Annotated in this window: 50 protein-coding genes and 6 pseudogenes; 28 read left to right on the forward strand and 28 right to left on the reverse strand. The window is 68.7% G+C overall.

Translation table 11 applies throughout. From position 1 onward, the window contains the following. Positions 1–258 (reverse strand): transposase (locus ACZ5VQ_RS00005; protein WP_469102896.1); only part of this gene is annotated, 258 nt, incomplete at its 3' end. 46 nt (positions 259–304) lie between these two features. Here ACZ5VQ_RS00005 and ACZ5VQ_RS00010 point away from each other — a divergent pair. Next, entirely contained in the window at positions 305–1,171 is an 867-nt protein-coding gene (locus ACZ5VQ_RS00010) for a recombinase family protein (protein WP_469102897.1), read from the forward strand. Between the two features lie 158 nt (positions 1,172–1,329). On the opposite strand, the gene ACZ5VQ_RS00015 is transcribed toward ACZ5VQ_RS00010, so the two are convergent. Continuing rightward, the gene (locus tag ACZ5VQ_RS00015; protein WP_469102898.1) at positions 1,330–2,166 is read right to left on the reverse strand and encodes an ATP-grasp domain-containing protein; all 837 of its coding nucleotides are present in this window, start codon (positions 2,164–2,166) and stop codon (positions 1,330–1,332) included. A gap of 618 nt (positions 2,167–2,784) precedes the next feature. After that, positions 2,785–4,074 carry a vanadium-dependent haloperoxidase gene (locus tag ACZ5VQ_RS00020; RefSeq protein ID WP_469102899.1) on the reverse strand — a complete coding sequence of 430 codons (1,290 nt, stop codon included), beginning with the start codon at positions 4,072–4,074 and terminating at the stop codon, positions 2,785–2,787. Positions 4,075–4,295: 221 nt separating this feature from the next. Here ACZ5VQ_RS00020 and ACZ5VQ_RS00025 point away from each other — a divergent pair. The 3 genes and pseudogenes from ACZ5VQ_RS00025 to ACZ5VQ_RS00035 form a co-directional block, all read left to right on the forward strand. Then, positions 4,296–4,502, forward strand: a pseudogene (locus tag ACZ5VQ_RS00025) (IS1380 family transposase); the annotation flags it as partial. A 319-nt stretch (positions 4,503–4,821) separates the two neighbouring features. Next, positions 4,822–5,364: a phosphotransferase family protein gene (locus tag ACZ5VQ_RS00030; RefSeq protein ID WP_469102900.1), complete on the forward strand. Its 543-nt coding sequence runs from the start codon at positions 4,822–4,824 to the stop codon at positions 5,362–5,364. A 581-nt stretch (positions 5,365–5,945) separates the two neighbouring features. After that, positions 5,946–6,134, forward strand: a complete 189-nt coding sequence (locus ACZ5VQ_RS00035) for a hypothetical protein (RefSeq protein WP_469102901.1) — start codon at positions 5,946–5,948, stop codon at positions 6,132–6,134. Between the two features lie 562 nt (positions 6,135–6,696). Here the strand turns inward: ACZ5VQ_RS00035 and ACZ5VQ_RS00040 are convergent. Genes ACZ5VQ_RS00040 through ACZ5VQ_RS00050 form a run of 3 tightly spaced genes read right to left on the reverse strand, consistent with a single transcriptional unit; the run spans position 6,697 to position 8,079 of the window. Further along, positions 6,697–7,344 carry a hypothetical protein gene (locus tag ACZ5VQ_RS00040; protein ID WP_469102902.1) on the reverse strand — a complete coding sequence of 216 codons (648 nt, stop codon included), beginning with the start codon at positions 7,342–7,344 and terminating at the stop codon, positions 6,697–6,699. Continuing rightward, positions 7,341–7,592, reverse strand: a complete 252-nt coding sequence (locus tag ACZ5VQ_RS00045; RefSeq protein WP_469102903.1) for a hypothetical protein — start codon at positions 7,590–7,592, stop codon at positions 7,341–7,343. The genes ACZ5VQ_RS00040 and ACZ5VQ_RS00045 overlap by 4 nt, the downstream gene beginning before the upstream one ends. A gap of 22 nt (positions 7,593–7,614) precedes the next feature. Next, complete coding sequence (locus ACZ5VQ_RS00050) at positions 7,615–8,079, reverse strand: MerR family transcriptional regulator (RefSeq protein WP_469102904.1); 465 nt, start codon at positions 8,077–8,079, stop codon at positions 7,615–7,617. A gap of 202 nt (positions 8,080–8,281) precedes the next feature. On the opposite strand from ACZ5VQ_RS00050, the gene ACZ5VQ_RS00055 reads away from it, so the two are divergent. Beyond that, complete coding sequence (locus tag ACZ5VQ_RS00055; protein WP_469102905.1) at positions 8,282–8,710, forward strand: ester cyclase; 429 nt, start codon at positions 8,282–8,284, stop codon at positions 8,708–8,710. A 210-nt stretch (positions 8,711–8,920) separates the two neighbouring features. Here the strand turns inward: ACZ5VQ_RS00055 and ACZ5VQ_RS00060 are convergent, their stop codons facing one another. From ACZ5VQ_RS00060 to ACZ5VQ_RS00070, 3 genes and pseudogenes are all read right to left on the reverse strand, one after another. Beyond that, the gene (locus tag ACZ5VQ_RS00060; protein ID WP_469102906.1) at positions 8,921–9,496 is read right to left on the reverse strand and encodes an SRPBCC family protein; all 576 of its coding nucleotides are present in this window, start codon (positions 9,494–9,496) and stop codon (positions 8,921–8,923) included. Positions 9,497–9,563: 67 nt separating this feature from the next. Continuing rightward, positions 9,564–10,349: pseudogene (locus tag ACZ5VQ_RS00065) on the reverse strand (IS5 family transposase); the annotation flags it as partial. Then, positions 10,346–12,337, reverse strand: a complete 1,992-nt coding sequence (locus ACZ5VQ_RS00070) for a heavy metal translocating P-type ATPase (protein WP_469103538.1) — start codon at positions 12,335–12,337, stop codon at positions 10,346–10,348. The gene ACZ5VQ_RS00070 and the pseudogene ACZ5VQ_RS00065, both read right to left, overlap by 4 nt. A 126-nt stretch (positions 12,338–12,463) precedes the next feature. Here ACZ5VQ_RS00070 and ACZ5VQ_RS00075 point away from each other — a divergent pair, with 126 nt between their 5' ends. Continuing rightward, the gene (locus tag ACZ5VQ_RS00075) at positions 12,464–12,850 is read left to right on the forward strand and encodes an ArsR/SmtB family transcription factor (protein ID WP_469102907.1); all 387 of its coding nucleotides are present in this window, start codon (positions 12,464–12,466) and stop codon (positions 12,848–12,850) included. A 236-nt stretch (positions 12,851–13,086) separates the two neighbouring features. On the opposite strand, the gene ACZ5VQ_RS00080 is transcribed toward ACZ5VQ_RS00075, so the two are convergent. Next, complete coding sequence (locus tag ACZ5VQ_RS00080) at positions 13,087–13,314, reverse strand: metal ABC transporter permease (protein ID WP_469102908.1); 228 nt, start codon at positions 13,312–13,314, stop codon at positions 13,087–13,089. Between the two features lie 98 nt (positions 13,315–13,412). Between ACZ5VQ_RS00080 and rpmF the strand changes: the two genes are divergently transcribed. The 4 genes from rpmF (at position 13,413) to ACZ5VQ_RS00100 (ending at position 16,039) form a co-directional block, all read left to right on the forward strand. Continuing rightward, positions 13,413–13,583, forward strand: a complete 171-nt coding sequence (gene rpmF, locus ACZ5VQ_RS00085; protein WP_469102909.1) for a 50S ribosomal protein L32 — start codon at positions 13,413–13,415, stop codon at positions 13,581–13,583. A 6-nt stretch (positions 13,584–13,589) separates the two neighbouring features. Further along, positions 13,590–14,771 carry a GTP-binding protein gene (locus ACZ5VQ_RS00090; protein ID WP_469102910.1) on the forward strand — a complete coding sequence of 394 codons (1,182 nt, stop codon included), beginning with the start codon at positions 13,590–13,592 and terminating at the stop codon, positions 14,769–14,771. 77 nt (positions 14,772–14,848) lie between these two features. Continuing rightward, positions 14,849–15,061, forward strand: coding sequence for a hypothetical protein (locus ACZ5VQ_RS00095; RefSeq protein ID WP_469102911.1), 213 nt, complete (start codon positions 14,849–14,851; stop codon positions 15,059–15,061). A gap of 148 nt (positions 15,062–15,209) precedes the next feature. Then, positions 15,210–16,039 (forward strand): IS5 family transposase gene (locus tag ACZ5VQ_RS00100; RefSeq protein WP_469102912.1). Its coding sequence is split into 2 segments (ribosomal slippage): positions 15,210–15,552 and positions 15,552–16,039, totalling 831 coding nucleotides; the frame shifts between segments, so codons are not numbered across the junction. On the opposite strand, the gene ACZ5VQ_RS00105 is transcribed toward ACZ5VQ_RS00100, so the two are convergent. From ACZ5VQ_RS00105 to ACZ5VQ_RS00120, 4 genes are all read right to left on the reverse strand, one after another. Then, positions 16,036–16,413: a DUF2750 domain-containing protein gene (locus tag ACZ5VQ_RS00105; protein ID WP_469102913.1), complete on the reverse strand. Its 378-nt coding sequence runs from the start codon at positions 16,411–16,413 to the stop codon at positions 16,036–16,038. The genes ACZ5VQ_RS00100 and ACZ5VQ_RS00105 overlap by 4 nt on opposite strands. Before the next feature lie 80 nt (positions 16,414–16,493). Further along, on the reverse strand, positions 16,494–16,841 hold the full coding sequence (locus tag ACZ5VQ_RS00110; protein WP_469102914.1) for a hypothetical protein: 348 nt from the start codon (positions 16,839–16,841) through the stop codon (positions 16,494–16,496). A 215-nt stretch (positions 16,842–17,056) separates the two neighbouring features. Next, positions 17,057–17,260 carry a hypothetical protein gene (locus tag ACZ5VQ_RS00115; RefSeq protein ID WP_469102915.1) on the reverse strand — a complete coding sequence of 68 codons (204 nt, stop codon included), beginning with the start codon at positions 17,258–17,260 and terminating at the stop codon, positions 17,057–17,059. A gap of 12 nt (positions 17,261–17,272) precedes the next feature. Beyond that, complete coding sequence (locus ACZ5VQ_RS00120) at positions 17,273–17,644, reverse strand: cupin domain-containing protein (RefSeq protein WP_469103539.1); 372 nt, start codon at positions 17,642–17,644, stop codon at positions 17,273–17,275. 307 nt (positions 17,645–17,951) lie between these two features. On the opposite strand from ACZ5VQ_RS00120, the gene ACZ5VQ_RS00125 reads away from it, so the two are divergent. From ACZ5VQ_RS00125 to ACZ5VQ_RS00160, 8 genes and pseudogenes are all read left to right on the forward strand, one after another. Further along, positions 17,952–18,710 carry an SDR family oxidoreductase gene (locus ACZ5VQ_RS00125; protein ID WP_469102916.1) on the forward strand — a complete coding sequence of 253 codons (759 nt, stop codon included), beginning with the start codon at positions 17,952–17,954 and terminating at the stop codon, positions 18,708–18,710. 94 nt (positions 18,711–18,804) lie between these two features. Further along, on the forward strand, positions 18,805–21,528 hold the full coding sequence (aceE, locus tag ACZ5VQ_RS00130; protein WP_469102917.1) for a pyruvate dehydrogenase (acetyl-transferring), homodimeric type: 2,724 nt from the start codon (positions 18,805–18,807) through the stop codon (positions 21,526–21,528). An 11-nt stretch (positions 21,529–21,539) separates the two neighbouring features. After that, positions 21,540–22,331: a class I SAM-dependent methyltransferase gene (locus tag ACZ5VQ_RS00135; protein WP_469102918.1), complete on the forward strand. Its 792-nt coding sequence runs from the start codon at positions 21,540–21,542 to the stop codon at positions 22,329–22,331. A 265-nt stretch (positions 22,332–22,596) separates the two neighbouring features. Beyond that, positions 22,597–23,094, forward strand: coding sequence for an Ohr family peroxiredoxin (locus ACZ5VQ_RS00140; protein ID WP_469102919.1), 498 nt, complete (start codon positions 22,597–22,599; stop codon positions 23,092–23,094). Positions 23,095–23,122: 28 nt separating this feature from the next. Beyond that, positions 23,123–23,488, forward strand: a complete 366-nt coding sequence (locus tag ACZ5VQ_RS00145) for an OsmC family protein (RefSeq protein WP_469102920.1) — start codon at positions 23,123–23,125, stop codon at positions 23,486–23,488. A 58-nt stretch (positions 23,489–23,546) separates the two neighbouring features. Continuing rightward, positions 23,547–25,248, forward strand: a pseudogene (locus ACZ5VQ_RS00150) (L-aspartate oxidase). A gap of 76 nt (positions 25,249–25,324) precedes the next feature. After that, complete coding sequence (locus tag ACZ5VQ_RS00155; protein ID WP_469102921.1) at positions 25,325–26,071, forward strand: SDR family oxidoreductase; 747 nt, start codon at positions 25,325–25,327, stop codon at positions 26,069–26,071. A gap of 471 nt (positions 26,072–26,542) precedes the next feature. Beyond that, positions 26,543–27,472 carry a UTP--glucose-1-phosphate uridylyltransferase gene (locus ACZ5VQ_RS00160; RefSeq protein WP_469103540.1) on the forward strand — a complete coding sequence of 310 codons (930 nt, stop codon included), beginning with the start codon at positions 26,543–26,545 and terminating at the stop codon, positions 27,470–27,472. Positions 27,473–27,500: 28 nt separating this feature from the next. Here the strand turns inward: ACZ5VQ_RS00160 and ACZ5VQ_RS00165 are convergent, their stop codons facing one another. The 6 genes from ACZ5VQ_RS00165 to ACZ5VQ_RS00190 all read right to left on the reverse strand — a co-directional run bounded on the left by ACZ5VQ_RS00165 (position 27,501) and on the right by ACZ5VQ_RS00190 (position 33,129). Continuing rightward, complete coding sequence (locus tag ACZ5VQ_RS00165; protein ID WP_469102922.1) at positions 27,501–28,439, reverse strand: hypothetical protein; 939 nt, start codon at positions 28,437–28,439, stop codon at positions 27,501–27,503. Then, positions 28,436–28,921 (reverse strand): hypothetical protein, encoded by a 486-nt coding sequence (locus tag ACZ5VQ_RS00170; RefSeq protein WP_469102923.1) that lies wholly within the window; start codon positions 28,919–28,921, stop codon positions 28,436–28,438. The genes ACZ5VQ_RS00165 and ACZ5VQ_RS00170 overlap by 4 nt, the downstream gene beginning before the upstream one ends. Before the next feature lie 3 nt (positions 28,922–28,924). Beyond that, on the reverse strand, positions 28,925–30,148 hold the full coding sequence (locus ACZ5VQ_RS00175; RefSeq protein WP_469102924.1) for a macrolide family glycosyltransferase: 1,224 nt from the start codon (positions 30,146–30,148) through the stop codon (positions 28,925–28,927). Continuing rightward, on the reverse strand, positions 30,145–31,113 hold the full coding sequence (locus ACZ5VQ_RS00180) for a patatin-like phospholipase family protein (RefSeq protein WP_469102925.1): 969 nt from the start codon (positions 31,111–31,113) through the stop codon (positions 30,145–30,147). The genes ACZ5VQ_RS00175 and ACZ5VQ_RS00180 overlap by 4 nt, the downstream gene beginning before the upstream one ends. Positions 31,114–31,407: 294 nt before the next feature. Then, positions 31,408–32,358 carry an alpha/beta hydrolase gene (locus tag ACZ5VQ_RS00185; RefSeq protein ID WP_469102926.1) on the reverse strand — a complete coding sequence of 317 codons (951 nt, stop codon included), beginning with the start codon at positions 32,356–32,358 and terminating at the stop codon, positions 31,408–31,410. Between the two features lie 102 nt (positions 32,359–32,460). Beyond that, the gene (locus ACZ5VQ_RS00190) at positions 32,461–33,129 is read right to left on the reverse strand and encodes a nitroreductase (protein WP_469102927.1); all 669 of its coding nucleotides are present in this window, start codon (positions 33,127–33,129) and stop codon (positions 32,461–32,463) included. Between ACZ5VQ_RS00190 and ACZ5VQ_RS00195 the strand changes: the two are divergent. Then, positions 33,126–33,629: pseudogene (locus ACZ5VQ_RS00195) on the forward strand (NAD(P)H-dependent oxidoreductase); the annotation flags it as partial. The gene ACZ5VQ_RS00190 and the pseudogene ACZ5VQ_RS00195 overlap by 4 nt on opposite strands. Before the next feature lie 66 nt (positions 33,630–33,695). Here ACZ5VQ_RS00195 and ACZ5VQ_RS00200 read toward each other — a convergent pair. Further along, positions 33,696–34,190, reverse strand: a complete 495-nt coding sequence (locus tag ACZ5VQ_RS00200) for a MarR family winged helix-turn-helix transcriptional regulator (RefSeq protein WP_469102928.1) — start codon at positions 34,188–34,190, stop codon at positions 33,696–33,698. A 94-nt stretch (positions 34,191–34,284) separates the two neighbouring features. Next, entirely contained in the window at positions 34,285–37,056 is a 2,772-nt protein-coding gene (locus ACZ5VQ_RS00205) for an ATP-binding protein (protein WP_469102929.1), read from the reverse strand. A gap of 295 nt (positions 37,057–37,351) precedes the next feature. On the opposite strand from ACZ5VQ_RS00205, the gene ACZ5VQ_RS00210 reads away from it, so the two are divergent. Then, positions 37,352–38,065: a sigma-70 family RNA polymerase sigma factor gene (locus ACZ5VQ_RS00210; RefSeq protein ID WP_469102930.1), complete on the forward strand. Its 714-nt coding sequence runs from the start codon at positions 37,352–37,354 to the stop codon at positions 38,063–38,065. A gap of 52 nt (positions 38,066–38,117) precedes the next feature. On the opposite strand, the gene qcrB is transcribed toward ACZ5VQ_RS00210, so the two are convergent. Together qcrB and ACZ5VQ_RS00220 are read right to left on the reverse strand one after the other, a co-directional pair. After that, a complete protein-coding gene (gene qcrB, locus ACZ5VQ_RS00215) occupies positions 38,118–39,743 on the reverse strand; it encodes a cytochrome bc1 complex cytochrome b subunit (RefSeq protein ID WP_469102931.1) in 1,626 nt (541 codons plus the stop codon). A 178-nt stretch (positions 39,744–39,921) separates the two neighbouring features. Then, positions 39,922–40,212, reverse strand: a complete 291-nt coding sequence (locus tag ACZ5VQ_RS00220; RefSeq protein WP_469102932.1) for a WhiB family transcriptional regulator — start codon at positions 40,210–40,212, stop codon at positions 39,922–39,924. A gap of 431 nt (positions 40,213–40,643) precedes the next feature. Between ACZ5VQ_RS00220 and ACZ5VQ_RS00225 the strand changes: the two genes are divergently transcribed. Then, a complete protein-coding gene (locus tag ACZ5VQ_RS00225) occupies positions 40,644–41,570 on the forward strand; it encodes a sigma factor-like helix-turn-helix DNA-binding protein (protein WP_469102933.1) in 927 nt (308 codons plus the stop codon). Between the two features lie 16 nt (positions 41,571–41,586). On the opposite strand, the gene ACZ5VQ_RS00230 is transcribed toward ACZ5VQ_RS00225, so the two are convergent. Continuing rightward, positions 41,587–42,519, reverse strand: coding sequence for a sigma-70 family RNA polymerase sigma factor (locus ACZ5VQ_RS00230; protein WP_469102934.1), 933 nt, complete (start codon positions 42,517–42,519; stop codon positions 41,587–41,589). Between the two features lie 395 nt (positions 42,520–42,914). Between ACZ5VQ_RS00230 and ACZ5VQ_RS00235 the strand changes: the two are divergent. Next, a pseudogene (locus ACZ5VQ_RS00235) lies at positions 42,915–43,356 on the forward strand (hypothetical protein); the annotation flags it as partial. A gap of 91 nt (positions 43,357–43,447) precedes the next feature. Here the strand turns inward: ACZ5VQ_RS00235 and ACZ5VQ_RS00240 are convergent. Further along, on the reverse strand, positions 43,448–43,786 hold the full coding sequence (locus tag ACZ5VQ_RS00240; protein WP_469102935.1) for a hypothetical protein: 339 nt from the start codon (positions 43,784–43,786) through the stop codon (positions 43,448–43,450). A gap of 344 nt (positions 43,787–44,130) precedes the next feature. On the opposite strand from ACZ5VQ_RS00240, the gene ACZ5VQ_RS00245 reads away from it, so the two are divergent. Beyond that, positions 44,131–46,884 (forward strand): cation-translocating P-type ATPase, encoded by a 2,754-nt coding sequence (locus ACZ5VQ_RS00245; RefSeq protein WP_469102936.1) that lies wholly within the window; start codon positions 44,131–44,133, stop codon positions 46,882–46,884. A 90-nt stretch (positions 46,885–46,974) separates the two neighbouring features. Here ACZ5VQ_RS00245 and ACZ5VQ_RS00250 read toward each other — a convergent pair whose 3' ends face one another. Further along, positions 46,975–48,330 (reverse strand): NAD(P)/FAD-dependent oxidoreductase, encoded by a 1,356-nt coding sequence (locus tag ACZ5VQ_RS00250; RefSeq protein WP_469102937.1) that lies wholly within the window; start codon positions 48,328–48,330, stop codon positions 46,975–46,977. Positions 48,331–49,388: 1,058 nt separating this feature from the next. After that, positions 49,389–50,153, reverse strand: coding sequence for an alpha/beta fold hydrolase (locus tag ACZ5VQ_RS00255; protein WP_469102938.1), 765 nt, complete (start codon positions 50,151–50,153; stop codon positions 49,389–49,391). Between the two features lie 96 nt (positions 50,154–50,249). Here ACZ5VQ_RS00255 and ACZ5VQ_RS00260 point away from each other — a divergent pair, with 96 nt between their 5' ends. From ACZ5VQ_RS00260 to ACZ5VQ_RS00280, 5 genes and pseudogenes are all read left to right on the forward strand, one after another. Then, positions 50,250–51,470: an FAD-dependent monooxygenase gene (locus tag ACZ5VQ_RS00260; protein ID WP_469102939.1), complete on the forward strand. Its 1,221-nt coding sequence runs from the start codon at positions 50,250–50,252 to the stop codon at positions 51,468–51,470. A gap of 91 nt (positions 51,471–51,561) precedes the next feature. After that, on the forward strand, positions 51,562–52,281 hold the full coding sequence (locus tag ACZ5VQ_RS00265; RefSeq protein WP_469102940.1) for a TetR/AcrR family transcriptional regulator: 720 nt from the start codon (positions 51,562–51,564) through the stop codon (positions 52,279–52,281). Positions 52,282–52,898: 617 nt separating this feature from the next. Continuing rightward, positions 52,899–54,098 (forward strand): NAD(P)/FAD-dependent oxidoreductase, encoded by a 1,200-nt coding sequence (locus ACZ5VQ_RS00270; RefSeq protein ID WP_469103541.1) that lies wholly within the window; start codon positions 52,899–52,901, stop codon positions 54,096–54,098. Positions 54,099–54,318: 220 nt separating this feature from the next. Further along, entirely contained in the window at positions 54,319–55,215 is an 897-nt protein-coding gene (locus ACZ5VQ_RS00275; protein ID WP_469102941.1) for an RNA polymerase sigma-70 factor, read from the forward strand. Positions 55,216–55,246: 31 nt separating this feature from the next. After that, a pseudogene (locus tag ACZ5VQ_RS00280) lies at positions 55,247–55,857 on the forward strand (transposase family protein); the annotation flags it as partial. Positions 55,858–55,952 lie beyond the last annotated feature (95 nt).

Consider the following 55,952-nt stretch of genomic DNA (forward strand, 5'->3'; position numbering starts at 1 on the left):
CAGGATCTCGCGCTCCTCTTCCAGCTCGCGGACCTTCTTGCGCAGGGCCGCGTTCTCCGCTTCCAACGGCGTGGGCGGCTCCGCGGGTATCCCCAGCCGGCGGCCCCGGGGCCGGTTTGCCCCCGCCGCCCGTACCCAGTTCCGCAACGTCTCTGGGTTGACTCCCAGATCAGCGGCAACCGACCTGATCGTCGTTCCCGGGCGCGACTGGTACAGCGCGACCGCGTCCGCCTTGAACTCCGGCGGGTAGTGCTTCATGACCACGAGATGTCCGTTCTCAGATCCTCAAGATCTAGTGTCTCGTGTGTCCAAGATCAAGGGTCAAGGTCCGGGCTCCTCGGTGGCAAACCTGGTCTACAAGCGGGTCTCGACCGACCAGCAGTCGACCGCCCGGCAGAACCTCGTCCTGGACGAGGCCGGGATCGAGAACCCGATCCCGTTCGAGGAGGAGGCCGGCACTTCCAGCCGCCTCCACCCGCTTGAGCGCCCGAAGTTCGGCGAGCTGCTGGCGTACGCGCGGCCGGGCGACACCGTGCACATCTCGGAAATGTTCCGCCTGGTGCGCGGCACCGGGCACATCCTCGATGTGCTCGACGTCCTGCACAAGGGCCGTCTCGCCCTGCGTATCCACGACGGCGCGTTCTCCGCGATGGACCTCACCGCCCGCCACCCGCGCACTGGCGAGCTGCTGTCCACGGTGAAGTTCATGGTGCAGACCCTCGCGGCCGCCGGCGAACTCCAGCGCGACCTCCAGCGGGAGCTGACGTACGACGGGCTGCGGGCCGCCGAGGCCAAGGGCAACAAGGGCGGACGCCGCCCCGCCCTCGCGGGCGAGACGATCGCCGACGTACGCACCGCCTACCTGGAGGGCCAGTCCATCGCCGCCCTCTCCCGCGAGCACGGCGTCAGCCGCGGCGCCATCCGCACCGCAGTCGCCGACCTCCTGCCCGAGCACACGCCCGCCGACCGGGCGCCCCGGCTCCAGAAGTACCGGTCGCGCTGGACATGCCCGGCAAGGTCGCCGACTTCCTCCGCACCACCGAGCTGGAGCCCGCCGAGCGCGCCCCGCTCGACCACGGCCAGGCCGTACGACGCGGCACCGGCTACACCCTGCGCGTCACCGCCGTACCGGCGATCCACCGCCAACTCCTCGACCGCTGCCAACTCCTGAGCGGCGCTGGAGCGATCCCGGCGCAGCGCAAAGCCCACCGCGAGTACGAAAACCGCGTCAGCACGCTCGGGCTCGAAGCGCCGTAGCGCCCCATTTGGACTCCAAGATCATCCCGTGGCGGGTTTCTGGCGTATCTGGGAACCGCCGCGAATGCCGCCTTAGGTGCGGAGCTGAGCGTCCAGGAACCGGTGGAGGGATGCCGCCATGCTCGCCACGAATGCGTCACGGGTCCGGTCGGAGACCAGGTCCAGGGACAGGTACGGGTTGAGGTCCTCCAGCTCCACGAGGAGCAGCTCGCCTTCCCGGGTGCGGCAGGCGTCCACGCGCTGGATGCCGTGGTCGAGGGTGTTCCAGTCGATGAAGCGCCGGGCGAAGGCCAGGTCGGCGTCGGTGGGCTCGTAGGGCTCAAGGACCCAGCGCCGCTCGGGATCGGGGGCGTGAAGGGCGTACTGGAAGGTGTCGTCGACGTAGTAGAAGGACACCTCGTAGCGGAAGTCGATGCGCGGCTGGACCAGTATGTTGCCGTAGGCCAGGTCGCTCAGCTGCTCTCGGGGCAAGAAGGTCAGGCCGATGGAGTCCGCGCCCGCTTTCGGCTTGACCGCGTACTGGCCGGCCTCGGGCAGCAGGTGCAGGTCCTCGGGCCGGTCGATGGTGGGGATGACCGGGTATCCGGCGGCGGTCAGGTCCAGCAGGTACTGCTTGCCGGCCATGTCGCCCCGGCCGGACAGCGGGTTGTAGACCCGGATGCCACGGGCCACGGCCTGCTCCCGGAAGGCGTCGTACTCCTTCTGGTAGTGCAGCACGGGCCCACTGTTGCGGACCACGACCACATCGAAGGCGTCCATCAGCGCGGCTGCATCCAGCGGGTGGCACAGGGCGATGTCGAAGGCGTCACGCAGTCGGGAGGTCAGGAAGATGTCCTCGTCGCAGTAGCGTCGCCCCCGGGCCGGGTAGACGAGGTCGGTCACGAACAGAACTCTGCGGCGCTCGGGCATCGTGCATCTCCTTAGACGGTGCCCCAAACCTACCTATCCCGCGGAACGCAACCTGGGGCAGCCGCGTCGTCGTGGGCTGTCAGCGCGCTCACCCCTGACGCCCCTCGATGTCATCTACCGCTCAAACTTCCCTACGCCACAGACTCGCGCCCGGTCACGGTTCGGTTGCACACGCTCAAGATCCGATGTCACAGGACATCGACAAGACTTTGAAACCGCCCTGCCCCCGGGGCCGATCCAAAAACTACTGGCGGGTTACTTGTCACCTTGTTCGCCGCTCGTTAACGGCACCCCAGGTGGCGGGGATTGGGGAGCGAGTCTGTAAGGGCTCTAGCTCTGTGAACTCTGCCCCGATTTGGGTGGTTGTCCGGCGAAAGTCCCACGCGGCAACGGAGTTCCCCATAGGCAGGAGATCGACCAAGATCCTTCTGTCGCACGAGGAACTCCGTCGGATGCTCAGTGTTGCACCCTGCCCGCAACAACCACCACGTCCTGGCCGGAAACCAGTCATCCTCTCCGCGGCACGTCCCCGCTGAGCTGAGCTGCGCTTCGGTCGCCGTCCCGGTGTCGGTGCTGTCCCGAGCTGTCCTCCCGGCGGTGGTGGAAGGGACGGCCGCGTCAGCGCCGCTGGAAGGCGCGGTTCAGGACGTCGAGGGTGACCGCCAGCCCGAGCCGGTGCCCGTGCTCGGAGGCGAAGCGATAATGCACGCCGGCCCAGATTCGCGCCTCCAGGAGTTCGGCTGTCGCCGCCTGAAGGCTGTCGTAGCGGCGGGTCGTGCCGGAGGCGGGGCTGTACGCGGCGAACGTGAGGTCGTCACGGCCGAAGAACGACCCCAGGGCCGTCATGACCGCCGTGGTGAAGCAGGCGTGGCCCGACGGGTACTCCGGCGACGGGGCGGTGACCCGCAGCGGCGTCCAGTCCGGGTCGGGATCGGTGGCCGCGTTGCCGTCGGTGCCGGCGAGCGCAATGGCCGTCACCGGGCGCCAGAAGTTCCAGTGCGCCTTGGCCTTGTAGCAGGCGATCAGGGTGTCGGCGGAGGCCACGTACACCATGGCGAGCAGCCGGGCCGTCCGGAGGCTGCTGAGGCGGTGCGCGCCGGCGAGTTGCCGGGTGATCGACCATTCGACCATCCGGGGGTCGTCCCACCAGATCGCCGCCTCGGTCTGGTCCTCGGTGCGGACGGTGCTGGTGGCCGCGCCGAGGCTCTTGACCTCGTTCAGGTCGCGGGCCCAGGCGGCGCCGGTCAGGGCCGGCGGGGGCTTGACCCGGTAGGCGCCGGCGTCGGGGACGACGAACGGCTTCAGGTTCGGCACCCAGGCGCCGACGTTGACGTAGCCGGGCGGGGTGAGCCGGTATTCGCCCGGCTCGGTGCCGACGGTCCACGGCGCGGTGGGGTCGAAGCCGTCGTCACGGCGGCTCTCGGTCATCGCCGCGGCGGCGGCCCTGCCGACGGCCACCCCGCCGTCCTCGGCGCGGCCGTCGGGGATCGCGGCCAGCGCCTCGCCGTACCGGGCGTTCAGCGACTCGGCCTGCCCGGGGAAGTGCCACAGCAGCGTGTCGTGGGCGGCCGCGGCCACCGCCGCGGCGGTGGAGTCCCCGGGGCGGCTGCGGGGCGCGCTGACCAGGGGCTCGTATGGACGGCCGGCGACGGCGTTGACCGCGTCGTACACAGCGCCCTGCACGATGGCGAAGCTGCGGGTGCTGGTGGTGGGCGACTGCTTGGCGGTGTCGTAGATGGCGGCCTGGGCGTGGATGTTCCAGGCGATGACGGGATTGCCCGGGGCGGCCTCCACGCCGCTGTGTGCCTCGGCCGTGGTAGCCGTCAGTGGGACGGTCAGGGCGAGTACGGTGAGGACCGCGATACGGCGTAACCCTCTGAATGATCCGGCAAGCGGACGTTGTGTCACGAGACCCCCAGGGGCTTGTCGGTGACAGATTGTCCGAGCCTATCGGCGGGGGTCAGTTTTGTCGTTACATCGACAATCATCGACAATCCGACGGGGTTCACACCCGGATGTCCGTCACCCCGGCGACGAATGCGCGGGCTCCGGCCGGGAGCACTCGGCCGGAGCGCCCTCCGGGCGAGCCGGTCGGCCGTGGTGGCGAGGTCGGTCGCCGGGACGGAGGTGACGGGGCCTGGGTCGCCGAGCTCACCGGCAAGCTCCTGGATGGCTGGCCCAAAAGCATGCGACTGATCGTCCGAAAGGAACGCCCCCATCCCGGCGCTCAGTTGAGGATCACGGACGCGGACGGAATGCGGATCACGTGCTTCGCGACCAACCCCCCAGACCGGCCGATCGCCGAGCTCGAGCACCGTCACCGGCTGCGGGCCAAAGCCCTGAAAAATCCCCAGTCTCGCGCTCGTCGCCACTTGGTTGCGGGCTCAACCAGGGAGCGGGCCCGAGTGATCAAGGCCCCGAACTCCCGCCTTGCCCCCAGGGGCAAAGTAGCTGTCAGGGATGCTTAGGCCGTTGGTTTGGCGACTGCCGGGGCGGTGATCGCGCAGGTTGGAGTGCTGGAAAGCATGGGAGTCCGACACAAGACGGGGTCTGCGTCGGAACGAAGCCTGAGCCGAAGCCCAGCTCCTGGGGCAGGTACTCCCACCGGATGCGAACCTGCACGGCCGGAGGCCGCCTCAGATCACTCCGCCGACGGTGTTGGAGCCCGCCGGGCTGAGCGGTGTCCACGAGACGCTGGGCGCGTTGGGCGATACGTGGGCCGGCGGCCCGTTCGCCGAGCCCACCCGGGAGCTGCTGGCCGAACACGCCGCGACGCTCCGCCCCCGCTGCGCGGAATTCGACAAGCTGACCGATGAGGTACGCGGCCACGGGGCGCCCCTCGTCGTCACGCATGGCGAGCCGCACCCGGGCAACCTCATCCTGGGCGAGGACGGCTACCGGCTGGTCGACTGGGACACGGTGGGGCTTGCCCTGCCTGAGCGCGACCTCTCCCTGATCTCCGCCGACCCATCGGAACTGGCGCACTACACCGAACTCACCGGCCGTACACCAGACCCGGCCGCGCTCGCGCTGTACCGACTGCGGTGGAGCCTGTTGGACGTCGCCGAGTTCGTGGAGTGGTTCCGAGGCGAACACGACCTCTCCCAGGACACCGAGACAGCGTGGGAGGGCTTCACCGAGGCCCTCGATCATCTCGCGGACGGTGCGTCCGGTGGGGCAGGACGCACTGGGCAATAGGTGGCGATGCCAGTAGCACCCGTGGGCGATGTCAGGCTCGTGCGGACACGTTTCATGGCTGACTTCAGAAGGTGGTCCAGGCGTACGGGGACTCGACTGCCCGACGGCGAGGCCATGACGTCAGCGGCGGTTGGGCAGTTGTACGGGGTGGAACACAACGCGGGTCGCACAGGTCTCGCCGTGAAGGCGCTCGTAGGAATGGAGCAGTCCGCAAGGCCGTCATCCCGGACCACCATGCCTTCGTCGGCTTCGGCCCGGACGCGGTCCTGGCCGCAGCATTGGACGCCTACCGGCCGTCGGCCGCGAAGCTCATGCACGCTGCCGGTGAAGGCCTTGATCCGGCAGAGGCGGTGACCCGGCTCGTCCTGCGCGGCCCCGGCCCCAGGGGCGGATCCGCAGCCTCATCGCCGACGCGCTGGAGCGGGCCGGCGGAGATCTGGCCCGCGGTCTCACGCTCGCCGATCTGGCGACGGTCTGGAGGCCGCTGGTGTTGACCAGCGACAAGCTCGCCTCCGCCTGCGCATTGGAAGGCTGCGCCCTACCTGGCGCGGGAGCTGGTCGAGCTGTCCTACACGCTGCCGGTGGAGCACAAGATCTGTGACCCTGCCGAGGGCAAGCGGATTCTGCGGGACGCGGCGAAGGCTCTCGGGCTGCCCCGCGAGGTCTGGGGCAGCCCGGACAAGCTCGGCTTCGCCAGCCCGGTCCCGTCCTGCCTGAACGGGCAATTGGCGGCCGGGGTGGACGCGCAGATCCACACCTGCCCTTACTGAGGCCCCGGCGTCTTGGAGTCCGCTGCTGGCGGGCGGGCTCAAGCCGGGTGGGCGGTTCGACCGCACGAGGATGCAGGCCCTCATGGCGGCCGCCTGGTTTTGCAACCGGACGGTGAGAGCTGCCACGAGATCCTCAACTGCCCTACCACTGTGTCCAGATGCACCAGAACACCACCGCCGACAGCCCGGCCACCGCTTGCGGCACCGTCGCGATCATCGCCACCCGCCGAGCCGAACTCCTCCCCCGCCTCCGCGACGACCTGCTCAACATCGCCTGGCCGGATCACTGGAGCGGCCTCGGCGGCGGCTGCGACCCCGGCGAGACCCACGCGAGACAATCGTCCGCGGGCTCAACGAAGAGCCGGCGGGATCGGCGTAGACCCGGAATCCGCATGAGACTGTCGGATCGTCGGTTTTCCCCCGCAGCCGCCCACACAGATCAGGCACCTCCCCGCGCGGCGCCAGCGCCTCCGACCGGTTGCGCGGTGATCTTCCAATCCAGTCCGGAGTATCACCGCATCTGGCAAAAGGACGGCGCTACGAGGCGCAGTTCCGTGTCGTGTCAGGGCTGCGGGACTGTTTCCGGGGCGGGTCCGGGTGTGGTTCGCACACGGGTGAGGGCGTCGTGGAGGGCCTTGGGTTCATCTGCGTGCAGCCTGATCAGGGTGACGAGGCGGACTGCGCCGAGGAACGTCGGTGCGTCGACCGGTTCGGCGAGTTCGAGGGTGATGGAGGTCTGCGAGCCGATGGGGAGGTTCAGCTCGCCGTCCTTCTTCACGTGGGTGAAGCGGGTCTCGCGGCGGATCGAGGCGATCTGGTCGAGAGGGAGGTGGATGTCGACGTTGGCGGCCTGCCGGATGCGCAGGGTGCGGCCGGCGAGGGTATGTGGTCGGGTGCGGGAGGCGGCGTGCAGGCCGAGGACGAACAGGACGGTGTAGACGTCCACGACCAGCATGATCGTGTGGATCACGGGCCAACTGTCGAGGAGGTAGGTCAGCGCGACGGTCTCGACCACACAGGCGAATGTGAGGCCGTACATCATGGCGGCCTGGTCCCGGCCGTGGGTGAAGACCGCGTCGGCGCCGTCGGTGCCGTGGGGCCGACGGGTGATCCACCGGATCAGGCTTTCCATGATCCGGCCCTCGTGGGCGAGGAACCGCAGCGCGGGTGAGGAGACGTGCTTGGGTGCGGCGGAGAGCGTGGTCGTCATGCCGGTTCTTCCTGTCGTTGCTGGACGAGTTCGAGGGCGCGACGCACAGCCGTGGCCTGGGCCGGGTCGAGGTCCTCGTAGAGGGCATCGGCCAGGCTGGGGGCGCTTGTGCCGGGGACACGCGTTGCCAGGCCATCGGGCAGGAAGGCCTCAAGCACCGCGGCGGCACGGGTCACCTGCGAGTCGTCCGGATCCTGGCCGGCGAGGTCGTCGAGCAGGCCGTAGACCTCTGCGGCGTGCTGCCGCATGCCCTGCAGCGCCGCCCGCCTTTCATGGGGCGTCGCGGCGTCGAGGAAGACCAGGTACTTGCGGTCCCTTCACGGTCATCGGTGAGTCGTCGACCTCCCTGAGAGCGGCCAGCAGGCCGGTGAGCTCAGGCGACACCGGTCCCTCAGGGGACAGGGATCCGGCCTGAGCCTGGAGCAGCAGCGGGGCCACCCGCGTCCGGCGCTGACGGGTCAGCACCTCCTGGCGCGCCAGGTCGGCGTTCAACTCCCCCAGGATCTCGGTCAGATCACGGCCTTCGGTGTCCGCGAGTGCGTCCCGTACGTCGTCGAGTCCGAGTCCGAGCAAGGTCAGCCGCCGGATGCGGGTGAGCAGGATGGCTTCCCGCATGCCGTACGCGCGGTACACGTTGCTGCGCCGTAGAGGTTCGGACAGCAGCCCGAGCTGGTGGTAATGCCGCACAGCCCGCGGGGTGACCCCGACCAGGACAGCGACTTCGCCGATTCTCATAAGGCCAGTGAAAACCGTGACGTCGCGGCAAGGTCAAGGACAGGGGTCTGTGCGACTGCCGGCGGATCACGGTGGGCGTCGCGCCCGTCGCGGACGGCTTCGCACAGATCCTTTTGACCTTGCCGCGACGTCATGGTCTTCAGTGGAGGACATCGGCCGAGCGATCAACGTGCCCGGGCCTCCACTTCGGAAGGACATCGAGATGACCACGACCATCGACAAGAACGTGGCCCTCATGCGCTGGGCATACCAGTGCGTGGAGAGCGGCGACCTCGACACGGCGCAGGAACTGCTGACGGAGAACTTCATCGCCAACGTCCCCGGCGTCGCCGAGCCCCTGCACGGCCGGGAGGTCTGGCACATGGGCAGCAAGATCATGCTGGACGCCTTCCCCGACCTGAAGATCGAGGTCCAGGACATCTTCGGCGCCGGTGACAAGGTCACCGTGCTGGTCAACTTCCAGGGAACCCACCTCGGCACCTTCCAGGAGTTCCAGGCGACGGGCCGGACGGTCTCCTACCGCAGCGTCGAGGTCTACCGCTTCGAAGGAGACCAGATCGCGGAGGAGTGGGTCGCTCCGGACCTGCTCAGCCTCATGCAGCAGATCGCGCCCACCACGACCAGCCACTGATGCATCCAGCCTGACCGTTCCTGTGCCCGGCGTCACGGTGGGCAGTCGACTCTCCTGCTGCAGCTCCCCCGCCGCTATTCGATCAGCAGCAGCGCTGAGGATGATCACCGAGCACAGGCACAGCGGGAAATCCTGGACCAAGTCGCCGAAGACCCAGTGGCCGGCGCAGATCAGGACCGGGGCGACGCTGACTGCGGTCCCGGACCATGCCTACGAGTTGTTCTCTTCCGATTCGATTACTTGCAGGCACCTTTCGATGGCGGCCACCATGAATCGGCGCCAGAGAAGAGCGAAGGGGCCTGCGAGAATCCAGCGATGCCCCGGAAGCGGCTTGAATTCGTATGTCCAACGAATGAGGGTGCCATCACCGTCGGGATTGAAGCTCCATTCGCCCCGAACGCCGACCGCAGTCGGGAAAGTACGTTCGTGAATCCTGTCAGCTGATGCGCAAAACTCGACCCTTCCGCGTACTCGATCAACTGTTCGTCGGCCTGTGACCCGTCGTCGAACTGCGGGTTCCTGGTAGGGCCGACGTGATCCCATGCTTCGGTCTGGTTTTCCACACCTTTGACGCCGGGAAACGGTGCGACCCGGTGGAAAACTCTCGACAGGTCTATGGGAACGATCAGTCGGAACGCGTTGGCGGGCGCCACCGAGGTCCGCCGCCAGACCGTGATCGGAACAGTGTTGTCGTCTGAGCCGATAAGAAGCGGTATCGCCTGAGCCACTGGAGCCCGCCTGGGGCTCGGTCGTTTCCTTCGCCGCGATCGGTTTCTGGTCGGACATCAATGCTCTCCTGTCTTGGTGATGTGTATCCACTTCGAAGCATCAACAACGGCTGACGCAATGAGCTGAGTTGCCGGTGGGCGATGAGGCAGCAGGCGAGTTTGAGGAACGCTTCGTGGATATCGGCTCGGCGTTCCCAGCGGATCCGTAGGCGCCGAAAGCCGTGCAGCCACGCGAAGCTCCGTTCTACGACCCAGCGGTAGGTGCCCAGTCCGGTGCCGTGTCGTGCTCCCCGGCGGGCGATGGCCGGCACGATGCCGCGTTCGCGGACCTGGTCGCGGTAGACGTCGTGGTCGTAGCCGCGGTCGGCGTAGAGCGAGTCGGGTCTGCGGCGCGGTCGTCCGACCCGGAGAGCGCGTCGGGGCCGACGGCCGGGTGCTGGACGGGGCGAGCGAGGGCAGGAGCTGGGTGACGTCGTTGCGGTTGCCGCCGGTCAGCAGGACGGCGAGCGGGGTGCCGTGTCCGTCGGTGATCAGGTGGTGATTGGAGCCGGTGCGGCCGCGGTCGACCGGCGAGGGGCCCGCGTGTTGCCCCCTTTTAGCGCTCTGACGTGGGAGGAGTCGACCACGCAGCGGGACCGGTCCAGTCGCGAGGCTGCGTTCAGTTCGGCCAGGAGGACCTCGTGCAGCCGCTGCCAGACGCCGGCCTCGTTCCAGTCCCGCAAGCGTCGCCAGCGGGTCATGCCCGAGCCGAAGCCCAGCTCCTTCGGGAGATACTCCCACTGGATGCCGGTCTGCAGCACGGAGAGGATCCCGCACAGCACCTCCCGGTCCGGCAGCGCCTTGCGGCCCGGGTACCCGAAGCGCCGTTCGCGCTGCGGCAACAGCGGCTCCAGGCGATCCCCTCGGCTCACCCCGTTGGCTCCGACGCGGCCCGCTTCCAGGCCGCGTCACGCAGCAGCCGCAGTCCGTTGAGGCCGACGATGACGGTGGAGCCCTCGTGGCCTGCGACACCGAGTGGCAGCGGCAGGTGGCCGACCAGGTCCCAGACGACGAGGCCGGCAATGAACACCCCGGCGATCACCAGGTTCTGCACAACCAGCTTCCGCGCGCTGCGGGAGAGGGCGATCACCGCGGGGACGGTGGCGAGTTCATCGCGGACGATCACCGCGTCGGCGGTCTCCAGGGCGAGGTCGGAGCCATCGCGGCCCATGGCGACTCCGATGTGCGCGGCGGCCAGGGCCGGGGCGTCGTTGACGCCGTCCCCGACGACCAGGACCTTGCGGCCCGCATCCTCCAGGTCCTTGACCGCGCTCACCTTGTGCTGGGGCAGCAGACCGGCCCGTACGTCCTCGATGCCGACCTCGGCGGCCAGGCGGGCGGCGGCCCGCGGGTTGTCGCCGGTCAGCAGCGCCGGGGCCGTTCCGGTGAGCACCGTCAGTGAAGCGATGGTCGCAACGGCCCCCGGGCGCAGCCGGTCGGCGAGGCCCAGGACACCGACCGGGACACCGTCGGCCGCAACCAGCACTGCGGTTCCCCCGCCGTCCTCCAGCTCGGCCGCGAGCACCGCTGCCCGGGCGGACCCGGCGTCCGGTGCCCCACGGAGCAGCCGGGCCGGGGAGCCCACCGCGATGACACGCCCGCCCACGGCCGCCCTCACGCCCACACCCGGCGTGGAGTCGAAGTCCTCCACCGCGGACAGCGCCAGCCCCCGCTCGTGTGCCGCGTCCACCACGGCCCGCGCCAGTGGATGCTCACTGGGATGTTCGGCCGCCGCCGCGAGGGCCAGCAACTCGCCCTCGTCCAGGCCGGATCCGGGCAGCGGCCGTACGTCGGTGACCCGCAGCGTGCCCTCGGTCAGCGTGCCGGTCTTGTCGAACGCGACCGCGTCGACCTGCCCCAGGCGCTCCATCACCACGGCCGACTTGACCAGCACGCCGTGCCGTCCGGCGTTGGCGATCGCTGAGAGCAGGGGCGGCATGGTGGCCAGCACCACCGCGCACGGCGAGGCCACGATCATGAAGGTCATGGCCCGCAGCAGCGAGTCGGCCAGTTCCGCGCCGAACGCGAGAGGGACGAGAAAGACGGCCAGGGTCGCGGCCACCATGCCCAGCGAGTAGCGCTGTTCGACCTTCTCGATGAACAGCTGGGTGGGCGCCTTGGTCTCGGACGCCTCCTGAACCATCCGGACGATCCGGGCGATCACCGACTCCGAGGCGTCGCGTTCGACCTGGACGCGCAGAGCACCGGTGCCGTTCACCGTTCCCGCGAACACCTCGTCGCCCTGCACCTTCGTCACGGGGAGCGGTTCACCGGTGATGGTCGCCTGGTCCACCTCGCTCGCCCCGTCCAGCACCCGGCCGTCGGCCCCGACGCGCTCTCCGGGGCGTACGAGAATCGTGTCGCCGACCGCCAACTCCTCGACGGGCACGGCCTGTTCGGCCCCGTCCGGCGAGAGCCGGGTGGCCGTGGCGGGGGCCAGGCCGAGCAGCCCGCGGACCGAGTCGGCGGTCCGTGCCGTGGCCAGCGCCTCCAGGGCGCCGGAGGTCGCGAAGATGACGACCAGCAGGGCGCCGTCCATCACCTGCCCGATCGAGGCCGCGCCGAGCGCCGCGACGATCATCAGCAGGTCGACGTCGAGGGTCTTGTCCCGGAGCGCCTTCAGCCCTTCCCAGCCCGGCTCCCAGCCGCCGCTGGCGTACGCCAGCGCGTACAGCGGGCCCCAGGCCCATGCCGGGGCGCCGGTCAGCTGCAGCGGCAGCGCAAGCAGGAAGAGGACGGTGGCCGCGGCGGCCCAGCGTGCTTCGGGCAGCGCGAGGATCCGGGTGCGCCGACGTGGCGGGCCCGCGTCACGCGGCGAGACCGCCAGGTCGGCCGGGGTCGGGGTGAGCGTGGAGGTCATCAAGGTGAGGTCCTTCATGGGGGGCGCATGAGGGTGCACAGGCACGCCAGGTACCTGCGGCCACCTCCTCACCATACAGGAACACATGAAGACTCATTCATCTCTTCATGTCGGTAGGATGACGTTATGGGCCACGGAGCTGACGCCAAGACCACCGCCACCGCACGCGAGCGTCTCGAAACCGTGGGCGCCGCCGACGTGGCCGCCACACTCCAGGCCCTCGCGACCCCCTCCCGGCTGCGAATCCTGACCCGCCTCCAGGAGGGCCCGTGCGCGACCACCGAACTCGCCGACGCCGTCGGCATGGAGCAGTCCGCCTGCTCCCACCAGCTGCGCCTGCTGCGCAATCTCGGCCTGGTCACCGGTGAGCGCCGGGGACGCTCGGTCATCTACGCGCTGCACGACAACCACGTGGCCGAACTCCTGGAGCAGGCGCTGTACCACGTCGAACACCTGCGCCTCGGCCTGCGCGACACCCCGGCCGCCACCGCCTCCGCGGTGACCGTGTCCTGATTCAGCAGGGCGAGCCGAGCCCTCCGCAGACCTCACACAAACGGGTGACCCTCACCTGGAGGGCCACCCGTCAGCGCGTCGGATCAGCGATCGCCCCAGTGCCCGTCGCGGCCGACGTGCCGATGGCCGTCGCGCACGTAGTCGAAGTGGCCCCCATGGGGCACAGCCACACGGCCGCACCCCTCACCGTGCTCGTGAACGTGGTCCGACTGGGGAGCATGTGCACTGGTCACGACTCACCTCCACTGGCTCTTCGGCAGCCGGCCGGGACCGAATCGCCGACACCTCAGCAGCGACCCGACCGCCTGGGGCGCCTCGGCGGCGCACCCGCCGACCAGGACCAGGAAGGCGATGCCCAGGACACGCGCGGGCACCCCGCGCGCCGCCGCGACCGCCTCGTCCAGCCACGCGAACGGCAACGGCCGCGCCATCAGCACAACGGCCGCACAGGGCGCGGCGGCCACCGGGGCACACGACGGGGACCGACCGCCCTGCCGAGCAACTTAGTAATGGATCCCATTTTCATGTAGCGTCGTGGCGCCCACCTACCGAGGAGATCCCCATGGCCGTTCCAAAGCGGAAGATGTCCCGCAGCAACACCCGCCACCGCCGCGCCCGGTGGAAGGCCACCGCTCCGCAGCTCGTGCCGATCACGGTCGACGGCTCCGCCTACCTGGTGCCGCAGCGGCTGGCCAAAGCGTACGAGCGCGGGCTGCTGCGCCCCGAGGGCTGACCGGCGATGACGTACGAGCGCCTGCCCGTCACCGTCCTGTCCGGCTTCCTCGGCGCGGGCAAGACCACCCTGCTCAACCACGTCCTCGGCAACCGCGAGGGCCTGCGCGTCGCGGTCATCGTCAACGACATGAGCGAGATCAACATCGACGCCGCCCTCGTCCGCGGCGGCGAAGCCGCCCTCTCGCGCACCGAGGAACGCCTCATCGAGATGACCAACGGCTGCATCTGCTGCACCCTGCGCGACGACCTGCTTCAGGAGGTCGACCGGCTGGCCCGCGAGGGTCGTTTCGACTACCTCCTCATCGAGTCCAGCGGCATCTCGGAACCCATGCCGGTGGCCGCCACCTTCGCCTTCGCCCGTGACGACGGCGTCACCCTCGACGATCTTGCCCGTCTGGACACCATGGTCACCGTCGTCGACGCCGCCAACTTCCTGCCTGAACTGGCGGGCGGCGACGAACTCGTTGAGCGCGGCCTGGACCAGTACGAGGACGACGAACGCACCGTCAGCGACCTGCTCATGGACCAGATCGAGTTCGCCGACGTCATCGTGCTCAACAAACTCGACCTGGTCGACGCGGACACCGCCGACCGGCTGCGGGCGACGCTCACCCGCCTCAACCCTGCCGCCCGGATCGTCCCCGCCGTTCACGGCCGGATCGCCGTCCAGGACGTCCTCGGCACCCGGCTGTTCGACCTGGAACGCGCCCAACAGGCCCCCGGCTGGGTCATGGAACTCAACGGCGACCACGTCCCGGAGACCGAGGAGTACGGCATCTCCTCCACCGTCTTCCGCTCCGAACTGCCCTTCCACCCAGGCCGGTTGTGGACGTTCGTGACCAAAGAGCTCGACAGCGGCGCGTACGGGCAGATCCTGCGCTCGAAGGGCTTCTTCACCCTGGCCAGCCGCCCGCACGTGACCGGCCTGTGGTCACAGGCCGGCTCCGTCGCCCGCTTCGAGCCCTCCGCCGCCCACGACACCGACAGCCCCGGCGGCCAGGAACTCGTCTTCATCGGCACGCACTTGCACCCCGATGCGCTCCGCTCGGCCCTCACCGACTGCCTCATGGCGGACGGCGAGAGTCTGCCGGCGATCGATGCGTTCCCCGCGTGGGACACCTACGGCATCGACGACACCTGTGAGCACGAACAAGCGGAGCAGGCGCCGACGATGACGTACGTCTGAGGACTCCGGGCCGGGCAGTGGTTCCGCAGCCACGGCACTGCCCGGCCCGGTACGCACCCGAGCGGATGAGGCCCGCCATGGCAGAACGCGGTGTGCACCTGGGCACGGTCCAGGAGGCGCTCCTGATCCCGCTGTACGGCCGGGCGGTGGAAAACCCCAAGCCCGAACCCGCGCTGAGCGACCCCCGGGCCGAGGAACTCGTCGCGTCGATGGACTACGACTTCGTGCGCTTCGACAACCTGCCGAGCGTGATGGGCGCGGTGTTGCGCACCAGCCTGTTCGACCGGTGAGTCGCGGACTTCCTCACCGCCCGTCGGCACCAGCACCGTGGTGGATCGGCACCGGGCTCAACACCCTCCCCCATAGCCTTAGAACTCCTAACGAAATGATCTTCGAGGTGGTTGGATCACTCTGGGACTGCTGATCCGGGGGTGCGCGGTGGCTCAGCCGAAGCCGTGGGAAGTCGATGACGAGTTGTGGTCAGTGATCGAGCCGCAACTGCCCAGGGTCGGGCGTCGGACCCGGCATCCAGGACGCAAGCGGCATCCGGACCGGCTGGTGTTCCAGGGCATCCTGTTCGTGCTGCATACCGGGATCGCCTGGGAACACCTGCCTCAGGAGCTTGGTTTCGGTTCGGGGATGACGTGCTGGCGGCGCCTGGCCGAGTGGACCGAGGCAGGAGTGTGGCCTCGGCTGCACGAGGTCCTCCTCGCCAAGCTCCGTAGCGCGGACGCCCTGGACTTCTCCCGGGCGGCGGTCGACGGCTCCCACGTCCGCGCGTTAAAGGGGGATCCAAGACCGGACGAAGCCCCGTCGACCGGGGCAGGACGGGCAGCAAGCATCACCTGGTCACCGACGCCACCGGGATCCCGCTCGCGGTCACCCTGACCGGGGGCAACCGCAACGACGTCACCCAGCTGATCCCACTCCTTGAGGCGGTACCGCCGGTGCGGGGCAGGCGCGGCCGGCCCCGGCGCCGCCCGGACGTGGTGCTCGGCGACCGCGGTTACGACCACGACAAGTACCGTCGGCTCGTCTGGGACCTCGGCGTGAAACCGGTCATCGCCCGCCGGGGCACCGAGCACGGTTCCGGCCTGGGTACCCAACGCTGGGTCGTGGAGCGCGCGTTCGCCCACCTGCACTGGTTCCGCCGCCTGCGGATCCGCTGGGAGATACGCGACGACATCCACGAAGCGTTCCTCACCCTCGGATGCGCACTCATCTGCTGGCGGCGACTGCGCGCTCTGCCAAACGAGGGCGAGAGCTAGTCGGCCGCCGCGAGTCGTCTGAGGACTTCGACGGGAGTGAAACTCCATCCGACGAGACGGGGTCCGCTCCAGTTGATGCCGATCAGGAGTCCTTCGCTGGAGGCAGCGGGCAGGTCGCTGTCGCGCCAGGCATCCAGAGGCATGGATTCAACCCGTAGCCCATGTGCCCAGATCTTCGCCGCCCGCGCGGCGCGGGCCGACGTCGACCAATAGGGAAGACTCCGGGTGCCGTCAGCCGCGAGGGGAGCCGGGCTGCCCTCGTCATCCCGAACAAGCCAGACGACTCCGCTCTGGCGGACGTCTCGGAAGAATGCTGCTGCTTGTGAACCACTCTGACTCATGACCACCTGAGCGTAGCGTTCCGTGCCACTCATTTCGTTAGGAGTACTAAGCGCCTGCTCTGTCGCGCGCCTCTCGAGTCAGTCCACAGATGGGCTTCATCGGCCGCCAGGGATTACTCCTGCTGCTCGGCCGTGTTGCCGTAGAGCATGCTGGCGGCGGCCTTGAAGCGCAGGACCCCTTCGTCGTCGCCGAGGTGGTGGCCGACCAGAGCCATCAGGCCGTAGGTGTCGAAGAGATGGTGCTGAAGGCTGCCGGAATCGGTGATGCCGTGCGTGGCCAGGTGAGCGCGCAGCGGTTCGAAGTCGGGGTAGACGTAGAAGCCGCCGGTGGGCGGACGACAGGTCACGCCCGCAGCGACCACGATCTGGTGCACAGCCCGGGCGACAGCACCGTGCAGGCGGGCGCTGTCCGCGAGTCGCTGCCGGATCTCCGGCGGCTCCAAGAAGGCGTGGGCGGCCACCTCCTGCATGGGGTCGGCCGGGGTCGACCAGACCTCACTGCGACGGAAACGACACCGTCACGGACTCCTCGACCCCAGAGGTTGCCCGGAAAGCGGCACACGCCGAAGCGCCAGCCGCCCAGCGCCAGGGTCTTGGACAGGCCGGTGGAGACGAGAGTGCTCGGTGGGCGTCGGCGGCTGGCGCCGACACCCGCCCCGGCCGCCAACCGCAGAGGTCAGCCGATCGGCTCTGTGTCGGTGGTGGTCGTCGTTTCGGTGGTCGCGTGCGCTTCGTCGGCCGGAGACGGTGTATCGGTGATGTCGTCGTTCTTGCCGCTCTCAGCGCTCCCGTCCTGTTCCTGATGCCTTTTCAGGGCGAGTTCCCTGGCGGTCTTCTCCGAGTGCAGCCTCATCTCTGCCTCTGCCCGGTGTTCGAACACGGTTGCCTCCTGTCAGTTCGCAGGGCGCGGTGCACGCAGGTGGGTCAGCCGGGCCAGTTCTTCCTCGTCGACCAGCGTGAGCATCGGCTGTCCCGGCTCACACAGCATGGTCACGGTGAACCGGGTCCACGCATCCGTCAGGGCGTTGCCGTCCTGGTAGTGGATCACCTCGCCACCCGGCTCCCAGAAGGTTTCGCCAGCCTTGACCACGCGCTCCGGCTCGCCCTCGATCTCGAAGCGCACCGCACCTTCGATCACGTACCCGAAGGCCGGCCCCGAGTGGCGGTGCGGCGGAGTCCCGGGGTCACCGGGCGGCCACTCGACAAAGATGGTCATGGCCGAAGCGCCTTCCGGGATGTGGGGCGGCTTGGCATCCTGCAGCATCTTCGCCGCTGTTTTCCAGACCTCGGATCGCGGCTGCCCGCTGGTCCTGCCCGCTGAGTCCTTGTCCGACACTGTGCGCACCTCCATGAGTCGTTTCGAAGTGATGACCGGGCACACGGAGCTTCTGTGACAGTGATTTCGCTCAGCCCACACCGTCTGCTGTTCGTGTCACAAGAACGGCACGACCGCTGTCGTAGTCAGTGGAGTGTCCGGCTTCGCCGACATGAAGAAGCCGGCCGACGTGAAGAAGTCGGCGGACATGAGGAAACCAGCGGGGTCGCTGACCCCTCATGGGGAAGGAACCCGGATGAGAGTTGTTGTCGCAGGGGCCAACGGGTGGATCGGCTCCAGGACGGTTGCCAGGCTTCGGGATCACGGTGTGGAGGTCGTGCCCGCTTCACGCCGTAACGGTGTCGATGTCATCACCGGTCGCGGCCTTCGCGAGGCATTGCGCGGCGCCGATGTGGTGGTGGACGTGACCAACCCACCGTCGCATGCGGCCCAGACCGGTCTGGAGTTCTTCCGCACCGCTACGAGCAACCTCCTGACCGCTGCGGCCACGGCCGGCGTCGAGCACTGTCTGGTTCTCTCCGTCGTGGGGGCCGAGCGGCTGCGGTCGGACTACTTCCGCGGGAAGCTGGTGCAGGAGGGCAAGGTACTGCGATCACCCCTCCCCCACTCGATCGTGCGTGCCACTCCGTTCTTCGAATCCGTCGAAGCCATGGCGACCGAGAAGACCCACCACGACCGCGTACATGTGGCACCGGTCCTCACCCGTCCCGTAGCCGCGGATGATGTCGCAGCGGCCGTCGCGCGCGTCGCCGTAGGTCTTCCGCTGTTCGACACCCTTGAGGTGGCCGGTCCGGAAGAGGACCGCCTGGACGACCTAGCGTCGGAGGTGCTGGCCGCCCGGCAGGACGAACGGGTCGTCGTCACCGATGCGCATGCCCGGTACCTCGGTGCCGAGTTGGGGACAGGATCGCTCCTCCCCGGAGCGGAAGCCCGCATCGGCCACACGACGTTCACCGAGTGGCTCGCCCGACCCGCCGTCCACACGCCGGGATGACGGCCTGGCCATCGCACGTGCTCCTTCTCGACGCCCGTCACAGGCGCCTTGCCGCCGCCAGCCGTCATCTCGCCCCCCTCGCAGGAAGACTGTCATGCGTGATCCAGCTCGGCCCCCAGAGTCGTCAGCGATGAGTGAGCTCGACCAGCTGCCCGACCGTGACACCGAGGAAACGAAAGAATGGCAGGCATCGCTCGACGCCGTCGTCAGGCATGCCGGGCCCGACCGCGCCGTGTACCTGTTGCGGCGCGTGCACGAGTACGCGGCCAGGTCCGGAGTGGCCCTGCCGGGGCTTGTGTCCACGGACTACATCAACACGATTCCGGCGTCGTGCCAGCCGCCCTTCCCGGGCGACATCGCCATGGAGTCCCGTATCACCGCGCTGAACCGGTGGAACGCGGCCGCGATGGTGACCCGCGGTTCCCGGCTGGGTCTCGGCGGCCATATCTCGACCTACGCCTCGGCGGCATGGCTCTATGAGATCGGGTTCAATCACTTCTTCAAGGGCAAGGACGGTGGGGGCACCTCCCGCTCGAGCGGAGCCGAGAGTGGGGGAGGTTCCGGGGACCAGCTGTATCTGCAGGGGCATGCCTCACCGGGCATCTACGCCCGGGTGTTCCTGGAGGGCCGGCTACGCGAGGAGCAGTTGGACGGCTTCCGCCGAGAGGCCGACGGTCACGGCCTGCCGTCCTACCCGCACCCCCGGCGTCTGCCGTGGCTGTGGGAGTTTCCGACCGTCTCGATGGGGCTCGGCCCGCTCGCCGCCATCTACCAGGCCAGGTTCAATCGCTATCTGCATAACAGGGGCATCAAGGACACTTCCGGGTCGCGTGTGTGGGCCTTCCTGGGAGACGGGGAGGTGGACGAGCCCGAGGCGACGGCCGCGCTGGGACTCGCCGCCCGTGAAGGTCTCGACAACCTCACCTTCGTCATCAACTGCAACCTGCAGCGGCTGGACGGCCCGGTGCGGTCCAACTCGAAGATCGTGCAGGAACTCGAGGCCCGGTTCCGCGGCGCGGGCTGGCATGTAGTGAAGGCTCTCTGGGGCGAGGCCTGGGACCCCGTACTACGGCAGGATACGGACGGCTCCCTCGTCCGCCGCCTCGGTGAGGTCCCCGACGGGCAGCTCCAGACGTACGCCGCGCGGGACGCCGCCTATATACGCAAGCACTTCTTCACCGGCGACACGTTGTCCCTCCTGGCATCGAGTCTGAGCGACGCGCAGCTCACCGCTCTGTTCCAGAACTCCCGGGGCGGGCATGAACCCCTCAAGGTCCACGCCGCCTACAGGACCGCGGTCGAGCACAGGGGGCAGCCGACCGTCGTCCTCGCCCAGACGGTGAAGGGCCACACGCTGGGTTCGCACTTCGAGTCCCGCAACGCCAACCATCAGATGAAGAAGCTGACCATGGCCCAGTTCCGCCGGATGCGCGACGTCTTGGAACTGCCCATCCCGGACAGCGCGTTGAGCGGGGACCTGGTGCCGTACTGGCACCCCGGTGAGGGTTCGGACGAGGTGCGGTATCTACGCGAACGGCGTTCCGCTCTGGCAGGTCCCGTCCCGGTGCGGAGAGTGGTGGCCAAGGCGCTCAAGCAGCCGCCGTCCAGCCCGTTCGCATCACTCCACAAAAGCTCCGGCCGACAAGAGGTGGCCACCACCATGGCGCTGGTCCGACTGGTCAAGGATCTGATGCGCGTCGAGGAGACAGGACGCCGCTGGGTGCCCATCATCCCCGACGAGGCGCGTACGTTCGGCATGGAAGCCCTGTTCCCGACGGCCGGGATCTACTCGCCGAAGGGCCAGAGCTACGAGCCGGTCGACGCCGATCAGCTACTGCGCTATCGAGAGGCCACGGACGGCCAGCTCATCGACGAAGGCATCACCGAAGCCGGGTCGGTGGCCGAGTTCACGGCCGCGGCGACGTCGTACGCCACACACGGCGAACCCATGATCCCTATCTACATCTTCTACGCCATGTTCGGGTTCCAGCGCACGGGCGATCAGTTCTGGGCCCTGGCGGACCAGCTGGGCCGTGGTTTCGTCATCGGGGCGACGGCCGGACGTACGACGATGACCGGCGAGGGGCTGCAGCACGCCGACGGGCATTCCCATCTGCTGGCCTCCACCAATCCCGCCGCCGTGATCTACGACCCGGCCTTCGCCTACGAGATCGCGGTGATCGTCCGGGAAGGGCTGCGGCGGATGTACGGCGACCAGCCCGAGGACGTCTTCTACTACCTGACGGTCTACAACGAGCCCAAGCGGCAGCCGGCCATGCCACCGGGGCCGTCGGTCGAGGAAGGGATCCTGCGAGGCATCCATCCCTTCCGGCAGGCAGAGCCCCGCGACGTGGGACCGCGGATCCAGTTGCTGGCTTCCGGCACGGCCATCCACTGGGCGCTCGAGGCCCAGGAACTTCTGCTCTCCCAGTGGGGAGTCCACGCCGACGTCTGGTCGGTGACGTCCTGGACGGAGCTGCGCCGCGACGCCTTGTGTGCCGACCGGGCAAGGCTGCGGGGTGAGGAGCGCGTCCCGTATGTGACGGCGGCGCTGTCGGGCGCACGCGGGCCCGTGTTGGCGGTCAGCGACTGGATGCGGCAGGTGCCCGATCAGATCAGCCAGTGGGTCGAGCAGGACTACTCGTCGCTGGGAACCGATGGCTTCGGATTGTCCGACACTCGCGATGCCGTACGCCGCTATTTCCGAGTCGACGCCGAGTCGATCGTCGTCGCCGCCCTGCACCAGTTGGCACGCACCGGCGATGTCGCTCCGGAGACGGTCGCCCAAGCACGCGAACGCTACGACTGGCAGGGGTGAACACTTTGCCCATGGCACGGCGCCCTGAGGCGAACCTGCGGACTGCGGGGCCTGGAAGCACCTGCGGCACCCGCCAGGCGGAGCAGGACGCCTATGCGATCAGTGCCGAGTTCTACGACATCCTGCAGGGCGAACGGGACGGGGTACGCGTGCGCCAGTTGTACGGCCGCGATGTCGGGAACGCCCGTCTCGGTGTGCTGGATGTCGGCGCCGGAACCGGACGGGTGACGCTGATGAGCCTCGTGGAGTCGCGAGTTTCCGTGCATGCCGTCGAACCCGCGCGTTCCATGCGTTCTCCGCTGATGACGCGCCTCGCCTCACTGCCCGCCGACCTGAGAAGGCGGGTCACCGTGCACCCCCACGCGCTCGACGAGGCCGGCCTGCACGAGGTGGCCGACGTGGCCATATGCCATAACACGATCGCCTGTCTCGACCCGGCTTCGCGGCGTGCCCTGTGGCCTGCCGTCGCCGAGGCGCTCGTGCCCGGAGGTGTGTTGCTCATCCAGCTCCCGCCTGCTCGCCTTCCTCACCGCGAGACCACGCACGACCTCCCGACCCGGAGGATCGGCCAGCACGAGTACGGCGGACGCATGGTGGCGTCGGCCGACGTGAACCGCATCCGGACACGCTTCGACTACTGGGTACGGGGCGATAGCGGTGTGCTTCGTGAGCACAACGAGACGTTCTGGATGTGGCCGACCACCCGTACGAAGGTGATTGGCGAACTGGAGGAGTCCAGGTTCGCCCCGCTACCCGAACGGGCCGATCCCGCCGTGTTGGCGGTGCGGCTCACACGGCGATGACCAGCGCCCCGTTCTCTTGAGCGTGGCTGTCGCAACCGAGGTGACTTGTCGGTCAACCAGCCGTCCGAAGCCCAGGGCTTCCATCGCTACATGAAGGTGCATACAACATGGCATTTGGCACAGTTGGTTCGGTGGGCTCCGCCCATGGCCGGGCGTCTCGCATCGCGTGTCGGTGCAACGTGCCGACACCGACGGACGCCGGCCTTCCCGAATCGATGCCGGCTCCGCGCCCAGCCGTGTACCGCGGCGTCGACGGAGCCGCCCGGTGACCGAGCAGAATCCCTTTCCCGATCTGTCCACGGACATGGACTTCGACGGGGACTCCTTCGCCCCCATTTACATCACGACGGTGACGGTGAGCGGCGGGGTTTCGAGTCATGGGCGGGCCACGGGGAAGGCACGCTCGGACGACGGAGTCCTGGACATCGACCTGCGCATGCCCGCCGAGTTGGGAGGAGACGGGCGGGGGACGAATCCCGAGCAGTTGTTCGCCGCCGGCTTCTCCGCTTGCTACCACGGGGCGCTGAGCCTGGTGGCTCGACAGGCCGCGTTCGATCCCGCCGCGATCTCGGTGGAGGCGACCGTGGCGTTCGGACGGGACCCTGAGGACGGTGGCTACTTGTTGCGCGTCGACCTGGTGGTGAAGTGGCCAGGGATGGATCCCGAGGTCGCCGCCCCGCTTCTGGAGGACGCCGATTCGCTGTGCCCGTACGCGAAGATGGCCTCGCAGGGGACGCCGACGACCATCACGCTGGCTCCGTAGCCGGGGACACCTGCCACCCGCTCGCGGTTTGCCATTCGCAGGCTGTTCAGTAGCCGTCGTCCATCGTGATCCGCCCTCACACGCTGACGGCGGACGAACCCGGCCCATCGGTACCCATACAGGACCCAGACCCGGAGAACTGCTCCTGCCGGCGCTCGGATCGTGTACCTCCATGGCGGTCCGGGCCTTCGCGGACCGGCACGGTTGGCCGCTCCACCACCTGGCAGTCGCCGGACGCTGCCCTGTGCATCGCCTCCTGACCGAGGAAGCCTCGATCGTCACCGTACTCACGGTCATGGCCAGCCGCAGGAGCCCCGCGACCGCGTACTGCCGCCGTGACCGCTCGAACGAAACGAAAGGTGCCACAGATCCCAGGGCGTCCTTGTCGTACTGAGTGACAACGTCGGCGATCGGAGTGAACCGTGGCTGTCAACGAGCAACACCTTTCCACCATGGTGCTGGTGATCGGCACGGGAGGTGCCGGGCTGCGAGCCGCGATCGAACTGGCTGAGGCCGGCGTCGAAGTCCTCGCGGTCGGCAAACGGCCCAAGGAGGACGCCCATACGGCACTCGCTGCCGGAGGCATCAACGCGGCCCTGGCCACTATGGACGCCGAGGACACCTGGCAGCAGCACGCGGCCGACACTCTCAAGGAGAGTTATCTGCTGGCCGACCCTCGCACCGTCCAGATCGTCACCCAGGGCGCCGCCCGAGGCATCGACGACCTGGAACGCTACGGCATGGCCTTCGCCAGGGAAGAGGACGGCCGTATCTCTCAGCGCTTCTTCGGCGCCCACAGGTTCCGGCGCACCGCCTTCGCGGGCGACTACACCGGCCTGGAGATCCAGCGCACACTCATCAGGCGGACGGAACAGCTGAACATCCCCGTACTCGACGGTGTCCACATCACCCGGCTCCTGGTGCACGACGGCGCGGTCTTCGGTGCCTACGGCTTCGACCTCACAAGCGGAAAGCGCTACCTGATCCACGCCGACACCGTCGTCCTCGCCGCCGGTGGCCACACCCGTATCTGGCGGCGTACGTCCTCACGGCGCGACGAGAACACGGGTGACTCCTTCCGTCTGGCCGTGAAGGCAGGAGCCCGGCTGCGCGACGCCGAGCTGGTGCAGTTCCATCCGTCCGGGATCATCGAGCCGGAGAACGCGGCCGGAACCCAGGTCAGCGAGGCCGCCCGGGGCGAGGGCGGGGTCCTGCGCAACGCGCTCGGGGAACGGTTCATGGCCCGCTACGACCCCGACCGCATGGAGCTGTCCACCCGTGACCGAGTGGCGTTTAGCCTCCTACACGGAGATCAAGGAAGGGCGAGGGACCCCCAAGGGAGGCGTGTGGCTCGACGTCTCCCATCTGTCACGGCAGACGATCATGACGCGGCTGCCCCGGGTCTACCAGACTCTTCTGGACCTGCAGATGCTGGACATCACCCGTGAACCGATCGAGATCGCGCCCACGGCGCACTACTCGATGGGCGGGGTATGGGTGCGTCCCGAGGACCACAGCACCGACGTGCGTGGCCTGTACGCCATCGGTGAGGCGTCGAGCGGGTTGCACGGTGCCAATCGCCTCGGCGGGAACAGCCTCATCGAGCTGCTGGTGTTCGGCCGCATCACAGCCCGGGCAGCGGCCGCCTACTCGCAGTCCCTGACCGCGCAGCCGCGGTCGGCGTTGGCCATCACACAGGCCCGCACCGAGATCGACGACCTCCTCGCAGCGGACGGGCCGGAGAACGTCCGCGCCCTGCAGCGCGCCATCCGCAACACCATGACCGAACATGCGGGAGTCGTACGCGAGGAGGAGGGCCTGCGCGCCGGGCTGGCGGAGCTTTCCGTGATCGAGAAAAGGATGGAGGACGTCGGCGTGCATCCGGACATCGCCGGCTACCAGGACCTCGCGCACGCCTTCGACCTCAAGTCCGCTGCCTTGGCTGCCCGGGCCACCCTCGAAGCGGCACTGGAACGGCGTGAGACCCGTGGCTGTCACAACCGCAGCGATTTCCCGGACCTGGATCCCGCTTTCCAGGTCAACCTCGTGTGGTCCCCGACGACGGGCCTCACCCGTGAAAGCGTTCCAGCCGTTCCGGACGAGATTTCCTCACTGATGCAAGAGGTCTCGACCGAGGGAAAGCTCGTCGAATGACAAGCCCTGTCACAGATGGAGCCGCCGCCTTGTCTCTTCTCATGCAGACCGAATTCTTCTCGGAAAGGACCCCGCAATGAAGGTCGTAGTGATCGGTGGAACCGGGCTCATCGGCTCGAAGCTGGTCGGCAAGCTCAACGAGCACGGGCACGAGGCGGTCGCGGCCGCGCCCAATACCGGCGTCAACACTCTGACGGGAGAGGGTCTGGCCGAGGTCCTGAAGGACGCCTCCGTGGTGGTCGACGTATCCAACTCCCCCTCCTTCGAGGACAAGGCCGTCATGGAGTTCTTCCGCACGTCCACGACCAACCTCCTGAAGGCGGAGACCGAAGCCGGAGTGACACACCACGTGGCGCTCTCGGTGGTCGGCACGGACCGGCTCCAGGAGAGCGGCTACTTCCGTGCCAAGCAGACCCAGGAAGAGCTGATCAAGGCCTCGGGCATCCCCTATTCCATCGTCCACGCCACCCAGTTCTTCGAGTTCATCAAGGGGATCGCGGACCTGTCGACCGACGGCGACACCGTGCGTCTCGCCCCCGTCAAGATCCAGCCCATCTACTCCGGCGACGTGGCCGCAGCCGTCGGCCGCACCGCGGTCGGTGCTCCCCTCAACGGCTTGGTGGAGGTCGCCGGCCCCGAGCAGTTCCAGCTCGACGAGCTACTCCGCAAGGCACTCGCCGCCCACAACGACCCTCGCACGGTCGTCACGGACCCGCACGCCCCGTACTCCGGCGCCCAGGTGAAGGAGACCACCCTCCTGCCGGGTCCGGGGGCGCACATCGCCGAGACCAAGCTCGCCGACTGGCTCGCGCAGCAGCAGTAAGTCCTGCCGGTGGCCCCTGCCGACAGGCAGGAGGCCACCCCTGTATTCCGGCTGTATTCCGGCCGCGGGTTCACCCCATCGAAAGGAACAGCTCACCATGTTCGACCAAAAGGACATCGCTGTTCCGAATACCGCCCGATATGAGGGGCTGACCGGCGCCCACACCATTGCCCCGAGCCGCTGAGGGCCGAATCGGCATGGCGGCCACGGTGGCAGGCCGTCGAGGCCACTGAGCTGGAGACCCGCACCGACGAGCTTCGCCGAGAGCTCGTGGACCTCGACGAGCGGATCGAAGCGGTCATCGACGCCCTGCACCGGCTCCGCGGCCGCTACTTCGCGGCGACGGAGCCCCGGCTCAGTCATGTCCCGGTACTCACCAGGCGGCAGAGACCGGTGATCGGGCGGGCGTTGACAACGTCGGGCGTACCGTGGCGGCCTTGTACGGTCTTCCTCCCGAACGAGAGAGGCGTGATGTCCCCGACGATTCGCAGGGCTGTGATCCCGGCCGCCGGACTCGGCTCCCGTCTGCTGCCCCTGACGAAGGCGACACCGAAGGAGATGCTCCCGGTCGGCGACAAGCCGGTCATCGAGCACACCGTCCGCGAGCTGGTGGACTCCGGCATCACCGACATCACCATCGTCGTCTCCGGCGGCAAGAGCCTCATCCAGGACCACTTCCGCCCCAACCCTGCCCTCGTCGAACAACTCCGCGAAGACGGCAAGACCGCCTACGCGGACGCGGTGGAGGAGGTCGCCGAGCTCGCCCGCCGGGGACACATCACCTACCTCGACCAGTACGGCCCGTACGGCAACGGCACCCCGGTCCTGAACGCCGCCCGCGCCTTCGGTGACGAGCCGGTATTGGTGCTGTGGCCCGACGACGTCTTCGTGGCCGAAGTCCCGCGCGCCCAGCAGCTGATCCGCGCGTACGAGCAGACCGGCTGCCCGGTGTTGGCCCTCCTGCCGATGGACCCCACCGAATCCCAGCGCTACGGCGTGCCCATCGTGAAGGAGGACCTCGGAGACGGCCAACTGCGGATCACCGGCCTGGTCGAGAAGCCCGAGCCCGCTGCCGCCCCTTCGTCGTACGCGGCGATCGGCGGTTACGTCATCACACCCGGCATCATCGACGAACTGCGCGAGCAGACCCGCCGCTGGTACGAGCACAGGACCGGCGAGGTCTACCTGACCGACGCCCTCAACGCCTATGCCTCCACCCGCGCGGTGTACGGGCAGATCATCAAGGGCCGCTGGTACGACACCGGCAACCCGGCCGACTACCTCGTCGCCCAGATGGCCTTCGGCCTCGCCCACCCGGAGTACGGTCCCATCCTGCGCGGCCTCGTCGCCGGACTCGATGTCGACCGTGCCCCCGCCCTCCAGACGGAGACCGACAGCTGACCTGCGCCGCTCGCTCCGGGCGCGGCCCTCACGGCAGCGGTTCGTCCGTCACCGTGGTCGCGCCGTGACGGGCACGGATGAGAGCGATCACGGTGTCGGCGGTGTGATCGAGGTAGCTTCGGCCGTCGGGCAGCTTGCCCTCCGGGCTGATGTAGCTGCGCGGCCCGAGGTGGGTGGCTGGGTCGAGCCGATGCACGGTGATCTTCCCGGCTCGGTGGGCGCGATTCCATCCGCTGCCGCGGAACAGACGCCAACGCTGCGGGAAGATCCAGGTGCCGACCCGCTCGATCCGGTCGTACGCGCTGGTGAGTTGATGCACGTGCTCGGCATGGGTGAGATCGTTGGCGCCGTTGTGGAACCCACCGAGCGTGATCACCACGACCGGGGAGCGCAGCTGGGAGTGCAGTCCCTCGACCGCGCCGGTGGCGACCTGGGCGCCACCGCTGTAGCTGAGCAGCACCACGGGGATGCCGCTGTCGGGCCGGTAGCCGGCGAGCCGGAGCTGCGTGGCGATCTGGGAACCGACAGCCCGGTTGTACAGCGGGCGGTACCGGTGGTCGGCGGCGACGAAGACCTGCATGACGTTGTGCAGGAACAGCAGCAGCCCGATGTGGCGGCGCAGCCATGCCCACACCGGCCGATCGGCCAGTGGGTCCGCCAGCGGCGAGTAGGGCTGGACCTGCCCCAGTACCCGCAGTTCCGGCGCTCCGGTGATCACGGTCCTGACCAGCTGGCCGCCGTCCCGGGTGTCGCGGAAGCGGCGCTTGCCGATTCCGTCCAAATAGACCAGGTAGGCATCCGGCGGACGGTCCGGGGCCGCGCCCCGCGCATAGGGAACGCCCTCCGGGAGCTGGGCGACGGGGGTACGCAGGCCGGCGCCGTAGACCAGCACCTCGTGCCGGGCCAGCAGAGCCTCGGCGAGCAGAGCGGGCCCGAGGGCGATGGCCCAGAGCAGGAATTGGTTCATGTGATCGACTCCGTTGCCCGGGGCGCACTGATCCTGACGACCAGACGCCGAACGGTCTCCACAGCGAGGCCTAGACCGAACCCGGCGACGGCCACGCACCCGGCGGCACTCCACCAGCCGAGCCCGGTCGTCACTGCCAGGTGGTCGGCGAAAGCGGCCCCGACCCCCACGAAGAGCAGCAGATGGAGAAGGGGTCCGAGCAACGGGAACGCGAGGACGGCAGCGAGCAACAGCGGGGCGACCAGGCTCGGTGTCCACACCAAGCCGGTGTCGGGCGGTGGTGAGGACATCACCAGCTCGGCCAGGTTCCATGCACTCAGCGGCCACAGCGCGAACACCGTGCCCTCAACGAGACCTGCGGCCAGCAGCAGGCCGGCCACAAGGGGCTGCGGCATGCCGGGCCGACGCGCCAGCAGGGGCAGGATGCGCCCGACGGCCTCCGAGAGCCCGGCGAACAGCAGCATGACGACGACGAATGACATCGCTCAGCCTTGCCGTGACGGATCGACGGGAACCGGCTCACGGACCGAGCCGGCGACGTGCAGGTACCGCTCCAGTTCGTCAGCGGCCCTCTGGTACCCACCCGCCTTGTGCTGGGCGGCCATCAAGGTCGTCGCGCCCGCTCGGAACCCCGGTTCGTGGAGCAGGCGCCGGGCGAGAACACGTACGGAGCCCCTGGCGACGTCCTGGGTACGGATGGACAGGCCGGCACCGAGCTCGACGACACGGCGGGCCACCATCGGCTGATCGGCGCCCTGCGGGACCAGCAACAGCGGAACCCCGGCGTGCATGGCCTCATTGACGCTGTTCATCCCACCATGGGTGACGAACAGCGCCGCGCGGGCCAGCACCTCCAGTTGCGGCACGAAGCGCCGGGCGAGCACATTCGCCGGCAGCGGCCCCAGCGCGTCGGGATCGGTCTGCCCCGTGGATACGACGACGGTGCCGCCCAGTGGGGCGAGCGCGGTGGCGAAACTGCGCAGCAGCTGCGGATCGGCGTTGAACACCGTGCCCAGCGAGGCGTACAGCACCGGGTCCTGGAGCCGCTCGACCGGGAACGACGGGTCGACAGGGCGGGCGCCGATGCTCGGGCCGACGAAACTGTAGGACCGGTCGAACTCTTCGACGGCGGGCTGGAACTCCCGCGAGGTGTAGACCAGGTTGAGCGGCTGGCGGATGTTGGCCAGGTCGAGCAGTGGCAGCCCACGCGTGTCGAAGCGTCGGCGCAGCTCCCGACGGGACCGCAGATAGCCCTGGACACTGCGGGGCCGAGTCCTCGCATCGGCCAGCAGGGCCCAGGAGCCGCGGGTGGGGCTGGGGACATGCCGGTCGAAGGCGAAGGTGGTGAATGACGCGGCCGCCGGAACGCCGAGTTCGCGGGCGGCGACCGCGCCCCACGGACAGGCGCTGTCGTGGACGATCAGGTCGGGTCGGTCGCGGCGGAGGTCGGTGAGCACAGCGGGCAGCCAGCGGACGGTGGTGCTCGCGAGCGCCTCCATCCATGTGACCGGCGTCGGCTGTTCGGGGAACGGCTGGTCGCCGCCGGGGTAGAGGCACACCGTCGCGCCGGTGGCGTCGATCTCCGCACGGAACGCGGGCGAGGTGTAGTACGTGACGGTGTGACCGCGCCGGACGAGCTCGGCCACGACCGGCAGCGTCGGGTTGATGTGCCCGTGCATGCCGATGTTGAGGAACGCGATGGTACTCACAGGCCCGCCTCCACGGTGGAAGAAGTAGATGCGCCGCCCGGACCGGCGGGTGTCGCCGAAGGGTCGTCGACCCGATACAGCCCCGGCCCGCTGATGTGCAGTCCGTCGAGAAAGCGCCCCGCCGTGTGGGACGCGGTGCTGATCAACCGCCGGGAATGGCCGAAGTCCCAGGGTGTGGGCCAGGACTCAATGCCGGTCGGGAGCACGACGGTCGGGATGCGCTGGGACACCTCGTGCAGATCACGCTCGATCTGATGGTGCAAGAGCAGCAGCCCGGCCCTGGCGGCGATCGCACCGGCACGTGGGCGCGGATGGACGGGGCGCAGCGGCGAGCTCTCCGGCCCCGTCGCCATCACCACGACGCTGGCCGCCCCGGCCTGCAGGGCGGCCAGTACGGGGACATAGGCGACCACTCCGCCGTCGACGAGCGTCCGGCCGTCACGATCCACCGGCGGCAGCATTCCGGGGATGGCCGCGCTGGCCAACAGCGCGGACTCGAGGTCTCCGCGGTCGAGCAGCGTCGGAGCGCCGGTGTCAAGGTCCATGGCCACCGCGGTGAACGGGACCGCCAACTGCTCGATCCGTGACGGCAGTCCGGCCCGGGCGATCAGTCGCCGCAGGCCACGATCGGTGAACACACTGGCTCGTGAGGACAGGTAGCCGAGCGGGTACACCTCGCGGCGGCGCAACCGGGTCCACACGTGGTCCAGCCACGGGGCGGCGCTGTCGGGGTGGGCGGCCGCGATGGCCCCGTTGAGGGCACCCACCGAGGTCCCGATGATCATGTCCGGGACGAAGCCGCGCTGCTCCAGCGCGTATCCGAGACCCACATGTGCCGCTCCGAGCACACCACCGGCGCCCACCACCACGGCCACGGGGTGGGGAAGGGCGTCCAGGCCCGCCGTTGTCGGCCCCTTGGACGGCCGGCTCGACGACCGGGAACGCGTCCCCTTGTCGCCCTTCACAGTTCTACGCCTCTCACGTCCGCGGCCACGCGCCGAGTCACGTTCGCCGAAGCCGCAACGTGCCCACGCGACGGGGATCGGGCGGCCGTCCGATCCGTGACACCGCCGGGCGGCCGAGCGGTGAGAGGAGTACGAGCACGTCGGCAAGACCAACGACGTTTCATGAGAGACCCTTCGGGGGTGCGGCCGTGTCCGGGCCGATCGACACGGCGATTGCGGCAGGGCGTTTCGGTCGGGGGTCGGCCGGCCCGTGCTGCCGACCCTTCGGATGCTGTGGCCGAACTGCCGGGAACCTCAGTCGCTGTGCAGGGCGGTGCGCAGGGCGTGGATGGCCTGCTCCATCGCAGCGGTCGCGGCCTGCGTGGTCCGGAGGGGGTTGAGCATCATGAAGTCGTGCAATGTGCCGTTGATGCGGATGCTCGTGGTGGGAACGTCGGCCTGGGTCAGCTTGCGGGCGTACGCCTCGCCCTCGTCCCGCAGCACGTCGCTGTCGTCGACGATGACGAGCGCGGGCGGCAACCCCTGCAGCTCCGTCAGGCCGGCCCGCAGCGGCGAGGCGGTGATCTCCGCGCGCTGGGCGAAGTCGGTGGTGTAGCAGTCCCAGAACCAGGCCATGGCCTTCGCCGTGAGATAGGGGCCGTCCGCGAACTGCCGGTAGCTCATGGTGTTCTGGGCGGCGTCCGTCACGGGGTAGTACAGCGATTGGTGCACGAAGGTCACGTCACCGCGCTGCTTGGCCATGAGGGTCAGTGCGGCGGCCATGTTGGCGCCGACGGAGTCTCCGGCGACAGCCAGGCGGGAGGTGTCCAGGCCTTCGTCGGCGCCCTTCGCGGTGATCCACCGAGCCGCCGCATACGCCTGTTCGATGGCCACTGGATACTTGGCCTCAGGTGAACGGTCGTACTCCACGAACACGACGACGGCGTTCGTCCCGACGGCCAGTTCGCGAACCAGACGGTCATGCGTGCCGGCGTCGCCCATGACCCAGCCCCCGCCGTGCAGGTAGAGGACGACCGGCAACGTGTCTTGGCCACCGACGGGTTTGACGATGCGTACCGGCACATCGCCCACCTCGGCGGGCACGGTGACCCACTTCTCCTCCACGTCCGGCATCTCCACCGGCACCGCCTGCAGGCCGTACAGGACCTTCCGGGCACCGTCCGGACCGAGTTCGTACAGGAACGGCGGATATGCCGCCACGTCCGCGAGCTCTTGAGCCGCAGTCTCAAGAACGGGCTTGGCCATCGCTGCACTCCTTGGGTCGGCGGAGTTCGTGCCTGCTCTCACCCTTATGACAGGGCACTCGCAGAAGGTGTGACACGAAGACCAAGGTGTGACCGGACATTGTCAGTGATCATCGACGAATGTGACCGTCTCCCCGAGCGGCGACCGGATCGTACGGGCGTCAGCCGCCGCGACGTCCTCGAACCCGATCAACAGGCCGCAGAAGAGGACGAGCTCGTCCGGAGGCAACAGGACCTCCGAGACGGTCCTGTGGTACTTCGCCCATGCCATCTGTGGGCAACTGTGCAACCCTTCGGCGCGAAGCAGCAGCATGACGGTCTGTAAATACATCCCCACGTCGGACCATTGGGCCGGGCCCATGTCGCGGTCGATGTAGCAGAACAGGGCAGCGGGCGCGCCGAAGCACTGCCAGTTCGCGGAGGCGGCCCTCTGCCGGGCCTCCATGTCCTCGCGCGGGATACCCAGTGCCCCGTAGCGCTGCTCGCCGAAGGCGGATCGGCGCTCCCGGTAGGGGGACTTCAGTGCGGGCGGATACTGCTGGTACTCCGCCTCGTCCCAGGGATCGCCCGAGGCCAGGCGCTCACCGGCACGCTTCTTGAGCTCGGCCAGCGGCCCGCCGGTCAGCACGTAGGCGTGCCACGGCTGAAGGTTCGACGCGGACGGCGTCCAGGCCGCGGCGGACACCACGCGCTCCAGTATCTCCCTCGGGACTCGCCGGTCCGTGAATCCCCGCACCGCCCGTCGACTCCTGACGGCCTCATACACGTCCATCCATCACCGCCACCGCGTGGACGGCCGGTTTCACCGCCCCGTCCGAGCGCACCCCGGAGCAGTCAGCCGCGTACGCCGCACGCCTGAAGCTCATCGAGGAACTGGAGCAGGCGGACGCCGTCCTGATCGGCGCCCCCATGCACAACTTCTCGATCCCGTCGACCCTCAAGGCGTGGCTCGACAGCGTGCTCCTGCTCGGCCGCACCGCGGGCGAGAACCCCTCCGCGCGGGGAGTCCCGGTCATCGTTGTCGCCAGCCGCGGCGGCTCGTACAAGCCAGGCACCCCGCGCGAAGGCTTCGAGTTCGTACAGAACTACATGGAGGCCGTCCTCAGGGACACCCTCGGCCTGGACCTCGACTTCATCGTCCCGGAACTCCCTCTGGCGCACCGCAATCCGTCCATGAACGAGTTGATCCCCCTCTACGAGGCGTCCCGCAAGCAGGCCTTCGAGGAAGCGGCCGCCAAGGCCAAGGAACTCGCGGAGCGCCTGGCTGCGTAGCCTGTGCCCCGGGGGACCGGCAGCCCGGCATCGAGGGTGGCCGAGGACGTCTGCGCGTTGGCGCGCTTACGCCTCACCGGTTGCGGGATAGGCGAACCGGGTCAGCAGATCCGTCAGTTGCCCGGGCTCACCGGGCCCCAGTTCGGCGACCAGACTCTCGGCCAGCGGCTCCGCCGCAACATGGGCGGCGTCGAAGAGCTCGACGCCCTCAGGTGTGATCTCCACTTGCCGCACCCGCCGGTCCCCCGGAACGGCCTTGCGCACAGCCAGCCCCTTGCGCTCCAGGTCGTCCACGACACGCATGATGCCCGCCTTGTCCGACCCCGTCGCCGCCGCCAGATCCCGCTGCACAGTGGGTCCGCGGTCGACGAGAACGATGAGCACGGCGAAGTGCCGCAGCTCGATGCCGAGCGGCCGGAGGGCCTCCTCCATCACCGCGGCCGCCCGCCAGTGCGCCCGACGCAGCAAGAGACCCAGAGCGAAAGGCGAGGCGTCCCCGGGGCGGTCGGTCACACGCGACGAGGGCGAGGAGGCGGTTCGGCGAGGAACATCGGCTGCCATGAGGTCACATTACCGCCGTCGACTCGCTCGATACGGTCTCACGTGAAACGATGAACGCTGTGCTGGACCCGGCCGGGGCAGGCCTCTCGTCCAACTAGGCCGAGGTCGCCTCACCTTCCAGTCGCAAGGTGCGTATCTCCTTGCGGGAGGAGATGCCGAGCTTCGAGAACACCTTGCGGAGGTGCCATTCGACCGTGTGCCGGCTGATGAACAACTGCGCGCCGATCTCGGGGTTCGTGAGCCCTTCACCGGCGAGGCGGGCGATCTGGGCCTCCTGGGGGGTGAGGGCCGTGGGCATGGCGACGGTGGGGCTGCGCACTTTCGCCCCCGTGGCCTGGAGTTCGCCCCGCGCGCGTTCGGCGAACGCCTGCGTCCCGAACCGGCTGAACATCTCGTGCGCGACGTCCAGTTGGGCACGGGCGTCGACCCGGCGGTTCTCACGGCGCAGCCACTCGCCGTACAGGAGATGAGCCCGGGCGAGATCCATGCGGACCCGGGTCCGGTCGAGCCGCTCGATGGCCTCGCGATAGAGCTGCTCCGCGGTGTCGCCCTCGCTGAGCAGCGCCCGCGAGCGGGCTTCCACGCCCAGCGCCCAGTCCGTGCCACTGGCTCGCGTCGTCTCCGAGAGCCGCGCGAGCGCGTCGATCGCCTGCTCGGGTGAACCACTGCGTACGGCCGCCTCGATCAGCTCGACCAGGCCCCACCGCGGCGAGGAGAACTCCCGCTGGTCGGCGGCCGGCTCCTGGGCGGCGGCCAGCGCCTGCGCATAATGGCCGAGTCCGTTGCAGAGCACCGCCTCGTGCCAGCGTGCGACGGCGACTATGGCTCCCTGACCGCGCGGTACGGCCTCGGTCACGATCGTGTCGATCAGCGCGCGGGCCTCGCGCTCGCGACCACGCCAGGCGGCGAGGCCCAGGGGCCCGATGCGCGCCGGGTTGCTGTTGCTGGTCACCGCACAAACTGTTCCGGCCTCCTCGTACAGCGCCGCGGCCGCCGCCAGCTCCCCGGCGATGAGGTGCAGATGGGCGCGGGAGTCGAGCGCGTCAGGGAGCGCGCTGAGCACCCCGGCCTCGCGGGTGATCGTCACATGACGGTCCGCGACCACATGCCAGCGCTCGTCGTCCCACAGATCCGAGGCGAGGACGGAGCCGAGCCAGAGCCAGCGCAGCTGGTCCCGGACGGGGATCTCCTCGTCGCAGAGCGCTGCGAGGGCTCGCTGCATCATCGGCGCCGACGCCGGGTGACCGTCAGTGAGACGTACGGCGAGGGCGTCGAGCACCAGGTCGGGTACCTTCGGCAGCGGGGCCGGCGGTGCGTCACGGGCGGCCTCGCCCACTTCCCGCAGTCCTGCCCCCCGCGCCAGACGGCCGGCGAATATCGCCGCCGCGATGGCGTCCAGGTAGGTCTCACGGGCGAGCGCGGCATCGAGCCGTCCGAACCGGCGAGCGGCGGCGAGCAGCAGCGGAGGAGCATCGCCGCCCCGGTTCTGGGCATACGCGATCTCGGCGTGAAGCACATCGATCCGCGCACGCCCCGGCTCGTCGAGGGGTCCGGCCTCCGCCGTGGCGAGGAGCGTGGCCGCCGGTTCGAACGCCCCGGCGTGCAGCTTCGCCTGCGCAGCCTCCACAGCACGCCGCGCGCGGTGGGCGGGGTCCTGTGTCAGCGCGGTCGCGCGCTGGAGGAAGGCAGCCGTCGCCGCGATGCCACCGCGTGCCTGGGCCCGGCCCGCGGAACGCTCCAGCTCGGCGGCGACCGTCTCGTCGGGTCCCGAGGCCGCGTCGGCCAGATGCCAGGCCCGACGATCCGGATCGGTCCGGGCGTCGGTCGCGTCCGCCAGCGCCCGGTGCCCCTCTCGTCGTTCCCTCGGGCCCGCCGCGCGATAGGCCGCCGAGCGCACCAGCGGGTGCCGGAATCGCACCCGGGTGCCGAGTGTGATCAGGTCCGCCACGCCGGGGTGCGACATAGCGGCGTCGACGTCGATCCCCAGCTGCTCCGCGGCACGCCGCAACAGTGTCACGTCGCCCAGCGGCTCGGCGGCGGCGGTGAACAGCAGGCGCTGCGTCTCGGCCGGGAGCGACTGGACACGGCGCAGGAACCCCTGCTCGATCTGGCTCGACAAGGGCCGTGCGTCCGGACGCTCGAAGCCTCCGGCCCGCTCCGCGGCGGTCAGCCCGCGCGGCAGTTCGAGCAGTGCCAGCGGGTTGCCGCGCGACTCGGCGACGATGCGGTCGCGCACCCGCTCGTCGAGCGGCCCGGTGACGACCGAGTCGAGGAGTGTGCGGGAGTCGCGCTCGGTCAGCCCCGTGACAGGCAGCTCGGGGAGGCCGCCCAGAGTCCTGCCGTCGCTGGGCTTGCGGGCGGCGAAGGCCAGCACGACCGATTCCGCGAGCAATCGGCGGGCGACGAACTCCAAGGTCAGCGCCGACGCCTCGTCGAGCCACTGCGCATCGTCGACGAGACAGACCAGCGGCTGCTCTCCTCCGGCGTCCGCGAGGAGACTCAGCGTGGCCAGGCCCACGAGGAACCGGTCGGGCGCATCGCCGGCACGCAGACCGAACGCCGTGCCGAGCGCGTCGCGCTGAGGCTCGGGCAATTGGTCGAGACCGGTGAGCAGCGGAGCGCAGAGCTGATGCAGGCCGGCATAGGAGAGCTCCATCTCGGACTGGACGCCGGCAACCCTGATGATGCGGCATCCGGTGGCACGGCCGAGGAGATGTCTGAGCAGCTCGGTCTTCCCGATCCCCGCCTCACCGCGCAGGACCAGGACCCCGCTGCGCCCGGCTCTGGCACCTGCCACGAGATCGTCGAGAGCCTGGCACTCGTTCTTCCTGCCGAGGAGTCCGGCCCCTGAACGGCTCCTCGCCATGGCAACTCCCCTGTCAGGAATCTTCGATCAGTAACGGTATCCGACCCCGAATCGCCGCGCCTGTGGGTCGCCCGGGGCGAGCCGGCTCAATCGCGGGGCCACACGTCCACGAAGCGTCCTCTCCTGCCTGCAACGCTGCAGGTCAGGGCAGTTCCGGAGGCTTGGCCACGGATCGACCACGGCACGACCACGGAGCCACCTACGGCTTTCAAGGGCGCGATCGGCTGTCCCCCGGCGCCACGTTGGTTGGCGGCGGCGATCAAGCCGCTGCCCCACGGAACAGAGGAGCCCGGTTGTGGACACACACCTGGCAGAAGCCGGCAAAGACCGGGAGACGACGAGTACAACGAGCAACCCGACGACCGGTGACCTGGACTACGCGACGTCGGTGTTCGTCAGCGCCAGGCCCGGACTGCTCAAGATCGCCAGCAGAATCGTCGGGAACTCGAACGAAGCCGAAGACGTCATCCAGGAGACATGGCTTCGGTGGCAAGGCGCCAATGGCAGGGTCGTCACGAACCCACGGGCGCTGCTCAGGACGATAACCGTCCGGCTGGCCATCAACGTCGTCCAGTCCGGGTGGAGACGTCGAGAATCCTGCGCCACTCCCTGGCTGCCGGAACTGGTGGACATTCACGCGACCCCGGAAGCGGCGGCCGAGCGGCAGGACACCGTTGAGCGAGCGGTTCTCCTGCTGATGCAGACACTGACGCCGAGGCAACGCGCCGCGTTCGTCCTACGGCAGGGGTTCGGCTATCCGTACGGCCGGATCTCCGAGATCCTGCGCCTGAGCATCGCCAATGCGAGGCAGCAGGTCACACGCGCCCATCAGCGTCTCGCCAAGAACGATCACACACAGCCGGTGGACGCCGTCGCGTATCGGCGTCTCGTTCAGGCAGTCCTCGCGGCAGCCCGATCCGGTGACCTCACCCAATTGGAAAGTGTGCTTGTCGCAGACGCCGACCCCCCGCCCACCTGCGGGCCGATACCGAACGGGATGAGCGGGTAGTCGTCGCTCTGCAGCTGCCCGAAGTTCCTTCGGTAACGCGTGTGCAGGTGCTTCAGGTGCCGTGTTTGCTGGTGATCTCCTTGTACTCCTGCGCGGTCGGCTTGGCGATCTGAGTGCCCTCGCCGTAGAAGCTCCGGCTGAGCCAGGCATGCAAGCGCCGGGCGAGGCCTGATCCGGCATCCGGGCCTTCCCCGTCTACCGCTGGGCCGGAACCGATCGGCTCGTACTGCACGTGCTGAGTGAGAACGTGGAGTTGCTCTTGGTCCAGCGGCTCGTGCACCTCGACGAACTCGCCGTGCGGCAAACGCTTGATGATGCCGGTCTCACGGCCGTGCAGCACTCTGTCGCGGTCTCGGCGCTGGAGGCCGAGTGCCCATCGCTTCGTGATGACGTAGGCCAGGACCGGCGCGACGAAGAGACCGATGCGAACCGCCCATGTCACCGCGTTGACCGAGACATGGAAGCGGATGGCGATGATGTCGTTCGCGGCACCGATCAGGGCCACCAGATAGAAACTGATCCAGGCGACGCCAAGTGCCGTGCGAACGGGACGGTTGCGGGGCCGGTCGAGCAGGTGCTGCTCACTGTCGTCATCGGTCGCCCAGGACTCGATGAACGGATAGGCGCCCATGGCGAGGAAGAGGCCGCCGCCCACCAGCAGCGGGATCAGATTGTCCAGGGCCAGGGTGTGGCCCCAGAAGGTGATCTCCCAGCCGGGCATGACCCGCAGCAGCCCGTCCGCCACGCCCATGTACCAGTCGGGCTGTGATCCGGCCGAAACCTGGTCGGGGCGGTAGGGGCCGTACAGCCAGACCGGGTTGATCTGGGCGACCGCGGCCATGACGAAGATGGCACCGGCGACCAGGAAGAAGAACCCCGCGGACTTCACGGCACGCACTTTCAGCGGGAGGCCCACAACATTCTTGTTGCTCCGTCCCGGGCCTGGATACTGCGTGTGCCGGTGGTAGAGAACGAGAAGCAGATGGGCGGCGAGCAGCCCCACCATGAGGGCAGGGATGATCAGCACATGGATGGTGTGGAAGCGCGCCACCAGATCATTCCCCGGGAACTCGCCTCCGAAGAGGAGCATTGAGAGGTAGGTTCCGACGATCGGGATGGAGAGGAGTGTGCCGTGCACGACCATGAGTCCGGTCCCGGAAAGAAGGTCGTCCGGAAGGTCGTATCCCGTCAGCCCCCCGAACATCCCCAGGATCAGCAGTAGGAACCCGAAAACCCAGGTGAGTTCGCGGGGCTTGCGGAAGGCACCGGTGAAGAACACCCGCATCATATGAACAAGCATCGCAGCGACAAAGACCAGCGCCGCCCAGTGGTGGGCCTGCCTTATCAGCAGACCGCCACGGACGTCGAAGGAGATATGCATGGTGGAATTGAATGCCTCCGACACCATCTGGCCGCGCAGCGGCGCATAGCTGCCCTGATACTCCACTTCGTTCATCGACGGATGGAAGTACAGCGTCAGATACACACCCGTAACGACGATTATGATGAAGCTGTAGAGGCATATCTCACCCAGCAGGAACGACCAGTGGTCCGGGAAAGCCCTTCGTGCTCTCACCCTGACCAGGCTGTAGACACCCAGGCGCCCATCAGCCCATTCAGCAACCTTTTCCCCCTTTTTCCGTGGCCGCACTTCGCTGTCCTGGTTCCCGTCACCCATACCTCGACCACCATTCATGAACCGTTGGGCATCGAGTCACGGAAGCAGGCTCATGGGCTGCTCCCACCCATAAGACCGAGCGAGCGGCGCGGATGTGACACGCAGGGCCACAAAGCCGATGCGGGAAATCCCGTGCCGCTCCATTCGGCCTGCGGAAATTCGAGCACCAGCAGCTCCGTCACGCCGCCGTGGTGACCGTGCCCTTGGCCCGGCGGGTTCCGCATCGCCTCATCGCTCGGCGTTCGCTCTCCGTCGTACCGCCCCATATGCCTTCCACTTGCCCCATCTGCACAGCCCAGGCGAGGCACTGCTCCACGACAGGGCAACGGCCACAGACGGCCTTGGCGGCGTCGACCTGTTCAAGCGTCAGGCCGCTGACTCCTACAGGGAAGAACAGATCGGGGTCGACGCGTAGGCAAGCCGCCCGTTCGCGCCAATACGTCGCGTAGTCTCCTCGTTCAGCAGTCATGGGAAAGCAAACCTCCGCGGTTCGTCACTCGACAGGAGGCCCCGGATTCGATCAAATTCCTCTCGTCTCCACCAAGAGGCGCCGGGGGCTGTCACATCAGACCGGGCAACCGACCCATGTGTGACAACACCACGCGAACTCGGCCGCGGTGCCGCCGTGCCGGATACCCGGGCAGTGACACCGGAAGACGCTCAGTGGGCCGCCATGTCACAAGATCCGTGCCTGCCCGGTCAAACGGATGGAGCCGGGAAAGGAAGGAGGTGTGTTGGGCGCGAGGACTCAGCCATCGGCTGCCACGGCCCACTTGCCGTGCACAGAGGTGTGCGAAGTGGCTCTGTGCCACCGGGCTGCCGATACCCCACCGAATGCCCCGGAACGTGGACCGGGGGTGGTTGTGATGCGTGGTGCTGTGGGTGAGGGAGGTTGCCGCAATGGATGATGTCGGGGCGGTGCCGATCGGGGAGTTGGTCGAGGAGCGTCGGTATCTGCTGGATGTCGCTTACTGGATGCTCGGCAGTGTCGGTGAGGCGGAGAGGGTGGTCGGTGATGCCTACCGGCGGTGGTACGGGTTGTCCGATGCCGCGCGGCAGGAGATCACGGTGCCCCGGTTGTGGCTTGCCAGGACTGTGGGCGGGATCTCTCTGGATCGGCTGGCCTTCCCGAGCCGGGGGGCGGGCGCCGGGGCGCAGGAGTACGGCACGGGGGCGCGAGCAGAGAAGGAGGGGGTTCAGCGGGCGCTGGGGGACGAGGTCAGTCGCGTTCTGTTGAGTGCCTTGGACTCCTTGTTCCCGGACGAGCGGGCGGCGTTCGTGCTCAACGACGTCTTCGGGATGTCTCCGGGTGCGATCGCGGACATCGTGGGGCGCAGTGAGCCGGAGTGCGCCGAGCTCGCCGACCGGGCCCGGCACAGTCTTCGGCTGCGGCGTTCACATCCCACGACGCCGGCGGAGCACAACGCCCTGGCCCGTGCCGTGTGCCGGGCGTGTGTGAGTGGGGACACCGATCTGCTGGGGTCACTGCTGTGCCCGCATGTCACCGCGTTCTTCGACGGCGGCGGCAAGATCCGTGCACCGGCCCGGCCCGTGCACGGCAGCCGACACGTCGCCCGCAGCATGCTCACCCTCCTGGCCCACTGCCCGCGCACCACGCTGACCACACACTCGGTCAACGGCGCCACCGGCCTCGTCGCCCGCTACGGCGACCAAGTCGCCGCCGTCATCAGCCTCGACATCGCCGATCAGCACATCGCACAGGTCTGGGTCGTCCTCAACCCCGACAAACTCTGCCTCTGGAACCAACCGCCCGCCTCCGGCGGCCCGGATCCACACCAGAACCCGTCACAGCAGGGCGACGGCTGATCCTGATCGCTGTTTCTCACACACCACCCGCCGTGGGGCCGAGATCGGCTGCGCAGCGGAAACGTGAATCAAGGAACGCGGCGATCTTGTTCGGGCTGAACACCCACATCAACTTGTGGATGCCCTCCTTCGAGGCGGCCATCGTCATGAACGCGACGGGTTGGCCGTCTCGGTAGACCATCACGCCCGTACTGCCGTTGGCATCGACCAACCTGGGCTCCGCTTCCCGCCAGAGGACCGGATAGGTCACCATCTTGGCCACACGTGCACGGCCGGTCACCGGTATACGGGCGCAGCCCCGCATACCGTTGCCGTCGGAGAGACTGACGGCATCGGGAGTGAGAAGGGCCTCGAGTGAAGCCACATCCCCCGTTCGAGCCGCTGAGACGAAGACGCTGAGAAGGCGCCGGTGCTCCGCCGTGTCCACGCTCTCCCGATGCTCTTCCGACAGATGCTTACGAGCACGGCTGACGATCTTCCGCACGTTGACGAGGCTGAGTTGAAGGATCTCCGCTATCTCGGGATAGGCGTAGTCGAATGCCTCGCGCAGTACGTATGCGGCGCGTTCCGTAGGGCTCAACTTTTCCAGAACCAACAGCAGCGCCATTTCGAGAGCTTCCGCGCGCTGTGCGCCCACCTCCGGATCCGAGCTGGTGTCGACGGGTTCGGGCAGCCAGGGTCCTAGGTAGGTTTCCCGACGCACCCGCGCGGATTGTCCGACGTTGATGGCCAAGCGGGTCGTCGCAGTCGAGAGGTAGGCCACCGGGCTGACCACCACGGAGCGGTCTGTGTTCTGCCAGCGCAGCCACACTTCCTGGACCACGTCTTCGGCCTCGACCCCGCTGCCGAGCACGCGGTAGGCGATTCCGAAAAGACGGTTCCGGTGCTGCACGAACACGGAAGCAGCCTCGTCGAGGTCACTCGTCGTGGGAGACGGCTCGAGATCCATGGTCCTGCGGTCTCCGTTCCTCCGGTTGCGACTGTCCAGGGCCCTTCTGATGGATCCGCGTGGAACGCCGCGGAGATCCGTCAGAAGGGCCCTGGGGGCGTCCCCACGTGGCGACCACGTGGGGACGCCCGGATCCGACGACTGGCCCAAGAGCACGCTGCTCGAGGCCGCGGTACTGCCGGGTGTTCCGTGCTGCCTGGCTTGGCGGGGTCCCGCGGGGACTGCTGTCACTGGAAGTCACCGCTGCTCCAATCGCATCTCGCTCATAAGACAAGGGTCGGCCCGGTTTTGTGACAGGGGTGGGGCAGCGGGATGTTGCCGACCGACTCCACGAAGGCCGGCCTCGGCCGGCGTGGAGCGCGGCGGACCGAACGCCACCAGAACCAACGGTTGCGGAGGACCTGGCGCGCTTGCGGATCCAGAAGCGGTAGCTAGAAAGGGAGTTGGCCGCGGTCGTGGCGCATCTCAGCTCGGTGCAGCGGGCTCTCAGCGCTCTTGAACCCCTGGTCGAGACCATCTCCGCCGAGCCTGGGCACTACGGTCAAGGCCGCTCCGCAGCCTCGGAATCCGCGAAGTGGCAAGTACCCGGCACCGTCCTGCCGCCACCGGCACCGACATGGACAGGCAGAAGTCGTACGTCAAGCTCACCGAGCAGATCATGGAGTACTTCGCCGGCCTCGGCGATGTCGAGTACGGGCCCGCGATGTCGCTGCGGCTCTCGGCCGTGACACCGACAGCAGAAGCATCAACGGTGTTCGCAGCACCATTGACCGCCTGGTCGGCGCGTCCCGCGGCCAGCGAACCGGCCGGGGCCTCTACCGCGCCAAGCGCTCCTAACCGTGCCTACCTCCTGGTCGATCCCAGACGTGCGTACCTCCTGACCGATGCGGGCCGCAGGTGGCGCGCGCAGTCCTGCGGCGCTGGTGGTTCAACGCATCGTCTCCACGATCACAATGCACAGACCGATCACCGTCACGGTGATCAGGGTCATCGCGGTGAGCGTGCCTCTCAGCCATCGCCGGATGCGGACACGGTGTTGCTCCTCCACCACGCTGAGGCTGCCGGCAATGTGCTCCGTCACCATGCGGGCAACGTGTGTCTGCTCCTCGAGATACCACCGCTCGATATCCGTCTTCTGCTCCCGGGTCAGCCCCGGCGCCCGCGCGGTGAACTCCGCCACGCGCCGGTGTGCTGCTTGCAGATGGGATTTCTGGTAGAGGAAGTTCTCGATGTCGATCAGGCCGCGTTTGGCTTCACTCGAGTCCATGGCGTGCTCCAGGGGAAAGCAAGAAGCCCGGTTGCGGCGATACCGGATCCGGGCGGGTCGAATGCCGGGAGACCTCAACCACTTCATGGAGAATCCCTTCCCTCGCGTGGAGGCTGTCTTTGAGAAGCCGTGAGGACATCGACACGGCATCGTCATGGTGCGGCCTTCACCTCATTTGGACCGGACAGCGCGCCCGTCTGTGACACACACCGGGATCGCACCCTGTGTGTCACATCCGCGCCTCATGCCCGGTCATACGGGTGGCGCTGCACGAGTGGAACTCGGCCCCCAGCATCAACCGCAGTGCCTCGTCTAGACGATCCGCTCCGGAGAGGAATGAAGCGATGACGACGCTGGACGGGCAACCCGCGAGGGAGGTCGCGCGCGCGGACACCGCGGCGCAGGCACCCTCCGGTGAGCCGGACGCCCATCGGCAGACTCCCGCCCAGGTGGCTGAACGGCTCGGCGTCGCCCCAGAGGTGGGCCTGAGCACACGGCAGGTCTCCGAGCGTATGGCGGTCCACGGCGCCAATCGGCTGTCCGAACCGGCCCGACGCCCGGAGTGGCTGAAGTTCCTTGACCAGTTCCGCAACTGGCTCATCGTCATCCTGCTGATCGCCGCCGTGGTGGCCGGAGCCATCGGTGACCTCAGGGACGCACTGGTGATCACCGTCGTTCTGCTGATCAACGCCGTACTCGGATATGGGCAGGAGCGACGCGCCGAGCGCAGTCTGGAGGCGCTGCGCCGCATGCTGGTGCCCACGGCGATGGTTCGCCGCGACGGTACGGAGCAGGTGGTGGAGGCACAGCTCCTCGTGCCGGGAGACGTGGTCCTGCTGGACGCCGGTGACCGCGTACCGGCCGACGGTCGGCTGACCGTCGCCGAGTCGGTCGAGGTGGCCGAGGCCGCACTGACCGGTGAGTCCCAGCCGGTCGCCAAGAGCGTGACGGCCGTCGGCCACACCTCGACCGCCCCGGTGGCACTGGCCGAGCGCACCAGCGTGCTGTTCATGAACACCGCACTGACCCGGGGCCGTGCCGAAATGATCGTCACGGCCACCGGAATGCGCACCGAACTCGGCGCCATCGCCGAGGCGTTGCGCACCGGGACGGAGCCGCCGAGTCCGCTCCAGGTCCAACTGGACAGCCTCGGCCGGCGGCTGGCACTGCTGAGCGGAGTCGCGGTCGTCGCCTATGCCCTGAGCGCATTGGTCCGCGGCGAGTCGCTCGCGGACGTCGCGCTGCAGGCCGTGGCTCTGGCCGTCGCAGCGATCCCCGAAGGGTTGCCCGCCGTGCTGGCTCTGACGCTGGCACTCGGCGTGCACCGCATGGCCCGGCGTGGTGCCATCGTCAAACGACTGGCCTCGGTGGAGTCGCTGGGTGCGGCGACGGTCGTGTGCAGCGACAAGACCGGCACGCTCACCCTCAACGAGATGACCGCGCGGACCTTGTGGACCGCCGGCAGGCTCTACGACGTCAGCGGGGAGGGATACGGGACGGCGGGCGCCATCCGCGTCCCCGGCGCGGATGACACATCGCCCACCGACGATCTCCGTGACGCGGTGCTTCCCTTCGCCCTGTGCAACGACGCACACGTCAGCGGCGGCTACTTCGTCGGAGACCCGACAGAGGCCGCACTGATCGTCCTGGCAGCCAAGGCCGGTGTGGACGCCGACCAGTCGCGTACGGAGCTGCCCCGCGCGGGCGAACTGCCCTTCGACGGGGCCACCAAGTACATGGCCGTCTTCCACACCGAGCCCAACGGCCGCGCCCGCGTCCACGTCAAGGGCGCGGTGGACGTCCTGCTGGGCATGTGCACCCACGTCCTTACCCAGGACGGTGTGCGTGTCCTCGACGAAGGGCACAGGGACGAGATCCTCGCCGTGACGGGGCGGTTCGGCAGCGCCGGCCTACGGGTACTGGGCGCGGCCACCGCCCTGATGGACGGCATGCCGAGCGAGTTCACCCCGGCGGCGCTGCCCGGCCTGACTCTGGTGGCGGTCGCCGGGATCGCCGATCCGCCCCGCCCGCAGGCACGGGACGCGATGGCGTTGTGCCGTACGGCAGGAGTGGCCGTCAAGATGATCACCGGTGATCATGCCGACACCGCGGCGGCCATCGCCCGCGAGCTGGGCATCGACGGCGATGTCGTGACGGGCGCCGAACTGGACCGGATGACGGAGGAACAGCTCTCCGAACGCATCCACGACATCGGTGTCTTCGCCCGAGTCGCCCCGGAGCACAAGGTTGTCATCGTACGAACGTTGGCGAACCGGGGACACATCGTCGCCATGACCGGTGACGGTGTCAACGACGCGGCGGCGCTCCGGGCCGCCCACATCGGCGTGGCCATGGGCATCACCGGCACGGACGTGGCCAAGGAAGCCGCCGATGTGGTCCTCACCGACGACGACTTCTCCACGATCGTGCGGGCCATCGGCGAAGGACGGGCCATCTACGTCAACATCGTCAAGTTCGTACGCTTCCAGCTGTCCACCAACATCGGCGCGATTCTGACCTTGCTCAGTGCTTCCCTCGCCGGTCTGCCCTCCCCGCTCACCGCGGCCCAACTGCTGTGGGTCAACATCATCATGGATGGTCCGCCAGCGATGGCCCTGGCCGTCGACCCCGCCCGAGACGACGTGATGCGCCGCCCGCCGCGCGACCCGCGTGAGCGGATCCTGGACGCCCGCAGGCTCCTCGCCATCGGCTGGGCCGGTGCGGTCATGGCCACGGGTACCGTGACGCTACTGGCCGTCGCCCGCTCGTACGTCGCCCCGGACACCGCACTCACCATGGCGTTCACCACGTTCGTACTGTTCCAGCTGTTCAACGCCCTGTGCGTCCGTGCGGACGACGGCCCGCTGCTGGGCCGACACCAGCTCCGCAACCGCGCGTTGTGGCTGTGCCTGGCCGGCGTCCTTGTCGTTCAGGTCGCCGCCGTCCACCTGCCGTGGGCACACACGGTCTTCGGGACCGTACCGTTGACCGCGACCCAATGGGCCCTGTGCCTGGGCATCGCGTCCACCGTGCTCCTCGCCGAACTCGTCCTGCGCGCCGTACGGTCGGCGCTGCGCGGGGCAGGCGTGCGGGTCTGACGGCAACGGGTCGGACTCGGAGGCACCGGGGGGTCGGTGCATCGGGCCGCACAGGCGGGCGACTGCGCATGCCGGCCTGCGCGGACCCGGTCATGCGGCCGTGTGGTCGCCGGCCTGGCTCTCGTCCGAGCGCTGCACATTACCGCTCGTGACGAACGCGTCCCGTGGGTGCTGAACGGAGGCGAGGGAGATGAGGTCCCTGCCGAACAGGGCCGCGGTGAGCCACACCGTGAGAACGCGGACCTTGCGCTCCCAGGTGGGCACCGCCAGGACGTGATAGCCCCGGTGCATCAGCCAGGCGGCAACGCCCTTGATGACGATGCTCTTGTACTGGAAGATGCCGCGCCCCAGCCCCAGCGTCGCCACCACTCCGAGACTGCTGTGGCGGTAGTTCCGGCTTCTGCCCCCGTGCAGGCTGGCCGCGATGTTCTTCGCGAGGCGCTTGCCCTGCCGTACGGCGTGCTGGGCGTTCGGCACCGTACGTGCCCCAGGTAGCGGCGAGGCCAGGTCCGGAACGGCCGCGTCGTCCCCGGCAGCCCACACCTCCGGCACGAGCTCGGTATCGGTGCCCACGCGAAGATCGGGCCGGACCACAAGCAGGCCCCGCTCGTCAACCGGCAGGTCCGTGTGGTTGTGCACAACCGGGTTCGAGGCGTTGCCCGCGGTCCAGACGATCAGTTCCGAATCGAACTCCTCTCCGCTGGAGAGCACGACACGCCCGTCCACAGTGGAGACGAGTTGCGTGTTCAGGTGCACGTGCGCGCCACGGCGTTCCAAGGAGCGCACCACCCACGCACCCGGCCCGTCGCTCACCTCGGGCAGAATGCGATCCCGGGCCTCGACCAGATGGAACGACAGGTCCTCGATGCTCAGTTCCGGGTAGAACCTGAGCATCGCGGTCGCCAGCGACAGCAGTTCACCGAAGCCCTCGACACCGGTGAACCCGCCGCCCACGAAGGTGACGGTGAGCAGCCTTCGCCGCTCGGCGCCGGGTGGCAGCGACGCCGCCTGGTCGAACGCGGTCAGCAGGCGGTCCCGGATGGCGACCGCTTCCTCCACGTGCTTCAGACCTATGGCCTGCTCCGCCAGACCGGGTATGGGGAACGTCCGTGTCACAGCCCCGGCGGTGACGACGAGAGTGTCGTAGCGCAGTTCGTAGTCGCTTCCGTCCACTGGCCGGACGGTGACCGTCCGGTCCGCGTGACGGATTTCCGTCACGCTTCCCGCGATCAGCCGGGTCCTGCGCAGATGACGCCGCAACGAGACGGCGGCGTGACGCGCCTCGACCGAACCAGCCGTCACCTCCGGCAGGAAGGGCTGGTACGTCATGTACGGGCGCGGGTCGACGACCGTCACTCGCGCCTCTCCTGCCCGCAATTGCTTCTCCAGCCCCCACGCAGTGTAGAAACCCGCATAGCCACCACCGACGATCAGGATTTCACTCATGGTTCCTCTGCTCCCTGTCTGTCTGTCACTGAGACAAGACAGAGCGCCATGGTGTGACAGTCCGGCACGTCCGCTGCGGGTCGGCACAACCGCACCTATCAAGTCCGTGTGGCAGCGAGCGACCGGACTGTACGAACGCGCCGAGCGCCGGCATGACGAGCCCGACGCAAGGGACTATGCCGAGGAACTGCGGAGGTGGCGACCACAGCCGCAGGCCTAACTGATTGTTGCCGCCTCATGCGCGGAACCCGCGCTGGAGCAGTGGCGCTCCACGGGCTGGACGTCGACCACTGTGCGTTCCCGCTCGCGCCCCTGGCGGAACTCGACAACCCGCAGGTGCTCGTCGAACACGGCTGGGATGCTTTTCACCGCTGTTGACCGCATGACCGACGACTGGTCGCGGCCCAGATGGTCCGGCGGTCCCCTCGTCGCACTCGCCCGTGCAACGGCACGTGCTGGGGAGAATCTGGGGAGTTCTCGACGGTCCTGGGGAGCGCGTGGGGAGGGCCGACTGCGCAACTCGGCACGTTCCTGAAAGACGTCGAAAGACTCATCTGCGCAGGTCAGCGGCGCCAGGAATCGCCTCGTCGCAGGTCAGAGGTGTCCGGCAGACAACTTCAAGAAGATCTCCTTGCCCACCAACGGCCGCTCATCAAGTGGTCTGACCAGCCCGACAGCACACCTAACGCCCCATCAAAACGACGTCAAATAAGCGTCACAAGCGTCATTTCAGCGTCAAGATAACGCCCACACCGCACATAACACGCACGCACAAACCCGCAGGTCAGGAACCCTTCGCGACAGGTTCAAGGATCGCCACGCACTCCACATGATGCGGCACGGTGAATACCGTGCCGGACGGGTGGCACGAGCCTCCAGTTCCCGATGAGGAACTCCGGGCCGACGCCGATCGCTTCAGCTCCTCCGTCAGGGTCGCGGGGGCGATGGCGCGGCCGAGCCGCTTGGGCTCGTGGACGACGAGGGTGATGCGAGACGCCGGACGCACGCAACTCGCGGGTATGAGGGACGGCCTTCTCCGACTCGGGTCGCTTGGCTCGTCAGCGGTCCAACGAGTCCCAGAAGTCGGTGAGCACCTGGGCGCCACGGCCGGGGTCCTGGGTCATCCACCAGTGGCCGAGCCCGTCGAGCGTCGCGGTGCGGGCGCCGGCCAGCCGCGCGGTGCGGGACCGCTGTTCGTCGGTCCCGGCCAAGAGGTCCTCGGTGGCGAGCAGGGCGAGGCCCGGCCGCTGCGCCGCGCGTTCAAGGTTCCGGCCCAGTTCGGCCATCACCGGTTGGGCGGCTGATCGGTAGAGCGCGTGTGCGGCCCGCCCCATCGCCTCGTCCTGGCCTACCGCGACCCGCTTCGCCACCGCCTCGCTCATGCCGAACTTCACAAGCATCGCGACCCGCATCGCGAGGTCCGGGCCGAGCGGGACGGCGGGGTCCGGTCCCGCGCTCTCCGGCACCTGCTGACTCAGGGCAAACTCGTGCCACACGTAGTCCGGGTCGAACAGGCCGATCACATCGCTGACCCAGCTGCGCACGAGGTCCGGGCGGGCCATCACCGCGTTGAGGGCGTGTGCGCCGCCCCAGTCGTGCCCGACCAGGTCGACGGGCTCAGCGAAACGCTCCAGTTCGCCGATGAGCCAGTCCCGGTAGTCACCGACGCTCGCACCGAACCCTGTCGGCAAGGGCGCCCCGAAACCGGGCGGGGACAGGCGGATCGGGCCGGGTCGAGCGGGAGCGATGCGTTCGAGCTCGACGAGCAGCGGCTCCCAGACCTCCGGCGTCTCAGGGAAGCCGTGGACGAAAACGGTTGGCATGGCGGGAACTCCGTTCATGTTGGTCGCGATCGACTTCGCGACCGACTTCGTAACTGACCATATGACCAATCTGGTCAGTGAGTATAGTCTGGGGGCATGAAGACGAACACCACACCGCGACAGCGGGCTCTTGTAGTCGGACTCGGCGTCAGCGGAACCGCCTCCGCGCTGCGGCTGCACAAGGCAGGCTGGGACGTTGCCGTCCTGGAGAAGGCAGCCGAACGCCGCCGCGGCGGGTACTTCCTCACCCTCTTCGGCACCGGGATCACCGCGGCCGAGCGCCTGGGCATCGATGTCCCGGACCGCTTCTCGGAGGACATCGCCTACTACAACGTCGATCGCGCGGGCCGGCGGCGGCGCGGCATGGGCTTCGCCGAGGCCGTGGCCGGCGAGTCACGCCCGGTCGTGCGCGGCGACGTCGAGCAGGCCGCGTTCGACGCCCTGCCCGAGGACGTGGAGATCCGGTACTCGTCCGTTCCGGTCGCGCTGCGCCAGGACGCGGAAGGCGTGCAGGTCGACATCGAGGACCGGGCCGCGGGGACGGTGACCACCGAACAGTTCGACCTCGTGGTCGGGGCCGACGGCCTGCGCTCGACCGTGCGCCGGCTGGCGTTCGGGCCCGACGAAGGCCGCATCCACCGTCTCGGCTACATGCTCGCGGCGTGCGCCCTGCCCAGCTCGGTCCCCGGTTTCCGGGGCACGGACGGAATCGTCATGTCCGAGCTGGGCCGGTCGGCATGGGTGTTCGCCTTCGCCGACCGGCCACCGACGGTGCTGTTCAACTACCGGACCGACGATGTGGACGGCGAGTTCACCCGGCCCGCCATCGACTCTCTGCGGGCGGTGTTCGGACCGGAGCCCACGGGCTCGACGCTCGGCTGGCTGCTCGACCAGTTCGAGCTGGCGCCAGACCACCTGTTCGACACCGCCGAGCAGGTACGGCTCGACACATGGCACCAGGGCAGGGTGGTGCTCGTCGGTGACTCGGCGTGGTGCCTGACCCTCTACTCCGGGATGGGGGCCTCCAGCGGGCTGGCCGGGGCCGACATGCTGGGCACGATGCTGGAGCGGTATCCCGGGGACGTGCCGCGGGCGCTGCGGGCCTGGGAGGCGAAAATCCGCCCCTTCATCGAGTTCCACCAGGAGACCGGCATAGCCATGCGCAAGCTCTTCGTCCCGGCCGACCACACCGAGTACCAGATCCGGTCCCTCTTCGACCACGTGGTGGGGACGACGGTCGGCAGAACGGTCATCTCGAAGCTGGAGCACCGCAGCAAGGCTTCCCGGATGAAGACGGTCGACATCGGCCTGACGTGACCCGCCCCTGGAGCCCGCCGCACGGTCGGCTCACCTCCGTGAACCCCCATGACATCATGCTGCCGAAGAACGAACGGGAGGACACACCACGGTGAGCCGGCTGATCGAACACGACTCCGTCAAGGCGGCCAGAATCCTCGACAGCGCGCGCGAGCTGGTCCTCGAACACGGCGTCCGCAAGGTGACCATCGCCGAGATCGCCGCGGCCGCGGGCGTGGGCAAGGGCACGGTCTACCTGTACTGGGAAACCAAGGAAGACCTGTTCGTGGGGCTGGCCGCGCGCGAGGTACTGGCCTGGATCAAGACCGTCAACAACCAGATCGCCCAGGACCCGCAGTCCATCCTGCCCCGCCGTCTCGCTCCGCTGCTTGTCCGTACGACACTGAGCAACCCGTGGCTGCGGTGGCTCCAGAGCGACGACAGCGCCATGCGGCAGCTGCTCCACCGCCCCGCCGACCAAGAGCGCTTCGCCGAGGCCACCACGAGCGCGATGGGCAATGCGGTCGTAACGATCCTTCGTGACCACGGGATCGTGCGCGACGATCTCCCGCTGTCCAGGCAGATTTACGCCCTGCACGCCGTGCTGGTCGGGTTCGTCACCGTCATGAACAACGCCGATGTCGCAGGCCCGCTCAGCATCGACGATCCCGAATCCGCCCTGGCGGACACCGTCCAACTGCTGCTCGAACGGCCTCGCGACCCCGCCGCACGCGATGTCGCCAAGGCCGCGGAAGCGGTGCAGGCCCGGTTCACCGAGATTCACGACAACCTGCTGGGACTCGTTGCGTCGGGCGCCGCCGGAACCAGATGACCCGGGTCCTCAAGCCCGTGCCGTTCAGCTGCGGATGAGCCGACGCGGCGCAGGGCCAGGCTGCGTGCCTCCGTGCTGCGTGACACGAAGCGCACCAGGCGCGGCAAGGCGGCGAACCCGGCCGGGGACGCCAGGTCATGCTCAAGGACGAGCCGGCATCCCTGCTCCTTCCGCGCTTCAGCGTCGGGATCGCATTGCTCTGCCAGTCGTAGTCCGCCCACGCCTCCGCAGGCACTTTCACCTGCTGGGCCAGGTACTCGGACCGCGGCTGTTCCCCTTTGAGTGGCGGACACGGCCACGCAGGGGAGGCCTGCCGGGCAGGTGGCCGTGGCCGATGCCGGTCACGACCGCAGCGCCGCCTTCCTGCTCAGGCTGTCGCCCGCGCGGCCACCACCGAGCCGTGTCAGGGCGACTGCAGCGAGCTGGGTCCCACTCGCCCACTCTCGCGACGCTCCCCGGCGCCTGCCTGACCTCGTCAGGGCCGCGTTACGCCACTCGCGGCGGAAGGGGCGGCGTTCCCGCCGCACCCCATGTGTGTTACGTCACATCTGCAAACTGTCACACCCGATGCGCGGCTGGTGTCTCAATGCCGAGTCCACAAACACCAGGGAGACATGATGAACGGGAACGTCGAGGTAGTCGTGATCGGCGGTGGGTACGGGGGCGTGACGGCGGCCAACAGCCTGGCGCGGCGCGATGGTGTGTCGGTGACCGTGATCAATCCGCGTCCCGAGTTCGTCGAGCGGATCCGCCTGCACCAGCGCGTGACCGGCTCCGATGACGCGACCGAGGGTTTTGTGAGGGTCATGGGCGCAAACGTCCGGCTGGTGGTCGACACCGCGACCCGGATCGACGCTGCCGAGCGCCAGGTGTCGCTGGCGGGCGGTGGCACGGTCTCCTACGACTACCTGGTCTACGCGGTGGGCAGCGGCGCCGCCGATCCCGGCGTACCCGGAGCGGCGGAGTTCGCCTATTGGGTGTCGGACCTGGAGGGGGCGGAACGACTGCGGTCGGCGCTGGATGCGGCGCCCGCGTCGGATCCGGTGACCGTGGTCGGGGCCGGCCCGACCGGCCTGGAGACCGCTGCCGAGCTGGCGGAAGCGGGTCGCAAGGTCACCCTGGTCTGCGGCGACGTGCTCGGCCCCTCCCTGCACGCCCGGGGCCGCCGCCCGGTCGCCCGCCGGCTCGCCAGGCTGGGTGTGACCGTCCTCGAAGGTCCCGGCGCGCAGGTGACGGAAGTGACACAGGACGCCGTGCAGCTCGACGACGGCCGCGAGCTGCCCAGCGCGGTGACGATCTGGACCGCGGGATTCCGTGTCCCGGACCTGGCCGCCCGCAGCGGGCTGCGCACCGACGCCGCCGGCCGCCTGGTCACCGACGCGACGCTGACCTGTGTTGACGACGAGCGCATCGTCGCCGCCGGGGACGCGGGGGTGATGCCGGACCATCCGTTCCGGATGAGCTGCCAGGCGGCCGTGCAGCTGGGCCCGGCGGCCGCCGCCACGATTCTGCGCCGGATCGCGGGGAAGACACCCGCTCCCGTCCGGATGTTCTTCGCCGGGCAGTGCCTCAGCCTCGGCCGGGACGAGGGCGTCACCCAGTTCTCCTACCCGAACGACAGGGTGAACGCGCTCCACATCGGCGGTCGGCCGGGTGCCGGCGTCAAGGAGATCGCCTGCCGGTTCACCCTCGGCAAGCTGGTGTCCGGGGCGCGCAAGGCCGGTTCCCGCGCATCCCACGGCGACGACACCGATCGCCTGGAGACGCCTCGGCCGGAACACCGCACGACACCGTCCAACACCCGACCCGCGGCTTAGAGCCTGCCCGGCAGATCATGCCAGCGTCGCGGGGCCTGGCACGCCCATCTGCGGCGTTGTCGTCAGTCGCCGACGCGCCGCGACGCCCTCCCACCACCCCGCCCACCCTGCGTGGCCTGGCAGGCGGGGAGGCTGCTGGCGACGACCCCGCCACCAGACCGGGTACATGCGGCCTGCTTCCGGCCCGTGGGGCCGACCGCGAGAGAGCGAAGCGCACGACATGAACGACCACGTCACCGACCCCGCGACCGAGGCCTTCGTCGCCCACCGCGACCTGCTGTTCACCGTCGCCTACGAGATGCTCGGTTCGGCGGCGGACGCCGAGGACGTCCTCCAGGAGACCTGGCTGCGATGGGTCAAGGCCGATCTGGCGCAGGTGCGGGACCAGCGCGCCTACCTGGTGCGGATCACGACCCGGCAGGCACTCAACCGGCTGCGCACCCTCAAACGGCGCAAGGAGGCCTACGTGGGCCCCTGGCTGCCCGAGCCCCTGCTCACCACGCCGGACGTGGCCGAGGACGTCGAACTGTCCGAGAACCTGTCGCTGGCACTCATGTACATCTTCGAAACCCTCTCACCGACCGAACGCGCCGTCTTCGTACTGCGCGAGGTCTTCGACTTCGGCTACGACGACATCGCGGCCGCGATCGACAAGAGCCCCGCCGCCGCACGCCAGATCGCCTACCGCGCCCGCCGGCACGTCGACGCCCGCCGACCGGGCACACCGGCTTCCCCGGAAGAAGCCCGGGCGGCGTCGGACTCCTTCCGCCGCGCGCTCGAAACCGGGGACCTGCAGGGGCTGCTCGACGTACTCGCCCCGGACGTCGTCTTCGTCAGCGACGGCGGCGGCCTCAAGCTGGCGGCCCTGCGACCGGTCGTCGGCGCCGACAAGGTGCTCCGCTACATGGCCGGCAGCGTCGACAAGGCAGGCGGCACCTTCAGCAGCGAGCCCACGACGGTCAACGGCAACCCCGGCCTCATCCTCCGCCTGGGCGGCGAGATCGACGGCGTGCTGGCCTTCTCGGTGGAGAACACCCGCGTCACCGGCCTCTACTACGTCCGCAACCCCGAAAAACTCACCCGCGTCGAGTCCGAAACCCCCCTCACCTCCCACTGACCGTCTCTCCCCCACGACACGGCCGACCGACTTGTGTAAGCACGACCCGCTCGCCCAGATCGCCGTTGGCTTCGGTATCTCGGTGGGCACCGCTCACGCCTACACCACCGCGGTGATATGCCTGCTCGCTGACCGTGCACCGGGCCTGCTCAAGGTGCTGCACGAGAGCGATCCCGACCGCGTCCTGCTCCATGGAACTCTCGGGGAGTGCGACCGCCTGCGCGGCGGCCAGCCGACTACTCCGCCAAGCACCGCCGCCATGGCGTGAACGTGCAGTTGGTGACCGATCTTGATGGCCGCCTGCTGTGGATCTCTCCCGCGCTGCCGGCCGCGCACGACCTGCCCGCGGCCGGCACCCACCGGATCATCCGGATCTGCGAACGCCAAGGCGTCCCGGTCCTCGCCGACCGCGCCTACATGGGAGCCGGCCCGTGGGCGACGACGCCCCTCCGGCGCCCGCCGGGCCGCGACCTCACGCCACCCAGCAAACCGTCAAACCGCGCGCTGCTCGCAGCACGGGCACCGGTCGAGCGCGGCGTCGCACGGCTCAAGTCATGGCGGATCTTCCGCAGGGCGGAATGCAGCCTGACTCGAATGTCGTCAATTTCCCAGGCCGTCCTCATCCTGGAGCGGCAACTCTGAAAGTGCGCACTGTCCTCGTAAGGCCCTGCGGTGGATCCCGCTTGCCTCGGTCGATCCGCGGGCGCCGTGATCAGGAGATGTATTACCATACCGAG

Source organism: Streptomyces sp. NPDC033178, from assembly GCF_055577685.1.

What these genes read in the sequence shown, in the direction of transcription:
- ACZ5VQ_RS00230 (WP_469102934.1), bottom strand. Translation starts at nt 42,519, where the DNA reads ATGGATCTCGAGCCGTCTCCCACGACGAGTGACCTCGACGAGGCTGCT.
- ACZ5VQ_RS00055 (WP_469102905.1), top strand. Translation starts at nt 8,282, where the DNA reads ATGACCACGACCATCGACAAGAACGTGGCCCTCATGCGCTGGGCATAC.
- ACZ5VQ_RS00240 (WP_469102935.1), bottom strand. Translation starts at nt 43,786, where the DNA reads ATGGACTCGAGTGAAGCCAAACGCGGCCTGATCGACATCGAGAACTTC.
- ACZ5VQ_RS00090 (WP_469102910.1), top strand. Translation starts at nt 13,590, where the DNA reads ATGACGTACGAGCGCCTGCCCGTCACCGTCCTGTCCGGCTTCCTCGGC.
- ACZ5VQ_RS00045 (WP_469102903.1), bottom strand. Translation starts at nt 7,592, where the DNA reads ATGCGGCAGCACGCCGCAGAGGTCTACGGCCTGCTCGACGACCTCGCC.
- ACZ5VQ_RS00190 (WP_469102927.1), bottom strand. Translation starts at nt 33,129, where the DNA reads ATGGACGTGTATGAGGCCGTCAGGAGTCGACGGGCGGTGCGGGGATTC.
- ACZ5VQ_RS00255 (WP_469102938.1), bottom strand. Translation starts at nt 50,153, where the DNA reads ATGCCAACCGTTTTCGTCCACGGCTTCCCTGAGACGCCGGAGGTCTGG.
- ACZ5VQ_RS00075 (WP_469102907.1), top strand. Translation starts at nt 12,464, where the DNA reads ATGGGCCACGGAGCTGACGCCAAGACCACCGCCACCGCACGCGAGCGT.
- ACZ5VQ_RS00160 (WP_469103540.1), top strand. Translation starts at nt 26,543, where the DNA reads ATGTCCCCGACGATTCGCAGGGCTGTGATCCCGGCCGCCGGACTCGGC.
- ACZ5VQ_RS00105 (WP_469102913.1), bottom strand. Translation starts at nt 16,413, where the DNA reads ATGAGTGGCACGGAACGCTACGCTCAGGTGGTCATGAGTCAGAGTGGT.
- ACZ5VQ_RS00225 (WP_469102933.1), top strand. Translation starts at nt 40,644, where the DNA reads ATGGATGATGTCGGGGCGGTGCCGATCGGGGAGTTGGTCGAGGAGCGT.
- ACZ5VQ_RS00040 (WP_469102902.1), bottom strand. Translation starts at nt 7,344, where the DNA reads ATGACGACCACGCTCTCCGCCGCACCCAAGCACGTCTCCTCACCCGCG.
- ACZ5VQ_RS00095 (WP_469102911.1), top strand. Translation starts at nt 14,849, where the DNA reads ATGGCAGAACGCGGTGTGCACCTGGGCACGGTCCAGGAGGCGCTCCTG.
- ACZ5VQ_RS00270 (WP_469103541.1), top strand. Translation starts at nt 52,899, where the DNA reads ATGAACGGGAACGTCGAGGTAGTCGTGATCGGCGGTGGGTACGGGGGC.
- qcrB (WP_469102931.1), bottom strand. Translation starts at nt 39,743, where the DNA reads ATGGGTGACGGGAACCAGGACAGCGAAGTGCGGCCACGGAAAAAGGGG.
- ACZ5VQ_RS00070 (WP_469103538.1), bottom strand. Translation starts at nt 12,337, where the DNA reads ATGACCTCCACGCTCACCCCGACCCCGGCCGACCTGGCGGTCTCGCCG.
- ACZ5VQ_RS00170 (WP_469102923.1), bottom strand. Translation starts at nt 28,921, where the DNA reads ATGTCATTCGTCGTCGTCATGCTGCTGTTCGCCGGGCTCTCGGAGGCC.
- ACZ5VQ_RS00120 (WP_469103539.1), bottom strand. Translation starts at nt 17,644, where the DNA reads ATGCTGCAGGATGCCAAGCCGCCCCACATCCCGGAAGGCGCTTCGGCC.
- ACZ5VQ_RS00050 (WP_469102904.1), bottom strand. Translation starts at nt 8,079, where the DNA reads ATGAGAATCGGCGAAGTCGCTGTCCTGGTCGGGGTCACCCCGCGGGCT.
- ACZ5VQ_RS00155 (WP_469102921.1), top strand. Translation starts at nt 25,325, where the DNA reads ATGAAGGTCGTAGTGATCGGTGGAACCGGGCTCATCGGCTCGAAGCTG.
- ACZ5VQ_RS00015 (WP_469102898.1), bottom strand. Translation starts at nt 2,166, where the DNA reads ATGCCCGAGCGCCGCAGAGTTCTGTTCGTGACCGACCTCGTCTACCCG.
- ACZ5VQ_RS00205 (WP_469102929.1), bottom strand. Translation starts at nt 37,056, where the DNA reads ATGGCGAGGAGCCGTTCAGGGGCCGGACTCCTCGGCAGGAAGAACGAG.
- ACZ5VQ_RS00275 (WP_469102941.1), top strand. Translation starts at nt 54,319, where the DNA reads ATGAACGACCACGTCACCGACCCCGCGACCGAGGCCTTCGTCGCCCAC.
- aceE (WP_469102917.1), top strand. Translation starts at nt 18,805, where the DNA reads ATGCGTGATCCAGCTCGGCCCCCAGAGTCGTCAGCGATGAGTGAGCTC.
- ACZ5VQ_RS00060 (WP_469102906.1), bottom strand. Translation starts at nt 9,496, where the DNA reads ATGTCCGACCAGAAACCGATCGCGGCGAAGGAAACGACCGAGCCCCAG.
- ACZ5VQ_RS00250 (WP_469102937.1), bottom strand. Translation starts at nt 48,330, where the DNA reads ATGAGTGAAATCCTGATCGTCGGTGGTGGCTATGCGGGTTTCTACACT.
- ACZ5VQ_RS00165 (WP_469102922.1), bottom strand. Translation starts at nt 28,439, where the DNA reads ATGAACCAATTCCTGCTCTGGGCCATCGCCCTCGGGCCCGCTCTGCTC.
- ACZ5VQ_RS00125 (WP_469102916.1), top strand. Translation starts at nt 17,952, where the DNA reads ATGAGAGTTGTTGTCGCAGGGGCCAACGGGTGGATCGGCTCCAGGACG.
- ACZ5VQ_RS00200 (WP_469102928.1), bottom strand. Translation starts at nt 34,190, where the DNA reads ATGGCAGCCGATGTTCCTCGCCGAACCGCCTCCTCGCCCTCGTCGCGT.
- ACZ5VQ_RS00185 (WP_469102926.1), bottom strand. Translation starts at nt 32,358, where the DNA reads ATGGCCAAGCCCGTTCTTGAGACTGCGGCTCAAGAGCTCGCGGACGTG.
- ACZ5VQ_RS00135 (WP_469102918.1), top strand. Translation starts at nt 21,540, where the DNA reads ATGGCACGGCGCCCTGAGGCGAACCTGCGGACTGCGGGGCCTGGAAGC.
- ACZ5VQ_RS00245 (WP_469102936.1), top strand. Translation starts at nt 44,131, where the DNA reads ATGACGACGCTGGACGGGCAACCCGCGAGGGAGGTCGCGCGCGCGGAC.
- rpmF (WP_469102909.1), top strand. Translation starts at nt 13,413, where the DNA reads ATGGCCGTTCCAAAGCGGAAGATGTCCCGCAGCAACACCCGCCACCGC.
- ACZ5VQ_RS00260 (WP_469102939.1), top strand. Translation starts at nt 50,250, where the DNA reads ATGAAGACGAACACCACACCGCGACAGCGGGCTCTTGTAGTCGGACTC.
- ACZ5VQ_RS00220 (WP_469102932.1), bottom strand. Translation starts at nt 40,212, where the DNA reads ATGACTGCTGAACGAGGAGACTACGCGACGTATTGGCGCGAACGGGCG.